Raw genomic sequence first — 56,088 nt, 5'->3', positions numbered from 1 at the left:
GGCATGCTCGCCGCTGAATCGGTGGCTGACGCACTGTTCGCCGACAAGGACGGTACTGAAGAACTGACCACCTACGTCGACGCGTTCAAGAACAGCTGGCTGCACGAAGAACTGTTCGCCAGTCGTAACTTCGGCCCGGCGATCCACAAGTTCGGCGCCATCGTCGGTGGCGGTTTCAACTGGCTGGACCAGAACATCTTCGGCGGCAAACTGCCGTTCACCCTGCACGACACCAAGCCGGATTACGCGTGCCTGAAACTGGCCGCCGACTGCAAGAAGATCGACTATCCGAAACCGGACGGCAAGATCAGCTTCGACAAACTCAGCTCGGTGTTCATCTCCGGTACCAACCACGAAGAAGAGCAGCCTTGCCACCTGAAGCTGACCGATCCGAGCATCCCGATCAGCAAGAACCTGCCGCTATACGATGAGCCGGCACAGCGTTACTGCCCGGCTGGCGTGTACGAAGTGATCACCAAGGAAGACGGCGAGAAGCGCTTCCAGATCAACGCCCAGAACTGCGTTCACTGCAAGACCTGCGACATCAAGGACCCTGCACAGAACATCACCTGGGTGACGCCGGAAGGCGCTGGCGGCCCGACTTACCCGAACATGTAAGCCGAACGCCTGGACATCGAGGCTCCCGAAATGGGGGCCTTTTTGTTGCCTGCGATTGATGAATCAACCTAGATCCAATGTGGGAGCGGGCTTGCTCGCGAAAGCGGTATGTCCGTCAACATCGATGTTGGATTTCAGACCGTCTTCGCGAGCAGGCTCGCACAGGGTTTCCCTACGGGTTCAGGCAGCGCGTTCCTCGCCCGGATTACGCTCGAAGTAGCGCTTGTACTCGCGACTGAACTGCGACGTGCTCTGGTACCCCACCCGATGCGCCACCTGCGCCACGCCCAGCCCCTCGCCCAGCAACAACTGCTGCGCCCGAAGCAAACGCAATCGCTTCAGATACTGCACCGGCGACAACAGGGTGCTGCGCTTGAAATGCTCGTGAAAGGTCGAGGCACTCATGTTGGCGCAACTGGCCAGGGTCTCGACGTTCAGCGGTTCGGTGTAATGCGCATGCAGATGACTGAGCGATGCCGCGATCCGCGCGAATTGTCCCTGCTGCTCGACCAGGGCGCGCAACACATCCGCTTGCGGACCGCGCAAGGCGACGAACAACAACTCGCGCAAGCGCGCTTGCCCCATGATCTGGCATTCCAGCGGATCGTGCAGGCAGCGCAGCAGCCGCTCGACACAACCACGCATGGCGTCATCGAGCACGGCCGAGGTCATGGACTCCAGTGTTTGCGCCGCAATATGCCGCCCCGGCGCCAAGCCCATCGCCAACACCAACTCGCCGAGCATCACCCGGTCGATCGCCACAGACACACCCAGCATGGGCCCGCTCGGCGCGGCAAAGGTTTCACACTCGAACGGCACCGGCAGCGCCTGGATCAGATAGTGCCCTGCCCCATATTCCAGGGTGCGCGGCCCCAGGTACGCCAGTTTGCTGCCCTGGGCGATGATCACCAGGCTCGGCTCGTAGATCTGCGGGCCACGGGCCACATCGCAACTGGCGCGCAGAACCTGCACGCCCGGCAACGCGGTCGGGACGAATCCGTCGCGGGTCGACAGCGGCTCAATCAGCGAAACCAGCGCGGCATTGGCATCAAGGTGACGGGTCAACAACATTGGAAAAGCTTCACGGAAATAGGGATGAAAGCATCATCGCAGGTCTGATCGCCAATGCGATCGATCAAGAGCCGATGCCGGAGGAATAGGCATGACACCCGGAGGAATCGCCATGGCTGCGATGGGGGTCGGCGCCCAGAATGCGCCACCTCACTTGTCAGCGCTTTTGCGAGGTTCACCATGTACACCGCCATCGGATACGCCGCCCAGTCGGCCACCACGCCCCTCGCCCCGGTAAAATTCGAACGCCGCAGCCCACGGCCCGACGACGTCGCCATCGAGATTCTCTACTGCGGCGTGTGCCACTCCGACATCCATCAGGCCCGCAACGAGTGGGGCATTGCCGTTTACCCCTTGATGCCTGGCCACGAAATCGTAGGCAAAGTTACCGCCATCGGTGCGAATGTCAGCAAACACAAAGTCGGCGATCTGGTCGGCGTCGGCTGCATGGTCGACTCCTGCCGCAGTTGCGACGCCTGCCAGGCCAACCTCGAGCAATACTGCCTCGAAGGCCCGACCATGACCTACGCCACCCCCGACCGCGTAGACGGCAGCAACACCATGGGCGGTTACTCCGACAGCATCGTGGTCAGCGAGCACTTCGTGGTGCGTATTCCGCAAAAGCTCGACCTGGCCAGTGCCGCGCCGATCCTGTGTGCCGGCATCACCACCTACTCGCCGCTCAAGCACTACGGCGTGAAGGCCGGCGACAAGGTGGGGATTCTGGGCATGGGCGGCCTTGGCCACATGGGCATCAAGTTCGCCAAGGCCATGGGCGCCGAAGTGACGTTGTTCACCCGTTCGGCGAGCAAGGCTGAAGAGGCCCGCCGCCAAGGCGCGGACCACGTCATCGTGTCCACCGATGCCGAACAGATGAAGGCCGCGGCGGGACATTTCGACTTCCTGCTCGACACCATTCCGGTGCAGCACGACCTCAATCCCTACCTCGACACCCTGCGCTTCGACGGCGTGCACATCCTGGTGGGCTTGATCGAACCGGTGGATCCACCCATGCATGCCGGAAAGCTGGTGATGAGCCGTCGTGTGCTCGCCGGTTCCTTGATCGGCGGCATCGCCGAAACCCAGGAAGTGCTGGATTTCTGCGCCGAGCACGACATCACCTGCGACATCGAAATGCTCGACATCCGCCAGATCAACGAGGCCTACGCCCGCATGATCGCCGGTGACGTGAAGTACCGCTTCGTCATCGACATGGCGACCCTCAAGGTCTAAACCTTGAGGCCAAGCTCCGCCGACAGCCGGGCCGTGACCCCTTTGATCAGGGGAATCAGCTCGGCCATTTTTTCCAGCGGCATGTACGGCACGGTGCTGGCGATGCTGATGCCGGCGACGATGCATTTGCTGGCATCGCGGATCGGCGCCGCCACGCAGCGGATCGACGGTTCGTTGTCTTCCAGGTCGAAGGCGTAGCCGCCGGCCACGTACTCGACCATACGCTGCTGGAACTGCTCCCAGGACTGCTCCGGGTGCTGCGGCCAGAACAGATTTTTCCCACCTACCGGCAGGCTGACTTCGTACAGGCGCTGCCATTCCTGCGGCGAGTCATCGAGCATCAACGCCTTGCCGATCCCGGTGCGCGCCAACGGCATGCGATGGCCGACCCGCGAGCGCATTTCCGGTCCGTTGCGCCCCGGATTCTTGAGCAGGTACAGCACCTCGTCGCCTTCACGGATCGCCAGGTGGATGGTGTCGCCGGTGGCTGCCGACAATTCATCCAGATACGGCCCGGCCAGGGTCACCAGCGGCAATTCTTCGCGCGCCTGGAATCCCAGCTCGATCAGCTTGGGCCCCAACAGATAGCCGACCTGCGGCACCACCCGCAGATAACGCTCGTCCACCAGGCAACTGGCCAGGCGATGGGTGGTGCTGCGCGTGGTGCCGATCAACCGGGCGATTTCCTTGAGATCGCGGGCGCCACTGGCCACGGCCTGAACCACACCCAGACCGCGAAGCAGGGTCTGGGTGCCGGTGGGCGCGGCATCCTTGGCGATTTTTGGGGCGTCTTCCTGCATATCCAGCCTTTACCGTTGAGCGAGTGAACGGGCGGCATTATGGTCGCCCGCAGGTCACGACTACAACTTGATACGCTCGACCTTGCCCACCAGCAAGATGTAGGAAAGTGCACCGATCAACGCCAGCACCGAGATATAGGTGATGGCCGGGGCAAAGGAGTCACCGCTGGCCAGGAAGCCGATGACGATGGGCGTGGCGATGGCCGACAGGTTGCCGATGAAGTTGAACACCCCACCGGTCAGCCCGAGCAAGCGCGCCGGCGCCAGGGTCGACACCAGCGACCAGGTGATCGACGCCAGGCCGTTGCCGAAAAATGCCAGCGCGAGGAAGGCAATCACCAGCGGCGTCGATTCGACGAAGTTGGCGCCGATGATCGAGGTGGAAATCAGCAGGCCACTGATGATCGGCAACTTGCGCGCGAACCCTACGCTGTAGCCGCGACGGATCAAAAAGTCCGAGAAGAACCCGGAACACAGCACGCCGACGAACGCCGCGAGAAACGGCAGCGATGCCAGCAGGCCGGACTTGATGAAGTCCATGCCGCGGTATTTCACCAGGTACGTCGGGAACCACGTCAGGAAAAACCACAGCGTCGAGTTGAGGCAGAACTGGCCGAGGTAGATGCCCCAGAGCTTGCGTTTGGTCAGGACAATGCCCAAGTCGGTCCAGCTGAATTTGGCTTTGACCTTGGCTTGTTCGGCCTGGATATCCACCAGCCCGCCGCCTTCGCGGATCAAGTCGATTTCGGCCTCGTTGGCGCCTTTGAAATCCCGGGGCTCGCGATACACCGCGTACCAGATCACCGCCCAGAGAATGCCCACTGCGCCGGTGGCGACGAACACCATGTGCCAGCCGAATTCATGTTGCAGCCAGGCCAGTACCGGCGTCAGGAAGGCCAGGCCGACGAACTGCCCGGAGGTATAGAAACCGATGGCCGTGGCACGCTCGCGCTCCGGGAACCAGGTGGTGACCACGCGGCTGTTGATCGGATAGGCCGGCGCTTCGAGAGCACCCACCGCCATGCGCAACACGAACAAGGCGATGAAACTGCCGGCGAAGCCGAGCATGACCGTGGCAATCGACCACAGCAGCAGTGCGGCGGTGTAGAGAATTCGCGGCGGCACCCGGTCCACCAGCCAGCCACCGGGAATCTGCATGGCGGCGTAGGTCCAGCCGAAGGCCGAGAAGATCAGGCCGACGTGGATCGGATCGATGCCCAGGTCGCTGGTCAGCGCTGGTGCGGCGATCGACAGGTTGCTGCGGTCCAGATAGTTGATCACCACGGTGATGAACAGCAGCACCATGATGAAAAAACGCTTGCGGCTGGGCGCCGCCAACGACGCCTGCCCGGTGAGGGTTTGCGGTTGCATGGGGAGTGCCTCTTTTTATGTTTATTGAGGTCGAACCAGTAACGCAGATCTCCCTGTGCATGGAGATCAACCTGTGGGAGCCAGCCTGCTGGCGATGGCGGTGTGTCAGTCACCATCATCGCTGGATGTACCGACCGAATCGCCAGCAGGCTGGCTCCCACAGGGGATAGGTGGTGGATCAGGGAGCACTCACCACTCGGCAAAACTGCCATCGGCATGGCGCCAGATCGGGTTGCGCCAGCGGTGGCCGACGGCGGCGCGTTCGATCACGTATTCCTCGTTGATCTCGATGCCCAGGCCCGGGCCGTTGGGGATCTTGACGAAACCTTTGTCGTAGTCGAATACCCGCGGGTCTTTGACGTAGTCGAGCAGGTCGTTGCTCTCGTTGTAATGGATGCCCAGGCTCTGCTCCTGGATGAACGCGTTGTAGCAGACCGCGTCCAGTTGCAGGCACGCCGCCAGCGCGATCGGGCCCAGCGGGCAATGCAGCGCCAGCGCCACGTCGTAGGCTTCGGCCATGTTGGCGATCTTGCGGGTTTCGGTGATGCCACCGGCGTGGGAAGCATCGGGCTGGATGATGTCGACGTAGCCTTCGCTGAGCACGCGCTTGAAATCCCAGCGCGAGAACAGCCGCTCACCCAGGGCGATCGGCGTGCTGGTCAGCGGCGCCAGTTCCTTCAGCGCTTCGTAGTTTTCGCTGAGCACCGGCTCTTCGATGAACATCAGTTTGTACGGGTCGAGTTCCTTCATCAGCACCTTGGCCATGGGCTTGTGCACCCGGCCATGGAAATCGACGCCGATGCCGACGTTCTGCCCCACCGCGTCACGCACGGCGGCGACGTTGGCCAGGGCCAGGTCGACCTTGTCGAAGGTATCGAGGAACTGCAGCTCTTCGGTGCCGTTCATTTTCACGGCGGTGAAACCCCGGCTGACCGCTTCCTTCGCCGCCCGCGCGGTGTCTGCCGGGCGGTCGCCGCCGATCCACGAATACACGCGGATCTTGTCCCGCACCTGGCCACCCAGCAGGTCACTGACCGACACGCCCAGGGCCTTGCCCTTGATGTCCCACAACGCCTGGTCGATACCGGCCAGGGCGCTCATGTGGATCGCGCCGCCTCGGTAGAAGCCGCCGCGATAGAGCACGGTCCAGATGTCTTCGATGTTGCGCGGGTCTTTGCCGATCAGGTAGTCGGACAATTCTTCAACGGCGGCAGCGACGGTGTGGGCGCGGCCTTCGACCACGGGCTCGCCCCAGCCGGTCACGCCTTCGTCGGTCTCGACCTTGAGGAAGCACCAGCGTGGCGGAACGATGAAGGTGGTCAGTTTGGTGATTTTCATCTGTGCTCTCTTTTTATCAATGCAGCTCTTATTAGATGCAGCGCACGCAGCGCCAAAAAAGTCTCAGCGAAGGGCTTTCCAGGCAGCGACATAGGCCTTGGCATTGGCCGCCACTTGCGCCGGGGTCATGCCCGGTTTGAACAGCCCGGAACCGAGGCCGAAACCCTTGACGCCGGCGTCGATGAACACCTGCATGTTGTCCGGGGTGATGCCGCCAACCGGCGCCAGAATGGTCCCGGCGGGCAACACCGCGAGCCAGGCCTTGACGACCGCCGGGCCCATCTGCTCGGCGGGGAACAGCTTCAGCACATCAGCGCCCTCGGCCAGTGCCGCGAAGGCCTCGGTCGGGGTGGCGACACCGGGCGACAGGTACAGGCCGGCCGCTTTCGCCGCACGCAACACCTTGGGATCGCTGTGGGGCATGACGATCACCTGGCCGCCCGCCGCTTTTACCTGCTCAACCTGCTCCGGCGTCAGCACCGTGCCCGCGCCGATCAGGCAATCGGCGGGCAGGCTGCTGCGCAGGATGCGAATGCTTTCGTACGGCTCGGGGGAATTGAGCGGCACTTCGATGACGCGAAATCCGGCGGCGTACAGGACTTCGCCGATGGCAGCTGCTTCTTGCGGACGCAGGCCACGCAGGATCGCGATCAGACCGTTTTGCGCCAGTGCTTGTTTGAGCATGTCAGGACTCCAGTCAGGGTTAACGATGGGGATTGGCCGCGACCAGGCCGGCCGCCAGGGCCAGCTGCCACAAGCCGCGTTCGGTGGCCTGCTCGGCCAGCGTCACCCGGGAAAAACCGCAGGCATCGAGCGCCCGGCTGTAGCGGCTGCACAGTTGGGCATTGCCGATCAGGATGATCGAAGGCAGGTGCACGCTGTTGCGGCGACGCCGCTGCACGCACGCCAGGGCCGACAGTTCATGGCCGATGAGCAGGCCGGACAGATAATCCGCTTGCGCCGTGGCGCTGAGTTCGCCGGTCAGGCCGAGACTGCGGGCGCTGAACAGGGTAGACAAGGGACCGATCTCGCCGTCCGTCGACAACGCCACCTGCACGCCGCGATCGAACGCGTCGCCATCGAATGACCCGCCACGCTGTTGGGTGCGCCCAAGAATGCTGTGTTCGCAGAGCACGGCGAAGATTTCGCCGGTCATGAAGGTGTCGAAATGCACGATGCAGCCATCGGCCACTTCCACCCATTTCGAATGGCTGCCCGGCAGGCCGATCAGCAGATCGGCGCCCGCCTCGCCCGCCAGGTTGTGCAGCACGCCAAGCACCTGGGTTTCCTCGCCGCGCATCACGTTCGGCAGGCGCGAACGCTGGATCACGCCCGGCACGATGTGTACATCGACGCCGCGAAGGCTGCGTACGCTTTGCAGGGCGGTGCCTAGGTTGGCGACGTTCGCCGGCGTGTCGCGATAGGTCGCTTCGCGCCAGCCCTGGGCGCTGCCGACCATGCCGCAGGCGATCACCGGCAAGTCGGGCTGTTCGTCGAGCCAGTCACCGCAGGCCTCGTCAAACGCCAGTTCAAAACCGTCGACGCATTCGCGGCCGTTGATGATTCGCCCAGCCTTGGGCAACTGCATGATCCCCGACGACAGCGAACGCTGTTCGAGCACCTGGCCGCCCGCGGCAAATTTGTAGGCACGTAATGAGGTTGTCCCCCAGTCGAGCGCGATCAATTGCGCCTGCATCGCTTCACCTGTTCTGTTTTTGGCAGTGAGTGAGCGGACTATAAACCTTGGCGCCGATAAATCTCAATATATAAATATCACTCCCATATATTGGGATACGCTTATTTCAGACAAAAAAAATCGCAGACGTTGATTTCTGCGATATTTGAAACATACACAGCACTGGAGCCGGCTTGCTGGTGATCCAACCTGAGGTGCTGCGCTGCTCTTCAGGTCGCCTTCGCTGGCAAGCCAGCTCCTACAGATGGGTTTACGCCGTGATTAATTACCGTCTGCGAACTCTCTCAGCACCTTGCCATCCATGCGGTAGCGAACCCACTCCTCCTGCGGCTGCGCGCCCAAAGATTTGTAGAAGTCGATGGCCGGGGTATTCCACTCCAGCACGCTCCATTCGAAGCGCCCGCAGTCGTTGGCACAGGCGATTTTCGCCAGGTGGCGCAACAGGGTCTTGCCCGCCCCGCCGCCACGCTGCTCAGGCGTGATGTACAGGTCTTCGAGGTACAGGCAGTTGCTGCCCAGCCACGTGGAGTAGCTGAAAAAGAACACGGCAAAACCGATGGGCACGCCTGCGCGCAGGCAAATCAGGCCATGGGCCGTGGCCCCTTCGCTGAACAGGCTGCGTTCGATGTCGGCGACGCTGGCGATGACTTCATGGCGGGCACGTTCGTAGTCGGCCAGTTCCGTGATGAACGCGAGGATTTGCGGTGCGTCACTGGGGGTCGCCGGGCGGATTTCGATCGTCATGGACGTGCCTTGTCAAAAGTTGAAAACGCCATACTAAGGCGGTGCGTGGCGCTCGTCACATGGGAAATGAAAATGTCATCCCGGGCATTACTCCGCCCACCGCTAACCCTGGCATCGCGAACCTCGGACCTATCCTTGGCGCCCGGCGTGGTAGATAGAGGCCCTGGGTATCTATCGGGTCAAGGAACCGCGTCATGTCTACTGCAACACCTCAAGTCTCCAGCAAGTTGTTCGGCCTGTTTTGCCTGGCCAGCTACTTGCTGTCCCTGTCCTACGGCTCGACTTTTTTGCTGTCATTGCTGATCGACTCTCGCGGGGGTAACGAGCACGATGCCGGCAGCGTGATTTCGGCGGCGATGCTCAGTACCTTCGCGGCGGTGATCGTTTCCGGCCACCTGTGCGACCTGCTCGGTGCGGCCCGCTCGGTGGCACTATTCGGCTTGTTGCTGGTGGCCGCCAGCCTGGGCTTTGCCCTGACACCGGGCTTTGGCCAATGGCTGCTGTTTTTCGGGCTGCTGCTGGGCTTGGGCTGGGGGGTGTTCTATACCCTCGGGCCGATCATCGTCGCGAGCCTGGTGACGCCTGCGCAACGGGCGAAATATTTTGCCCTGCTGTCAGGCAGCATGATGAGCGGAATCGGCAGTGGTCCTTTGCTCGGTCGTGCCGCCAGTGCCTTGGGCTATCCGGTGACTGCCGCGTTTTACCTGGCCGCGCTGGCCAGCCTGATGGGCGTGTTGCTGTTCTGGAGACTGGATGGCCAGCTGAAAAAAACGGCCGTGCCCTCGACTGCCGTGTCGCGGATTTCCTGGCGTGCCGCCGCGCAAGTGCTGTCGTCCCGGGCGGTGCTGCCGATCGTCATGGTCGGCCTTGGCGGTTGCGTTTTCGGCGGCCTGTCGAGTTTCCAGACCAGCTACGCCGCCGCGCGCTCACTGGACTATTCGCTGTTCTTCCTCGGCTTCATGGGTGCGGCGATCAGCAGCCGCCTGCTGATCGCCGGCTTCGTGGTCAAGCGCGATCCGCTGCGCGCCTCGTGCCTGCTGTCGGGCCTGATGATGGGCTCGATCCTGATGTTCGGTTTCGTGGTCGACGATGGCTTGAGCTATGTGTTGGCGGCGGTGATGCTCGGGGTCGGTTACGGCCTGACCTATTCGGTGATCAACGGCCTGGCCGCGAATGAGGCGCCGAACGGCACCACCGCGCAATCCTTGCTGCTGTTCAGTCTGTCGTATTTCATCGGCGTGTTCGGCTTCCCGCTGCTTGCCGGGAAAATCATCGTCGAGCAAGGAATGGCGACGCTGCTGTACACCCTGTTGGCGGTCGCCGGCCTCAACTGGCTGATCACCGTGGGTCGCCTGATCTGGCGTCGGCTGAGCTCGACCAGGTCATTGCTGCAAGCCTGAACCGTTCGTCGTTCATCAGGCACCAATCCGAAACGGGGGCGGACCAACATCAGGTAGGGACTCTAAATCAATGGAGACACCACCATGCGCACGCCCCGGTTGACCGCTCTCGCCCTCGCTGTCCTGCTCTCCCCGCTTGCCAATGCTGCCACCACCGCGTCCGGCACCGGCCCGACCAACCCGGTCGAATCGCCCAGAGCCCCCGCCATCCAGAGCGCCCCCGGCATCAACACCAACGGCACGGGCGTCGACAGCAGCCTGCCGCCGTCAACCGGTACCGATCCGCGCATCCAGGGCAACGATGCCGGCCGCCAGGGTGGCCTGAACCAGCCCGACACCAAGACACCCGATAACGCCGCCCCCGGCATCGGCTCGACCACCACCGAAGGTGGCTCGGGCTCTTTAGGGGGCGTGAGCCAATAGTTCACCGCACCACCTACCTATCGCAACGAAGAGGTAACCATGAACGTCGATAAAAACCTGGAAAAAGAAGTCTTGACCCGCCTGCTGCACGCCCACCCGAGTGGCCTGGGCAAGGAGGTGCTGGACAATTACCGGGGGGAGAAGATCGTCGCCAGTACCCTCGCCGAACTGCAGGAACGTGGACTGATCCAGCACGGCAACGTGCAGTGCAACGAGGACGGCGAGCACTCGCTGAACCTGCCGATCAAGCTCAGCGCTGCCGGCGTTGAGGCGGCACGCAAGCTGGATGTTTGAACCCATCAGCAAGCCTGGAGAAATCCCATGCCTCGTGGAAGCAAAGACAAATACACCGCCGAGCAGAAACGCAAGGCCGAACACATCGAAGAGAGCTATGAGCACAAGGGCGTGTCCAGGGACGAAGCCGAAGCGCGTGCCTGGGCGACGGTGAACAAACAGTCCGGTGGTGGTGAGCGTGCCGGGGGTTCCGCGCGCAAGAAGCCGGCCAGTGCCAAGTCCGCGGATCGCAAGGAATCTGCACGTCGCGCCGTCGTCAGCCGTGACGGCCATCCGCGCAGCAGCAAGGTTTCGCGCGATACCCAGACCGTCGATAGTTTGAGGAAAGAGGCCCGGGCGAAAGACATTCCCGGGCGATCGTCGATGCGAAAGCAGGAGTTGATCGAGGCGTTGCGCAAGGCTGGTTAAAGTCGAATCCTGTTTTGGACCTGATGGCGGCATCGCCAGCAGGCTGGCTCCCACAGGGTTCGATGTTGTTCATCAGTCATGTGTTCACCATCGCAACTTGTGGGAGCCAGCCTGCTGGCGATGACGGTCGATCAGGCGCCGAAAGTCTCACAGATTAATGCATCCACCTCAGCAGCCCCCGGCGAAGTCGCCGGCCCCCACCGGGTCACCGCCAACGCCGCTGCCGCATTCGCCCTTCGCGCCGCATCAAACGCCGACAAACCCTGCGCCAGCCCCGCCACGAACACTCCTGCATGGGCATCGCCGGCGCCATTGCTGTCCACCGCCTGCACCTTGAAACCCGGCACATGCCGACGCTCGCCATGCTGATGAATCCAGCAGCCCTGGGGCCCGTCACGCACTACCATGAGCACGTCGCGCGGCAAATGCTCGACCAGTCGATCCAATGCCTGGGCGATGTCCGGCGCGCCGGTAATCTTCAGCGCTTCGACGCTGTTGCTGGTCCATACGTCGATGCGCGCCAGCAGCGCCTGCATCACCGGCATGTCCGGCGAATCCACCAGCGGCCCCGGATCGAACACCACCTTGACCGCGCCCGGCAACGCCAAAACCCAATCCACCAGCGCCTGTGCCTTGCCCGCCTGCAGCAGGCTGTAGCCGCTGACGTAGACATAATCGCCCGTCTCGGCCGGTACACTGGCCAGGTCCTCGGCCGTCAACTCGCCTTCGGCGCCGATGTAGGAGACGAAACTGCGTTCGGCCGAAGCGTCGGTGATGGCCACGCACAGCCCGGTGTCGCGCTCGGCAGGGTCAGCGATGCCGATCCGGATGCCTTCGGCATTCATCGCCTCACGCGCCAGGTCACCGAAACGTCCGCTGCCGTGGCGACCGAGGTAGACCACCGGCAGGCCGTTACGTTGTGCGGCCGCCATCACATTGAAACCGCCGCCCGCTTCGAAACTGGCGGACTGCGCCAACACGTCGCCTCCCGCTTGCGGCAATTGATCCACGGCCATGACCAGGTCGATGATCACCTGGCCCGTGTGCAGCATCTTAGGCATGAGCATTCTCGACCATTGCGGCACGACGGTCCTTCGCCCCGCCGAGTACCAGATAAATGCCACCGGCGACCACAAAGGTCACGATCCAGCCGAGGCCGTTATGCCCCAGCCACGAGTCGGACAGGAATCCCTTGAACCAGACGTTTTCTGCCGTGGTGCCGATGGTGGTGAAACTGAACCCGAGCACGATCGCCAGCGCCCAGGCACCGAACGCGCGCCACTCGACGCCGCCGCGATACCAGTAGGCGCTGCTCGGGCTGACGTCCAGCAGGTCCTTGGGACTGTAGTAGTGACGATGAATCAGGTCGACCACAAAGATCCCGACCCACGCCGTGATCGGCACTGCCAGCAGGGAAATGAAGGTGATGAACGGGCCGTAGAAACTGTCGGCGATCAGCATGAAGTAGATCGAACCGGCGAAGATCGCCACGATGTCCACCACCACGGCGTAGACGCGCTTGACCTTGAGGCCGAGGGTCAGCGTGGTGAGGCCGGCGGAGTATACCGACAGGTTGTTCGACAGCAGCAGGCCACCGAAGGCGGTGATCAGGTACGGCACGGCCATCCAGGTCGGCAGCATGTCGCGGATGGCGATGATCGGGTCGGTGGCCTGGGCCAGGTCGTTGTTGCCCACCGACAGCAGGCCGCCGAGTGTGATCAACAGCACCAGTGGGATGCCCGCGCCGAACGCCGCCGACGCCACCAGGCGCACGGCCTTGACGCTGCGGTGCTGATAACGGGACATGTCGGCACCGGCGTTGGCCCAGCCGATCCCGGTGCCGGCGGCCATGGTGCCGATACCGATGATCATTGCGCTCATCGGCGCTGGCGTGGCGTTGAACACCGCACTCCAGTCGATGGTGGCGCAAAGGAAGCCGCCGACCAGGATGTTCAGGGCGCCGAACACGTAGGTTGCCCACTTCTGAATCACCAGCAGCGTGGCGTGACCGAGGCCGGAGACCGACAAGGTCAATAGTACGAAAATCGCGATGAACACCAGGGTCAGCAGCGGCGCGCTTTTCGCTTCCACCGGCGAACCAAAGAGGATCGAGCACAGCGACAGCAAGACGAACGCGGCGGTGGTGGTGTTGACGGTTTCCCAGCCCAGGCGCGACATCAGCGAGACCAGGGTCGGGCCGATATTGCCGCGCACGCCGAAGATGGCGCGTGAGAGGGTCAGGCTCGGTGCGCGGCCACGACGACCGGCAATGGAAATGATCCCGACCACCGCGAAGGAACCGGCGGCACCGAGGATCGCGACGATGACTGCCTGCCAGATCGCCAGGCCGCGAAAGGCCACGAGGGTCGCACCCAGCGGCAGGCCGAGGATGGAAATGTTGGCGGCGAACCAGACCCAGAACAGCTGCAGCGGATGCCCATTGCACTCGGCCTCCGGCACCGGCTCGATGCCGCGGGTTTCCAGCTGCCCGGCGTTCTGCCCGGCGTTCGATGAACTCATGAAAAATGCTCCTGTTGCCATTTTTGTGGTTGTGGGCAAGGTAGGAGCTGCTGCAGGCTGCGATCTTTTGATCTTGATTTTCAGCGACCTCAAGACCGCCAAAGATCAAAAGATCGCAGCCTGCGGCAGCTCCTACAGGGGATTTGTGTTCCTCAGCGCAGGGTGAGGAGTCCTTTCACAAGGGGCTCCAGCTCCAGCTCATTGACGGCCTTGACCGTGTCGATCATCTCGACCGGCCAACTCGCCAGACCCAGGCAGGCCCCGAGCATCGCCCCCAGAATCGCCGCGATGGTGTCGGTATCTCCGCCCAGGCTGGCGGCCATGCACAGTGCGTCGAAGGCACTCATTTCGCCGATGGCCACTTGCTGGGCCAGGGCAAACGACACCACCACCGACTCTTGGGAAGCCACCGAGGTGCCGATCACGTCGTACAGCAGATCGGCGAGCAACAGCTTGTCACTGTCGACGCTGATGCTGCGTGCCCAACTGATGCGCGAAGCGATGCGACCGCCAGCCACCCAGTGGCCATGGCCTTCGGCTTGCTGGGCAAATTGCTGGCCGAGGTTCAATGCCTCGCCCAGGTCCATACCGTTGATGCCGGCCGACACCACCGCCGCCACCGCCGCCGCGCTGGAAATGCCCAGCGTGGTGTTGTGGGTAACCTGGCAGGCTTGCACCACGGCATCGATGAAACGCTCGGGATTGGCCACGTCGGCAGCAATCCCCACCGGTGTGATACGCATGGCCGCGCCGTTGGTCGTGCCGTAGCGCCCGGCTTCTTCGGGTGAATGGCCGGCGAGGATCATCTCGATCGCCCGTTTGGTCGAAGGGCCGAGCAGGTCCTGCGAGCCCTTGGCCTGCATCACCGCTTCCCATTCGATCAGGCGTTGAGCAAGGACCGAGGGTTCAATGTGGCCTTTGCCCTCGACCAACAACTGACCGACCAGGATCGCCTGTTCAGTGTCATCGGTGATCGAGCCCTTGGGCATATTGGCGGCGATCGGTTGATCAGGACCGGCATCTTCAAGATTGGTGATGTCGCCAAAGCGCGCCTGGATCTGGGCGCGGCTCAGGGATTGGGTCGGCATGCCCAGCGCGTCGCCCAGGGCCAGGCCGTAGAACGCGCCAAGCGCACGATCGAGGGCGGTCATTTCGAAGTTCCAAATTGCAGGTGCAGACGAAAATGCACGGGGTCGAGCAGGCTTTCCACCTGCTCCATGAAGCGGTGTTGCCGGTCATAGGTGGTGCGCAAGGCCTTGAGGAAAACCGTGCCGACCGGACGCCCCAGCAGCTCGGCATCTTCGGCGTTCAACGGTTCGGCGCCGATCCATTGATCACCACGTTCGCCGATGTAGCCATAGGCGGCCAAGGTAATGGTCAGCGAATTATCGATCAGGCCAACCCGCGGCAGGCTTTCCAGGCCTCCGCTAGCGGGCATCAATGAGCGTTCGAGGGAGACCAGCGTGCCGTCGTTGGTGCGGCGGCGACGGTCGAGGGTGATGAATTGGTCGGTGCCGAAACGCAATAGCAGGTCAGGACGGGTCACCGCCTCGAACCGCAACACTTCGGTATTGACCAGCGCGCCGCTGTCGGCCAGGGCCTGGGCCCAGCCGCTGCGCTGATCCAGTGCCACACCGTCGAAAGTGACGATGGAACCGACCCCGCTTTGCGTCGCAATATAGTTGCGCCGTTTCAACTCAGCCAGCGCTTCACGCAAGGTTCCTCGGCTGACTTTGAATTCCTGAGCCAACTGATGCTCGCCCGGCAGATGAAAGCCGTCTTCCATGAGACCGCTTTCAATACGCCGAATGAGTTCGTCGACCACCCGTTGTTTCTTGTCGAATCGTACCTGTCTAATCATGTACAAATTAGTAACCGATACATGTTATGACGGGCAAGGAATATTTATGGGAGGTGACAGAAGGGATAGCAAAAAAGCCGTGACCGCTGCGCGGTCAATCGCCAGCAGGCTGGCTCCCACAGTTCAATGTGGGAGCCAGCCTGCTGGCGATGAGGCCGGCGCATTCAGCATTGGTGCTGGCTGCAACGCCGTCCGAAGCCGGTCCCAACAGGTTGTAAGGGGTGTCAGCGCTGTTTCAGGCGATCAATTACTACCGCCAGCAACAGGATCGAACCCCGAATCACATACTGGTAGAAGGTATCGATGTTCTTCAGGTTCATCGCGTTCTCGATGATCGCCAGGATCAACACCCCGGCAATCACATGCCGGATCATGCCGATCCCGCCACTGAGGGACACGCCACCCAGCACGCAAGCCGAGATCACCGTCAACTCGAAACCCTGCCCGATCATCGGCTGGCCCGAGGTCATGCGCGACGCCAGGATCACCCCGGCCAGCGCACCGATCAGGCCGTGCACGGCGAAGATGATGATCTTGGTTCGGTCGACATTCACGCCCGCCAGCAGCGCCGCTTCCTGGTTACCGCCGATGGCCATGGTGTTGCGCCCGTAGGTGGTGTAGTTGAGCAACCAGCCGAAGAACAGGAAGCAGACGATGGTGATCAGGATCGGCACCGGCACGCCAAACAACTGGCCGTTACCGAACACGAAGAACGACTCCTGGGACACGCCCACCGCTTTGCCATTGGCGAAGATGTAGGCCAGGCCGCGGACGATCTGCATGGTCGCCAGCGTGGTGATCAGCGCATTGACCCGCAGCTTGGCGATCACGATGCCATTGATCAGCCCGACGATCAGTCCCATCGCCAGTGCTGCACTGACGCCGAGAAAGAGGCTGTCGGTGTCACGCATCACCACGGCGGCAACCACCCCGGCGCAGGCGATCACCGAACCCACCGACAGGTCGAAGTGCCCGGACGCCAGGCAATACAACATGGTGCACGCCGCGATCCCGGTGGTGGAAATCGCCAGGCCCAGGCCGCGCATGTTCAAGGGCGAGAGGAAGTTGTCGATCATCAAGGTGCAGAGCACGAAGATCCCCACGGCCGCCAGCAGCATCACCCAGTCATCGAGAAAGCGCCGCAGGTCCAGAGGCTTGCGGGGGGTTGGCAGTGCGTCGTTTTGGCTTGTCATCATAGTCACCTCTCAGTTCGCCACGCCGTCAGCGCGTTGGCGCGGCAAAGCCAGTTGCAGCAGGTTGGATTCATTGGCCTGTTCGCGGCTCAGTTCGCCGCGCAGGGCGCCTTCGCACAGCACCAGGATGCGGTCGGAAATGCCCATCACTTCCATCAGGTCGCTGGACACCACGATCACCGCAATGCCACTGGCGGCCAGGTCATGGATGATCTGGTAGATTTCCGCCTTGGCGCCGATGTCGATGCCGCGGGTGGGCTCGTCAAGCAGCAGGACTTTCATCGGCATCGACAGCCAGCGACCGAGAATGGCCTTCTGCTGGTTGCCGCCGGAGAGAAACTTGATCTGCTGGCCGGCGTGCGGTGTTTTGACCTTGAGCGCCTTGATCTGCTTGTCGGCGTTGTTCTTCTCCCACAGGCCGCGCAACAGGCAACCGAAGGTGGAATGCGCACCGCGGGCGCTGATATTGATGTTCTCGGCAACGCTCGCCAGGGGCAGGATGCCCTCTTTCTTGCGGTCCTCGGGACAGAGCAGGATCCCGGCCGCAATCGCGTCCCGGGGTGAGCGCAGTTTCAATTCATGGCCGCGCAGTTCAAGGCGCCCGGCACTGTTGCGTTCCAGGCCGCTGAGCAGGCGAAACAACTCCGTGCGCCCCGCGCCGACCAGGCCGAACAAGCCGAGAATCTCGCCTTTGTGCGCGTCGAAACTGACCGGTTCACGCAGGCCCGGCCCGAGCAGGCCGTCGACCCTCAACGCCACCGCACCGCGCGGGCGCGGGCGGTAATCGTAGATGTCCTGGATGTCGCGACCGACCATGCAGGTGACCAGTTGATCGTGGGTCAGTTGGCTCATGTCTTCGAAGGTGCGCACGTAGCGGCCATCCTTGAACACCGTTACCGCGTTGCAGATGCGGAACACTTCCTCCATGCGATGGGAGACGTAGAGCACCACTTTGCCCTCGTCGCGCAGGCGCGCGATGATCGCCATCAAGCGGTCGATCTCCCGCGCCGACAGGCTGCTGGTGGGTTCGTCGAAGGCGATGACATGGGCGCCACGGGACAAGGCCTTGGCGATCTCGACCAACTGCCGCTGGCCGAGGGACAGGCGCCCGACTTTCTCCTGCGGGTCGATTTCGTCGGCCAGCCCCTTGAGACAGGCCAGGGCTTGCTGGCGCAGGGTGCCGCGATTGATCAGGCCGAAACTGGCGGGCAGATGACCGAGAAACAGGTTTTCCGCCACGGTCATTTCCGGCACCAGGTGCAGCTCCTGGTGAATCACCGCGACGCCGCTGGCAATGCTGTCGGCGGTGGACTTGAAGGCCATGGTCTGGCCGCCGATCTGCAGCTCGCCGCTACTCGGGATGTAGGCGCCGCCGAGGATTTTCAGCAAGGTCGACTTGCCGGCACCGTTCTCGCCCATCAAGGCATGAACCTGCCCCGGATGGGCGACGAAGTTGATGTTGTCCAGCGCCTTCACCCCGGGAAAGGTCTTGCCGATCCCGTTGAAGCGCAAGCTGCGTCCGGCGGGATGTTTCTGTACTTGTGTTTGCGCGTGCATAACCACCTCATCACACAGATCAGGCAACCCCGTTGCCGGGGCCGCCAATGAAATCAACCGGCCCTCAATTCCACAGGCCGATCTTTTCCAGTTCCTGCTTGAAGTTGTCGCGCGTGATCAGCGTCACGTCGTCCATGGCGGTGTACTTCGCCGGTTCTTTGCCGCTGGTAACCCACTCGTACATCATGCTGGCGGTGTTGTAGCCCTCGATGTGCGGGCTGGGCAGCATTGAACCGTAGAAGCCGCTGTCGGGTTTCTTCAGTTCGCCAATGGCGTCGGTGCCGTTGATGCCGATGCCGATCACGTTCGCCGCGGCAAAACCGGCGGCTTCGGTGGCACGCACGCCGCCGAGCACGGTGTTGTCGTTCATGCCGCCGATGATCAGGTTCTTCGCCGCGCTAGGCAGTTTCACCAGCGCCGAGTTGGTGGCGTCCATGCTGCCCGGTACGTCGAGGGTTTTCAGGGCGGAGAAGAGGATGTGGTCCTTGGGCATGCCCGCATCCTGCAAGGCCTTGACCGAACCGTCGGTGCGTTTTTTGCCGGTGTCGAGTTCGTTGTAGGTGTTGATCACGGCATAGGTGTCTTTCCATTCCCAGCCGCGTTTTTTCGCTTCGGTGGCCATGGCGCTGCCCTGCTTCTCGCCGACCTCGAACGCCGCCATGCCCAGGTACGGCACGTCTTCCATGAACTTGCCGCTGGCATCGACGAAGCGGTCATCCACGGCGATCACTTTCAAGCCGTTGAGCTTGGCCTTGGCCATGATCGCCGGGCCCAGGGACACGTCCGGCGGGCAGATCACGAAACCCTTGGCGCCGTTGGCCGCCAGGCTGTCGATGGCCGACAGGGTTTTCTCGCCATCCGGCACGGCGATCTTGATCAAGGTGAAGCCCTTATCCTTACCGGCCTTTTCGGCGAATGCCCATTCGGTCTGGAACCAGGGTTCTTCCGCTTGCTTGACCAAAAAACCGATTTTCACTTCTTCGGCCGCCAGCAGCGTGCTGCTGAGACTGACCGCGCTGACCGCCAGGGCGGCACAGCACAGGGTACGGATGGCATGACGACGATTCATAAGCTGACTCCTTGTTGTTTTTGTTGAGCGTACTGCCAATAGTCATATCGTATGATGATTGGATTTCAGGCGTAGTTAACACCTGAAACCCGCACGACTCAGTCGTGGTACATCACTGAGCGCCCGCCATCGATGGTGATGCACGAAGCGTTGATGAACGGCGCTTCATCACTGGCCAGGAACACCGCGGTCATGGCCACCTCGATCGGCTGGCCGATGCGGCGTGGCGGATGCAGGTCGAAGGCGCGCTGACGTTCGGCATGGGGGTCGGCAAAGCCGTTCCAATAGTCGACGTTCAATTGGGTCTCAATGTAGCCCGGTGCGATGGCGTTGACGCGAATGCCCTTGGGTGCGTATTCGATCCCCAGGGCGCGGGTCAGGCCGAGCAGGCCGTGCTTGGCCACCGGATAGGGGAAGCAGCCCGGAATGATGTGGGTGGAATGGGTGGACGCGATGTTGATGATGCTGCCGATGCCCTGCTCGATCATCTGCGGCAACACTGCCTTGCAGCCGTACCAGGCGCCATCGAGGTCGATGGCGAAGCAGCGACGCCAGTCTTCCTCGGTCATTTCCAGCGGATCGCGGAACACGTTGACCCCGGCGCAATTGACCAGCACGTCGATTCGCCCGTGCAGCTCGACCGCCAGCCTGGCCATCGCCTGCAGGTCTTGCGGCTGCGAAACGTCGGCCTTGATCGCCACCACGTCAGCCCCTTTGCCCCGCCACTGCGCCGCGACATTTTCGACTTTTTCACCCTGGATATCGCTGATGACCAGCTTGGCTTGCTGGGACGCGAAGGTCGCCACGATCGCCTCGCCGATGCCTTGGGCGGCGCCGGTCAACAGCACGACTTTATTTTTCAGGCGCTCGCCCTTTGGGGGTTCGGGCACTGGTGGCAGCGAAAGAGGTTCAGCCATGGATCAGGACTCCTGTTCGAAAGCACGACGAAAACCGGGCATCGGTAGATGTCCGGTCAAAAGGCGAGTGGAAGAAACAGGCAGGCGCGAAAACGTTTCAGCCCTGAGGTTCTCTGAAACGCGGACTCCACGCGGGAGTGCGGGGGAATATCGCTGCATCACTTCACCTGTTTTGTTTTTTTAAGTGTGAGTGCGTGTAACTGATGGAGCCGACTATAAACCCGGCTCGCCGATAATCTCAATATATATATTTACATCCCATATTTAGGGATTTAACCGGCGAATCGGCTACAGAGCTTTCCTGCAACGTCGACGCGGATCGCCAGTACCGCTCCATCCAGCGGATGCCCAAGCGGACTCGCGGCACTGGTGATGTACAAAGTTTTCAAGTCGGCATCGCCAAATACGCAACTGGTCGGACGACTGACGGGCAGTTCGATCACCCGATCGACCTGCCCGTCCGGCGTCAGCCTGAGCAGGCAACTGCCATCCCATCGGGCACTCCAGATAAAACCTTCGGCATCCATCGCCGAGCCGTCCGGGCCGCCGCGGGTGTGGGGGCCGAACCAGGCCTGTGGCGGTTCGAGGTGGCCGTCGGTACGAATGAAATGCCGGTACAACGTGCCGTCGAGGCTGTCGCCGAAATAAACGCGGGTGCCGTCATCGCTCCACAACAACGTATTGGGAATGCCCAGACCTCGCAGCAGCGGCGTCACCCGTGCGTCGCGATCAATGCGGAACAGGCCACCGGAACGCCGTTCGACAGGCAGGTCTTCGTCCTGCTCGCCAATGTTGTTTTGCATGGTGCCGAGCCAGAGCCGGCCCTGGGCATCGCAGCGGGCCTCGTTGGGGCGGTTGCCGGGGTGCGGATCGGCGACGCAGAACAAGGTCAGTCGAGGCGCTAGTCCAGGTGAATCCAGATCCAGCCGATACACCCCGCTGCTCAAGGTCACCAGCGCATCGCCGCTCGCACAGGGGATGAACGCCGACACGTGCTCCGGCATCTGCCAGATCTGCACGTTGGCGCCGATCAAGCGCAGCGCCTGTTTGCCGGCGATGTCCACCCAGTACAGCGCCTGGGTCGGCGCATCCCAGAACGGGCCTTCGCCGAGCTGGGCGCGGTGTTCGGTCACTGCGGTGCACTCCATGAATCCTCCTGCATTGTTCTTGTTTTTATTTGTGTAGAAGCGTCCAACGATGGAGTGTCAGCTACATCGACGTCGACTGATACTCCATCGCGAGCACGCTCGCTCCTACCCTGTCGGCCATCACTTGTGGGTAGAAGCGTTTGATCGCCAGGTCAGCGTTATCGATCAGGGTCATGCAGGCCCAGACACCCCGCGCGGTATCCCGGGCGGCGATGGCGTCGGCCATATCTTTATGAATCGGCAAGGTGCGGCGCAGTTCGTCGGGGTCGGCGGCGGACACTTCGAAACACACGGCCAGCAGCGCGCCCAGGGCCGGGACCATTTGTTCGATGAATTGATTGTGGCTGGCGGCGAGGATGCACTCGTGGAAGAGCTGGTCGGCGCGGTTGTAGTCGACGCCGCTGTCCACTGCTCGCTCCAACGCGTTGTAGGCCAATGAAATGGCGTCGAGCTGTTGTGCGGTTGCGCGTTCGCAGGCCCAACGCACGGCCATCGGCTCGATGGTGCGGCGCAGGTCGAGCAAGTCATCGACGAAGTTTTCCGGCAAACCGCTGCGGGACAGCCAGCCGACGACTTGCGGATCGAAGAGGTTCCAGCGCCGTACCGGCAACACTCGCGTACCGACCTTCGGCCCGACCTCGAGCATGCCCTTGGCGACCAGGGTCTTGATGGCTTCGCGGATAACGGTGCGGCTGACACCCAGTTGTTCGCCGAGGTCGGCTTCGACCTTGAGCGCCTCACCGGGCCTGACCTGCCCGGCAGCGATCCAACAGCCCAGCCAATCGACGGTCGACGCATGAAAACTGCTGGACATGGACACCTCAAAGCCGTTCGCGATGGGTGTCCACGCTAATCATCATATGATTGGCTGTCAAACTGATTTTTCAGAGAGTGCATAGAACAAAATGTGGGAGCGGGCTTGCTCGCGAAAGTGTCTGTACATCTAACATCCATGTGTCAGGCACACCGCCTTCGCGAGCAAGCCCGCTCCCACATTTTTAACCGATTAAGGTTCTAGACCGATGGGGAAGAATTCACCGCCACTCCACACCCCCAACCAGCGCTGACCCTCGATCTCACGGCTCACCGCCAGCTCAACCAGTTGATAGAACACATTCCGATGGATCAGCGCTTCGAGGTTGGTGCGCACATGCACATAAGGCGCAGGTTCTTGTGTGTCGGGATCGATGACCACGCGAATCGGATGCTCTGTGCCGGCCTCGGCAGTCTCATCGACGTTGGTGGTGAAGCGCAGGACCTGCGCCTCACCCTCACCTTCCACTTCCACGGCAATCGCCACAAAGGGTGCGTCATCGACCTTGATGCCAACCTTCTCCACCGGCGTGATCAGGAAGTAATCATCACCATCGCGGCGAATGATGGTGGAGAACAGCTTGACCATCGGCTTGCGCCCGATCGGCGTGCCCAGGTAATACCAGGTACCGTCGCGGGCGATGCGCATGTCGATGTCGCCGCAGAAGTCGGGGTTCCACAGGTGGACCGGTGGCAAGCCTTGGGTCTTGGGGATTTGCCCCAGCAGGTCGTTGGCTTTTTGCGGGCCACTCATGGCGTTCTCCTTGAAATTACTGGTCGCTGAGCCCCAGCAGGCTGCGCGCGTACTGTTGCAGCGGCGGGCCCATCAGGTCTTCGGGTTTTTCGTCGTGGAAGGTCAGCAGACCACCACGACCCTGGATACGTGCAGTATCAATCAAATACTGGGTGCTGGTCTCGATCAACATGATCTGAATCACTCCGGTGTCGATACCGAGGCGATCCAGCGCTTCCTGGTCCAGCCACTCATCCGAGTTGCCGATGCGGTCATCGGAGTTGGCGAAACGCGTATAGAGCAGGTAATGGGCGCCCACGGCACGGGCTTCGCCCATGGCCTGATCAAGACCTTGCGGTGTGCGGGCGCGGCGGACCATCGGGAAATACTCGACGAAACCATCGAAGGCGACTTCGGCGATCACGTTGGGGCGTGGGTAGACGGCGCTGCCAGGCGGCACAAAGGCGCCCTGGGCAATGTAGACGAAGGAGTCCGGCTGAATGCGCAGGTTGTTCACCCGGCGGCTGTCGCTGTGGTCCAGCAGGCCGGCGTCGCTCATGTGGTAGCGAGTCCCTTCGGCCATGTCGCTGACATTCATGCAGCCACCGAGCGCCAATATGGCCAGCAGCAAAACCAGGCTACGCATCCTATCCTCCAGAGGCCGGTGACGGAAAACCGGCGAATGGCCGTGGGATGCAGCTTTTGCGCCAGCTCAGCCGCCAATAATCTTCATGACCGTGGCACCACCGGAAAACGCCACTTCCTGCTTGTCGCCCAACGCCTTGACCAACAGTCGCTGCAAGGCCGGCAAAGCCTGATGGCGCGGCTTGTCCAGCAGGTCGCCGACATAGTGGCGATTGCTCGACGACAGGCAGCCATGCAGCCAGCCAGTGGAGGACAGGCGCAACCGCGAGCAGGTGCGGCAGAACGGAACGCTTTCGTTGGCAATCACGCCAAAATAGCCCTGCCCCGGAATCTCGTAGCGCACGGCGGTAGCATCGACAGGCGCATCGGCCTGGAGATACTCATAACGCTCGCCGATCAGGCTCAGCAGCTGTTGCAGGCTGACAAACTGCTGCAGGAAGGCATTGGAGTCGCTAGCCAGGTGGCCCATGCGCATCAACTCGATAAAGCGCAGTTCATAGCCACGCTCCAGGCAATAGTCGAGCAGTGGCATCACCTGGTCGAGGTTCTGGCCGCGCAGCGGCACCATGTTGACCTTGACCTTCATGCCCGCCGCACGGGCCTGGTCCATGCCGCCGAGCACCGTCGCCAGATCGCCGCCACGGGCAATGGTGCGAAACGCAGAGGCGTCCAGAGTATCGAGGGAAACGTTGATGCGCCGGATGCCGGCATCGATCAGGATCGGCAGCTTCTTCGCCAGCAGCTGCCCGTTGGTGGTCAGGCTGATGTCCTGCAGCCCCATCTGCCCGACCGCGGCCATGAAGGCTTCGAGTTTCGGGCTGACCAGCGGTTCGCCACCGGTAATGCGCAAGCGCTCGATGCCCGCCGCTTCGATCAGATAGGCCACTCCACGCGCCATGGCTTCGGCCGACAATTCATCCTGCGCAGCCACCAGCCGCTTGCCGTTGGGCACGCAGTAGGTACAAGCGTAATTGCAGGCTGAGGTCAGGCTGACTCTTAAATTGCGAAAGCGCCTGCCTTGACGGTCGACGATCATGATGACTCCGGCGAAGAATATACGGGCTGGTAAAACTTGACTCACAAATCAAGTTTTAGCAAGCCCTATGCCTGAGTATATTCCTGCGGTACTGCGCCATGTTGAGAAATCATGGGCAATAAGGCGGCTGAATGGCTCAGCTGCTCGGGGTGTCGTTGTCGCGCTTGCGCTTGTTGCCCATGCGCACGCCGATGTCCATCAGGAACTGGAAGAAGCCTTCCTGGTCTTCCAGCACGTTGCTCCAGAACGGCGAGTGATACAGCGCCACGGCACCGTGTACCAGCGCCCAGGACGCGCAGTAATGGAAGTAAGGCGGCACGTCTTCAAGCTTGCCTTCGCTGATCCGGCCCTTGATGAGCAAGGTCAGGCGTTCGAAGTTAGAGGCGCGGATCTTGTGCAGTTCCTCGACCATCTCCGGTACCTGGTTGCCCTTGACGACCTTCTCTTCCAGGCGGTCAAACAAGCGGTAACGCTGGGGATCGCGCATGCGGAATTCGAAATAGGCGCGGGACAGGGCTTCCTTGTCCTTGTCGACATCGGCCGAATGCAACAGCTCGTTCAAATCGCGCTCATAGTCGAGCATCAGGCGCAGATAGATCTCGGCCTTGGACTTGAAGTGCTTGTAGATCGTGCCTTTGCCGATACCGACAGCATCAGCGATCATCTCGACGGTGACACTGTCTTCACCCTGGTCGAGGAACAGCTTGAGCGCGGTATCGAGAATTTCTTGCTCGCGGCGACGAAACTCACGGACCTTACGAGGTTCTTTATGCATAAGAAAAGGTCTGTAGGGGTCAAAATTCGAAGCCGCGTATTATGCCTAAATTGCGCCAAAATGCACGGATCATCCGACCATATCTGTGTTTCTTGATGATTTCGCGCAAGACAGCCGCTTGATGAGAACTCTTCTGAAGCGTGCGTATTCCAAATTTGTTTAAAAACCGCAGCCTACAAACTGGACGGTGCGAAATACTGATCAATACTTGAACTGTCGGCGGGGCATCTCCCCCAAGTGTCACGCCGATATTGGTACCAACGGACCGCGTGCCATTGTTTTACTCCTAATGGTCTTAACCCGGATTCACCCCCCAGAACCCGGGTTTTTTTTGCCTGCGATTTAACCTTTCACATGCGCCAGCGGGAACAACCGCTTGAAGTTTTCGGTGGTCTGCTCGGCAAATCGCTCGTAAGCCTCACCCCGCAACATTGCCAGAAATTCCGCTACTTCACGAACGTACTGCGGCAGGTTCGGCTTGCCACGGTACGGGATCGGCGCCAGGTACGGTGAGTCGGTTTCCACCAGCAAACGGTCGGCCGGCACCTTGCTGGCCACGTCGCGCAGCGCGTCGGCATTGCGGAACGTGACAATCCCGGACAGGGAAATGTAGTAACCCATGTCCAGCGCGGCTTTCGCCATGTCCCAGTCCTCGGTGAAACAGTGCAGCACGCCCGCCTGGGGCAGCGCCGCTTCACGCAGCAGGTCCAAGGTATCGGAGCGCGCGCCGCGGGTATGGATGATTACGGGTTTGCCGGTTTGCTGGGCCGCTTGCAGGTGCAGCCTGAAGGATTGCTGCTGCAACTCTGCCGCTTCCGGTTCGTAGTGATAATCCAGGCCGGTTTCACCGATCGCCACGACGCGCGGATGATTGAGCTCGTGCAACAGCCAGTCCAGCGCAGGCGCCGCACCCGGCTGCACGTCCAGCGGATGCACGCCGACTGAACAATCGACGTCGTCGTAACGCTCAGCCAGGGCTTTGACATCGGCCGCGTTGTCGGCGCTGACACCGATGCACAGGAAGTGCCCTACCCCGCGCTGGCGGGCCGCCTCGAGGGCGGCATCCAGCGAGCCGTCATGGGCGGCGAGGTCAAGGCGATCAAGGTGACAATGGGAATCTACGAGCATAAAGGGCTGCAACTTACATCGTATGAGTGGGACAGTCGGTTTGTCTGATACCTGGAGTCTAGGCGCAGACGGTTACCTCTGGGTAGGCAAAGTCGCCCATTGCACCAGCAACGCCTCCAGCAACAACACCCGGTTGAGGTTGGCTTTGCTCAACACTTTCTGCCGCTGGGCGAGGATCCAGTCCTGGATATTCAGGACTTTGTCCTGCGCGGTTTTTTGCGCCAGGTACTGAATCACCTTGCGCATGTCCATCAGCCCCAGGCCTTCTTCATCCTGGGTCAGCTGATAACGCAGGATCAGGCTCGACCAGTCACAGAACCAGTCGAACAGCAGCAACAACGGAATCGCATTCCAGCCCTCGGCCAGCTGCGTCGGCGACTGTTGCTGCTTGAGCAATTTCTTCACCCCATCGACCACTTGCGCGCGCTGCTCGCGCACGCCCTGGGCGTGCAGGTTGACGGCGGCCAGCGGCGAACCGGCGGCCAGGGTCAGTAACTCGACGCGTTCTTCCTGCGAACAGTCGGGCAAGGCCCTGGCCAGCCAGTCCAGGCTCATGGCCTCGCCCGGCAGCGGGCAGGCTTGCTGCACACAGCGGCTCTTGATAGTCGGCAACAGCCGGCTGGGCTGGTGGCTGACCAGGAGCAATACGGTGTCGCCGGACGGCTCTTCCAGGCTTTTGAGCAAAGCGTTGGCGGCGTTGATGTTCATCGACTCGACCGGCTCGATCAGCACCACCTTGCGTCCACCCAGCTGTGCGGTCTGCACCACGAAACTCACCAGGTCGCGCACCTGGTCGACCTTGATCGCCTTGTCGGCCTCTTCCGGCTCCAGGATGTAGTTATCGGGATGACTGCCGGCCTTGAGCAGCAGGCACGACTTGCATTCGCCACAGGCGCCCTGGGCGGTCGGACGCTGGCACAGCAGGCTGGCCATCAGGCGCTCGGCCAGCGCCCGCTTGCCGATCCCGGCCGGGCCATGCAGCAAATAGGCGTGGGCGTGTTGCGCACGACCGGCCAGTTGCTGCCAGAGACTGTCCTGCCACGGATAGGCGTCAGCCACGGCTCAACTCCAGCAGGCGTGGCAGCAAGGCATCCAGGGATTGCTGAACCTGCGCCAATGGCTGCGCGGCGTCGATCAGCACGTAACGCGCAGGCTGCGCCGCCGCGCGCTTGAGGAAAGCACCGCGCACGGCATCGAAAAAGGTCCGGCCTTCCAGCTCGAAACGATCCAGGCGTCCGCGGGCACTGGCGCGCGCCAGGCCCACTTCCACCGGCAAGTCGAAAATCAAGGTCAGGTCGGGACGCAGGTCGCCCTGAACAAAGCTTTCCAGGGTCTCGATACGCTCCAGGGACAGGCCACGGCCACCGCCCTGGTAGGCGTAGGTCGAATCGGTGAAGCGATCACACAACACCACGGCACCACGGGCCAGCGCCGGGCGAATGACTTCGGCCAGGTGCTGGGCGCGCGCGGCGAACACCAGCAACAGCTCGGTGTCCGGGTTCATGACTTCTTCGATCGGCGCCAACAATACTTCGCGGATGCGTTCGGCCAGTGGCGTGCCACCCGGTTCGCGGGTCAGCACCACCTCGATACCGGCCGCACGCAGGCGTTCGGCCAGGTATTCGCGATTGGTGCTCTTGCCGGCGCCTTCCGGGCCTTCCAGCGTAATAAACAAGCCAGTCACAGGCAGTCCTTAGTCAGATTCATTGCGGGCTTTGCGGTGTTGTCGCATTCGGTTGTGGTTCAGGCTCCGGGGGCGCCTGCGGAGCAACTGCAGGTTCAGGCGCAGGCTCTTGCACGGGAGGTGCAGCCTCGGGCGCCGGGTCGGGCGAAGCCGCCGGGACAGGGGGCTGGGCCTCGGGAACCTCAGTAGCTTCAGTAGCCTCAGGTTGCGCCGTCTCGACTGGCGGCACCTGGGTATCCGGTGCTTCGGGCGTTTCGGGCGCCGTCGCCGGCGCCGGGCTGGAACGATAATCGGCGCGACGTTTGAGCTGGAACTCTCGCACGGCGTTGTTGTGCGCGTCCAGGTCATCGGAGAACACATGGCTGCCATCGCCGCGAGCCACGAAGTAAAGGCTGCTGCCCTCCACCGGATTGAGCGCCGCATGGATGGCTTCGCGGCCGACCATGGCAATCGGGGTCGGCGGCAGTCCGGCGATCATGTAGGTGTTGTAAGGGGTCGCTTCCTTCAGATGGGCGCGGGTCAGCTTGCCGTTGTAGCGGTCACCCAGGCCGTAGATCACCGTCGGGTCGGTTTGCAACAGCATGCCGATCGCCATGCGACGCACGAACACCCCGGCAATCTGCCCGCGTTCCTGCGGCACGCCGGTTTCCTTCTCCACCAGCGAGGCCATGATCAGGGCTTCATACGGACCGGAGTAAGGCAGGTCGGCCGCCCGCTGGTTCCACTCCTTGGCCAGCACTTCGTCGAGGCGGTCGTAAGCGGTTTTCAGCAGCTCGGTGTCGGACATACCGCGCACGAAGCGGTAAGTGTCGGGAAAGAATCGCCCTTCAGGAAAAATCCCGTTGTGGCCGAGCTTGTCCATGACCTGACTGTCGCTCAAGCCGTTCAGGGTTTGCTCGAGTTTTTCTTCCTTGGCCAGGGCCGCACGGACCTGGTGGAAATTCCAGCCTTCGACCAGGGTCAGGCTGTACTGCACCATTTCCCCGCGCTTCCACAGATCGATCAGGCCTTCGACGGTCATACCCGGCGTCATGCGGTACTCGCCGCTGTGCAACGGCTGTTTCGGCAAGTTGAAGCGCCAATAGACGCGCAGCCAGAAGGAGTCCTTGATGACGCCATCGGCTTCCATGCGCAGGAAAGTGCGGTTCGGGGTGGTGCCCTTGGGCACCTCAAGCAGTTCTTCCTGTGTGATATTCAGCGGCTGCACCAGCGCCGAATGAATTTTCCAGGCAGAAGCACCTAACGTCAGCCCCGCCAGAACCAGTCCGGTTTCCAGCAGCAGCAAGAGTTTACGTCTCACGTATCAAGCATCCAGTAGCGCGCGGGCAATGGTTTGGAGTTTACGGGTGAGCGGCCCAACCGGCCAGCTCAGTGCTGCATAGGCGCGCACCGGCCAAACGCCATACACGCTGTTGCAGACAAAGACTTCGTCAGCGTCTTGCAGCTGCTCGAGCGTGATATCGGTGATTTGTATGGGGATGCCCAACGATTCGGCCTGAGACAACAACTCGGCACGCATCACACCTTCTACGCCGCAGCAGCTCAAATCCGCGGTGATCAACACGCCGTCACGCACCAGGAACAGGTTGCTGAAAACGCCCTCGATCACGCGACCGGCCTGATCGAGCATCAAGCCTTCGGCATGTTCGGTATCCTGCCATTCGGCGCGCGCCATCACCTGCTCAAGACGATTCAGGTGCTTGAGCCCTGCGAGAAGAGGTTGAAAGGAAAGGCGTGTGGTGCACGGGAACAGGCGTATGCCCTGCTCTGCATGGGCGTGCGGGTAAACCGCAGGAGGATTACCCGACAGGATACGACGGGCCTGGGCCGAAGGATCGAAAGCGTAACCGCGCAGGCTGTCGCCGCGGGTAACGATCAGCTTGATTACGCCTTCGTTCAGCTGCTCGGCATAGGTCAACAATTCCGCGACCACGACACCCTGATCAAGATTGATCGCCAACCGCCGGCAGCCCCTGGCCAGCCGCACCAGATGACGATCCAGCAGGACCGGAAAGCCATCATGCACGGCGATGGTCTCGAACAGACCGTCGCCGTAGGCCAGGCCGCGATCCTTCAGCGACAATGCGTCAGCCGGCTGACCGTCGACCCAGCTGTCCATCAACCTGCGAACCGGCGGAACACCAGCGAGCCGTTGGTACCGCCAAAACCGAAGGAGTTGGACAGGACCACATCGATATCCATGTTGCGCGCGGTGTGCGGCACGAAATCGAGGTCGCAGCCTTCGTCCGGCTCGTCGAGGTTGATGGTCGGTGGCGCCACCTGGCTGTTGATCGCCAGCACGCTGAAGATCGCCTCCACCGCGCCCGCCGCGCCCAGCAAATGCCCGGTCATCGACTTGGTCGAACTGACGGCCATCTTGTAGGCGTGCTCGCCGAACACCGACTTGATCGCATTGACTTCCGCGAGGTCGCCAGCCGGCGTCGAGGTGCCGTGGGCATTGATGTACTGCACCTGATCGCCATTGATCCTGGCGTCACGCAGCGCATTGGTGATGCAGCGCGCAGCCCCGGCACCATCGGCGGGTGGCGAAGTCATGTGGTAGGCGTCGCCACTGGTGCCGAAACCGATCAGTTCGGCATAGATGGTCGCGCCGCGGGCCTTGGCGTGTTCCAGCTCTTCCAGGACCAGCGCACCGGCGCCATTGGACAATACGAAGCCATCACGGCCCTTGTCCCATGGACGGCTGGCGCGGGTCGGCTCGTCGTTGCGGGTCGACAGTGCGCGGGAGGCGCCAAAACCGCCCATGCCCAGGCCGCAAGCGGCCATTTCGGCGCCACCGGCGATCATCACGTCGGCTTCGTCGTACATGATGTTGCGCGCAGCCATGCCGATGCAGTGCGTACCGGTGGTACACGCCGTGGCGATGGCATAGTTAGGCCCCTGTGCCCCCAGGTGGATGGACAGGAAACCGGAAATCATGTTGATGATCGAGCCAGGCACGAAGAACGGAGAAATTCGTCGCGGGCCGGTCTCATGCAAGGTGCGGCTGGTTTCTTCGATGTTGGTCAGCCCACCGATACCCGAACCCATGGCCACGCCGATGCGCTCGCGGTTGGCGTCGGTGACTTCCAGGCCGGCATTGCGCACTGCCTGGAAACCTGCGGCCAGACCGTACTGAATGAACAGGTCGAGCTTGCGCGCTTCCTTGAGCGACAGGTATTCCTCGACATTGAAGCCCTTTACCGAGCCGCCAAAACGAGTGGAATAGGCAGAAAGGTCGGTGTGTTCGATCAGACCAATGCCACTGCGGCCAGCCAGAATGCCCTGCCAGCTGCTCGGCACATCAGTGCCCAGTGGCGACAACATACCCATACCGGTGACTACGACGCGTCTACGCGACACAGCACTCTCCTTTTTTCAAATGACGACTTTGCATCAGGCCTAAAGAAAAAACCGCACGCCATGATGGCAGTGCGGTTTTTCCATGACAGCGAGCAACGATTACAAACTATTACGCCTGGTGGGCAGTAACGTAGTCGATTGCAGCTTGTACAGTAGTGATCTTCTCAGCTTCTTCGTCAGGGATTTCGGTCTCGAATTCCTCTTCCAGAGCCATCACCAGCTCAACGGTGTCAAGGGAGTCAGCACCCAGGTCTTCAACGAAGGAAGCAGTGTTGACCACTTCTTCTTCTTTAACGCCCAGTTGCTCGGCAACGATTTTCTTGACGCGCTCTTCGATGGTGCTCATACCTTGTTTTCACTCCTAATGGACAAATTCAGGCAGCTGGCCAGTGGGTAAGTGTATAGAAAGACTTTTCAGCTTTTCAACTGAAAGCTTCACTCCTCAAACCCGGCGACCCGCTGCCTATAAATAGATTGCAGCTTTATAACGGATTTTAGACAGCTCGTATGACATTTTTTTGAAACGATCCGTCACATTTAACTCATGTACATCCCGCCGTTCACCGGGATTGTAGCCCCAGTAACGTAAGCCGCACCGTCCGACGCAAGAAAAGCGACCACAGACGCGATCTCTTGAGCTTGCCCCAGACGACCCAGCGGAATCTGCGTCTGCAAGGCTTCACGCTGTGCCTCGGGCAGTTCGCGGGTCATATCGGTATCGATGAACCCTGGGGTCACCGAGTTTACCGTAATCGAACGCGAACCGACTTCACGCGCCAGAGAGCGGCTGAAACCTTCCAGGCCGGCCTTGGCGGCAGCGTAGTTTACTTGGCCTGCGTTGCCCATGGCACCCACAACCGAGCCAATACTGATAATTCGTCCCCAACGGGCCTTGGTCATACCGCGCAAAACGCCCTTGGACAGGCGGAACAGACTGTTCAGGTTGGTATCGACCACGCTATGCCACTCGTCGTCTTTCATCCGCATCATCAGGTTATCGCGGGTGATGCCGGCATTGTTGACCAGGATCGCCGGCGCACCGAACTGCGCCTGAATGCTCGCCAGGACAGCCGCCACGGACTCGTCGCTGGTGACATTGAGCTCAAGGCCAGTGCCCTGAATGCCATTTTCCTTCAGGGTGGCGGCAATGCGCTCGGCACCCGAGGCGGAGGTCGCGGTGCCGACAACGATGGCGCCCTGACGACCCAGTTCCAGGGCGATGGCCTGGCCGATACCGCGGCTCGCACCGGTGACCAGTGCAACTTTACCTTGCAGACTCATGCAAGCTTCTCCTGATTCAGGCCAGCGCTGCACGGGCGGCAGCGAAAGCGTCTGGGGTGTTGAGATTGGAAGTCGATACGCCTTCGGCGCAGCGCTTGTTCAGACCGGCCAGTACTTTGCCCGGGCCGCATTCGACAAGATTGGTCGCGCCTTTGGCGGCCAGGGTCTGCACGGATTCTACCCAGCGTACTGGCTTGTACAGTTGCTCGAGCAGATCACGCTTGAGGGTTTCCAGATCCGCCGGCACCTGGGCGCTGACGTTCTGTACCACCGGGATCTGCGGGGCCTGCCAATCGATCGCCGCGATCGACTCGGCGAAACGCTCGGCCGCCGGACGCATCAGTTCGCAGTGCGACGGCACGCTGACCGGCAACGGCATGGCACGCTTGGCGCCACGGGCCTTGCAACCTTCGATGGCACGCTCGACCGCTGCCTTCGCACCGGCAATGACCACTTGGCCCGGGGAGTTGAAGTTGACCGCGCTGACCACTTCGCCCTGCGCCGCTTCGGCACAGGCAGCCAGTACGTCGGCGTCTTCCAGGCCGAGGATCGCAGCCATGCCGCCCTGCCCGGCCGGAACAGCTTCCTGCATCAGCTGGCCACGGCGCTCGACGAGCTTCACCGCGTCCGCCAGGCTCAGGCTGCCAGCCGCCACCAGGGCGCTGTATTCGCCCAGGCTGTGACCGGCGACATAAGCCGGACGCGCGCCGCCTTCAGCCAGCCACAGACGCCACAGGGCGATCGAAGCGGTGAGGATCGCCGGTTGGGTTTTATCGGTCTGGTTGAGTTGCTCTTCCGGCCCTTGTTGGGTCAGGGCCCACAGGTCGTAACCGAGGGCATCGGAAGCTTCTTTGAAAGTGTCGAGGACGACCGGGTGTTGCGCGCCCAACTCGGCCAGCATGCCGAGGGACTGCGAACCCTGTCCCGGAAAGACGAATGCGAGGGAAGCAGACATGTAACAAGCCCCTAATGATCTGGTCGTCGGAGAATTGGCGCCCCACTCGGGGGACGCAAGAAACTGACAGTTGGATGGCCAAATAGCCCAAGCGGTCACATTTAAGCATTGTCCGACGAAAACGCCTAAAGCAACAAATCCTCCAGACGACCGTGGATGCGTTCCGGCAGGTTTTCCTGGATCTCGATCAAGGCGCGGGAAATCGCACTCTGGAAGCCCTGCACCCCCGCAGATCCGTGGCTTTTAACCACGATACCCTGCAACCCGAGGAAGCTCGCGCCGTTATGCCGTGCGGGTGCCAGGTCGGCCTGCAGTCGCTTCATCAGTGGCAAGGCCAAGGCTCCGACCATGCGCGATGGCAGGCTTTTCTTGAACAACGCCTCGATGCGCCCGGCAATCATCGTGGCCAGGCCCTCGCTGGACTTGAGCAGGATGTTGCCGACAAAACCATCACAGACCACGACGTCCGCTTCACCACGGTACAACCCGTCGCCTTCGACAAAACCGATGTAGTTGATGCCACGGGCACTTTGCAACAGGGTTGCAGCCAACTTGACCTGCTGATTGCCCTTGATATCTTCGGTGCCGATGTTCAGCAGGGCCACGCGCGGGCGCACGATGCCCAGGGTTTCCGCCGCGACGGAACCCATCACCGCGAACTGCAACAGATGCTCGGCGCTGCAATCGACATTGGCGCCCAGGTCGAGCAACTGGCAGTAACCTTTCTGCGTCGGGATCGCCGCCACCATGGCCGGCCGATCGATGCCCGGCAAGGTCTTGAGCACAAAGCGCGACAACGCCATCAGCGCCCCGGTATTACCGGCACTGACACAGGCCTGGACCTTGCCGTCGCGCAGCAATTCAAGGGCCACGCGCATCGACGAGTCGGGCTTGCCACGCAGGGCCTGGGTCGGCTTTTCGTCCATGGCGATGACTTCGGACGCTGCAGCAATCGACAGGCGCGCGCGATCCACAGCCGGTTGGCCAGCGATCAATTCTTCAAGGAGGGAGGGTTGACCGACGAGGGTCAGGTGCAGCGAGGGCGTGGCAGACAGGCAAGCAAGGCTGGCCTGGACAATGCTGCGGGGACCGAAGTCCCCGCCCATTGCGTCAATCGCGATGACTTGAGCGGACAAGTGATTACTCGTCAGCGCCCTTGTCGATCACTTTACGACCACGGTATACGCCTTCTGGCGATACGTGGTGACGCAGGTGAACTTCACCGGTGGTTTTTTCTACAGACAGGGTGCTAGCCTCGAGAGCGTCGTGCGAACGGCGCATGTCACGGGCAGAGCGGGATTTTTTGTTCTGCTGAACAGCCATAATTGATTAACTCCTAAACGTTTGGGTCACGCTTTAACTGCGCCAATACACTGAACGGGTTGGACCGCGTTACCTCGTCCTCGCTCGGTTCGGGCTCATCTGCTCCCGCCGGCTGCTGGCATTCTTCCGGATGATGAGCAGGCACAATGGGCAAGGCGAGCAGAAGCTCCTCCTCGATCAGTGACTGCAGATCCAATGGATCTTCGCCCAGTTCCAGCACGTCATAACCTTTCGGTAACGACTGGGTATTCGCACCCTCCTTCACCACAGCGTAACTGCATTCGCTATGGATCGGCAGGGTGACCAGCTCAAGACAACGCTGGCAAACCATTTTGACTTCGGTGTCGATAAAGCTGTGGATGACCACAGATTTACGTTCATCTCGTTCAAAAACGAATTTAGCCTGCACCGTACCGACATTGTCGGAAAGCGGGTCGCAGAGTCTCTTCAAATCGGCCAGCAGCATTTCACCCTGGAGGGTGGTGCCACGATCAGCCAATTTGCGCGGGTCAACGTGAGGTGGAATCGGGTCATTCAACATAGGCGCAGCATTATAGGGATGCACCCGCCCATGTCAAAGGAAATTCAGCCCTGTCCGTCACTTGGAAGCCTCGCTAGAATTCGCGCCAGTCATTTGGAGTTGCCCATGCTGCCTTTATTACTCGCTTCCAGCTCGGTCTATCGCCGGGATTTGCTGGCCCGCCTGCAGCTGCCATTCAGCTGCAGCTCGCCGGATATCGACGAAAGCCACCGCCCTGGCGAATCCGCCATCGAACTGGTCAAACGCCTCGCCGAACAGAAAGCGCGGGCACTGGCCGCCAGCCATACCGCTCATCTGATTATCGGCTCCGACCAGGTCGCGGTGCTGGGCGAGCGGATTATCGGCAAGCCCCACACCTTTGAAAAAGCCCGCGAGCAGCTCCTGGCCTCCAGCGGCGCCAGCGTGACGTTTCTGACCGGGCTCGCCCTGCTGAACAGCCAGACCGGCCATTGTCAGGTCGACTGCGTGCCGTTCACGGTACACATGCGAACACTCGACAGCGAACGCATCGAACGCTATCTGCACGCTGAACAACCCTACGATTGCGCTGGCAGCTTCAAGGCCGAGGGATTGGGGGTGAGCCTGTTTCAAAGCACCGAAGGGCCTGATGCTACCAGCCTGGTAGGCCTGCCGCTGATTCGCCTGGTGGATATGTTGTTGGCCGAAGGCGTGAAAGTCCCTTGAAAGCAAAAGATCGCAGCCTTCGGCAGCTCCTACAGGTGTACACATAACCTTGTAGGAGCTGCCGCAGGCTGCGATCTTTTGATGTTTAAAGCGGCTTAGCGCAGCGACGGACCGTTAAACCCCATCCACATCGCCAAATGCTCAGCCACGCTGGCACCGAGCTTTTTCGAGAAGCGGTCGAATGGCGATTCCTGAACGGTGAAGTCCACCTGCTCTTTTTCGCCGACCACATCGCGAGCCACCGAACTGGCACTGCCCAGGCCATCGATCAATCCCAGCGGCAGCGCCTGCTCACCCGACCAGACCAGCCCGGAATACAGCTCCGGATGTTCCTTGTCTTTCAGGCGGTCGCCACGACCCTGCTTGACGCTGTTGATGAACTGTTTGTGAGTGGTATCCAACACGCCCTGCCAGAACGCCGTTTCTTCAGGCTTCTGCGGCTGGAACGGATCGAGGAAGGACTTGTGCTCGCCCGAGGTGTAGGTGCGACGCTCCACACCCAGCTTCTCCATGGTGCCGACGAAGCCATAACCAGCCGCCGTAACCCCAATGGAACCCACCAGGCTCGCCTTGTCGGCATAGATCTGGTCCGCCGCACTGGCAATGTAATACGCACCGGAAGCACCCAGGTCGGAAATCACTGCGTAGAGCTTCGTATCCGGATGCAGGCCACGCAGACGGCGGATCTCGTCATAGACGTAGCCCGACTGCACCGGACTGCCGCCAGGGCTGTTGATACGCAGGATGACGCCCTTGACCTTTTCGTCTTCGAAAGCGGCCCGCAGGCTGCCGACAATATTATCGGCGCTGGCCGGTTCCTTGTCGGCGATCATGCCGGTGATGTCGATCAACGCGGTGTAATTGCCACTGCGGGTAGCGGCCTTCTCCATGTCCATCAGCGGCGTAAACAGCGCCAGCGCGACAAACAGGTACACGAAGGTCAGCAACTTGAAGAAAATCCCCCAGCGCCGGGAGCGACGCTGCTCCTGCACACCGGCCAGCAGGGTCTTTTCCAGCAGCTTCCAGCTTTTTTCGTCACCGCTCTCTGCACTCGCCTTGGCGGGCGCTTTCCATTCGTCGGCCATGCCATCTACCCCAGCAATAACGTATTAAGCCCGCTGGCCCAGCCAGTCGTGCAATTGTGAAAAACGATCGATGGTCAGTCGCGGCTCGAACAGCTTCAGCGCTTCGATCGATTGCGCGCCGTAGCTGACCGCCACCGAATCCATGCCGGCATTGCGTGCCATCTGCAAGTCGAAGGACGAATCACCCACCATCAGCGCCTGGTCCGCACGCACCTCGCAATGGGCAAGTATCTGCTCCAGCATCAACGGATGGGGCTTGCTGGCCGTCTCGTCGGCGGCACGGGTGATGTCGAAGTAATCTTCCCACCCATGGGACTTCAGCACCCGATCCAGCCCGCGACGGGCCTTGCCCGTGGCCACGGCCAGGTGATAACCCTGGGCACGGAACGCCTCGAGCGACTCGACCACGCCGTCAAACAAGGGCGAAGGCTCCGCCTCCGAGGCGATATAGTGGTCGGCGTAGTGCTGACGGAAGGCAATCAACTCGGCCTCGCCGATCTCGGGATACAGGGTACGGATAGCCTCCGGCAGCCCCAGGCCGATGATGCCCTTGACGGCAAAGTCATCGCACTGCGCAAACCCGGACCGCTGCGATGCCACATGCATTGCCTCGACAATCCGACCAATGGAATCGGCCAAGGTGCCGTCCCAATCGAAAATCAGCAGCTTGTAATCAGATGGGCGCACTCAAACGCTCCACAGTCTTGGCCCACATCTCGTCGACCGGGGCCTGCAACTTCAACTCGCCGCCATCGGGCAACGGCACGGTCAGCATGTAGGCATGCAGGAACAGGCGCTTGCCGCCCAGATCGCGGATTTCCTTGCTGAAACCTTCCTCACCATATTTGCTGTCGCCAGCGATGCAATGCCCGGCGTGCAGGGTGTGGACACGGATCTGGTGAGTGCGGCCGGTAATCGGCTTGGCTTCGATCAGGGTGGCGAAGTCGCCGAAGCGGCGCAGGACCTTGAACACGGTCACGGACTCCTTGCCCTCCTCCTCGTCGACCTCGACCATGCGCTCGCCAGAGCGCAGGTTACTTTTGCCAAGCGGCGCACGGATTTGCTTGATCGAGCTCGCCCAGTTACCGCGCACCAGCGCCATGTAGCGCTTGTCGACGCCATCACCGCGCAACGCGGTATGCAAGTGGCGCAACATGCTGCGCTTCTTGGCGATCATCAGCAGGCCGGAGGTATCACGGTCGAGACGGTGAACCAGTTCGAGCTCCTTGCAATCGGGGCGCAACTGACGAAAGGCTTCGATCACCCCGAACGTCAGGCCGCTGCCGCCGTGAACCGCAATGCCGGCGGGCTTGTTGATCACGATCAGGGCCTTGTCTTCGAAGACAATCGAGGCTTCCAGGCGCTGCAGCAGCCCCTGGGCCAGCGGCACCGGCTCGTCGCGTTCAGGCACGCGAACCGGCGGCACGCGCACGATATCGCCCGCCTGCAGCTTGTATTCGGGCTTGATCCGGCCCTTGTTCACTCGCACTTCGCCTTTGCGCAAAATGCGGTAAATCAAGGTCTTGGGCACGCCTTTGAGCCGAGCGAGAAGGAAGTTGTCAATACGTTGGCCGGCATATTCCGGCGAGACCTCAAGCAGTTGTACGCCTGGAGTCGGGGGGGTAGTCGTCGTCATGCCGCGGATGATAACAATTTTTTATGGAATTGAAGCACTTAATCATTGCTGCTATAGTCGCGAACGCCGCCAAAAGCGGCCTGGACAGCGGACCAACGGTCAAAAACCGGCCCTGACCAACGCAATTCACCAGGACGCGAGGCCGTCCTACGGGGCTTTCGCTACGTAACGGTGGAGTTTGCAGGTGTAACAAGCGCAGGTGACATGAGGCCTGAATCAAGCCGCAGAACAGAGTTTTGACTCGTCCTGCGAGTGAATATTCACGGCCAGTTCACAAAGTGCAGTCAGCTGCGAATGACCCCGAGCGAATGCTACGGAAACAACGCCTAAATTAGCCATGATGCGTGACCCTCCCCTTTCGGAGCTCACGGTAAATGCCAACCCGCTGCGGATTCTGCGCGCGGCAGCACCCGAATTATCAGGGATACGTGTAGGGTGGAGATGCACAACCGCTGGCCTGTGTAGCAATAGGCTTTATCAAGACGCTTCATCTCGTCCACAGCCGCCGGTTGATTCCTCCTCCTGACTGAGTGCTTAAGTAGCCACAGCAAGCAGGACGCGTACGTCGCGATGAAGGCCCACATTGGCCGGACTTCGCTGGACACGGGAATGGCCAACCACTCCCGACGCACCTGACACCGACCATGAGAAGTCGTGTGTGCCGAACGCCGTTTCCGGCAGCCCGGAAACCGACGGTACTACATGAAAAGAATGCTGATTAACGCAACTCAACCCGAAGAGTTGCGTGTTGCACTGGTAGATGGCCAACGCCTCTACGACCTGGACATCGAATCCGGTGCACGCGAGCAGAAGAAGGCCAACATCTATAAAGGCCGGATTACTCGCATCGAACCAAGCCTTGAGGCTGCCTTTGTCGATTTCGGCTCTGAGCGCCACGGCTTCCTGCCCCTCAAAGAAATCTCCCGCGAATACTTCAAAAAAGCCCCTGAAGGCCGCGTCAACATCAAGGACGTCCTGAGCGAAGGCCAGGAAGTCATCGTTCAGGTCGAAAAAGAAGAACGTGGCAACAAGGGCGCGGCCCTGACCACCTTCATCAGCCTGGCCGGTCGTTACCTGGTGCTGATGCCGAACAACCCGCGTGCCGGCGGTATCTCCCGTCGCATTGAAGGTGAAGAGCGCAACGAACTGCGTGAAGCGCTGAACGGCCTGGTTGCACCGGCCGACATGGGCCTGATCGTGCGCACTGCCGGCCTGGGCCGCAGCAGCGAAGAAATGCAGTGGGACCTCGACTACCTGCTGCAACTGTGGACCGCCATCAAAGAAGCTTCGCTGGATCGTTCCGCGCCTTTCCTGATCTACCAGGAAAGCAACGTGATCATCCGCGCGATCCGCGATTACCTGCGCCAGGACATCGGCGAAGTGCTGATCGACAGCGTTGAAGCCCAGGACGAAGCCCTGACCTTCATCCGCCAGGTGATGCCGCAGTACGCCAGCAAGATCAAGCTGTACGAAGACAGCGTTCCGCTGTTCAACCGCTTCCAGATCGAAAGCCAGATCGAAACCGCCTTCCAGCGCGTGGTCGAACTGCCTTCCGGTGGTTCCATCGTTATCGACCCGACCGAAGCCCTGGTGTCCATCGACATCAACTCGGCCCGCGCCACCAAAGGCAGCGATATCGAAGAAACCGCCCTGCAGACCAACCTTGAAGCCGCCGAAGAAATCGCCCGTCAGTTGCGCCTGCGCGACATCGGCGGCCTGATCGTCATCGACTTCATCGACATGACCCCGGCCAAGAACCAGCGCGCCGTGGAAGAAAAAGTCCGCGAATGCCTGGAAGCCGACCGCGCTCGCGTGCAAGTCGGTCGCATCTCGCGATTCGGCCTGCTGGAAATGTCCCGTCAGCGCCTGCGTCCATCCCTGGGTGAAAGCAGCGGCATCGTTTGCCCGCGTTGCAACGGCACCGGCATCATCCGTGACGTTGAATCGCTGTCCCTGGCGATCCTGCGCCTGATCGAAGAAGAAGCCCTGAAAGACCGTACCGCCGAAGTTCGTGCACAAGTGCCGATCCCGGTGGCCGCGTTCCTGCTCAACGAAAAACGCAACTCGATCACCAAGATCGAACTGCGCACCCGTGCCCGCATCGTCATCCTGCCGAACGATCACCTCGAAACGCCGCACTTCGAAGTGCAGCGCCTGCGCGATGACAGCCCGGAAGCCGCGATCAACCAGTCCAGCTACGAAATCGCCGCTGCCGCTGCCGAAGTGGAAGAAGTGCAACCCGCTGCCGCGACCCGCACCCTGGTTCGCCAGGAAGCCGCGGTCAAGACAGCTCCAGCCCGCGCCAATGCTCCGGTTCCGACCGAAGTCGTCGCCGCTCCGGTTGCCGCACCTGTCGCCGTACCAGAGCCAAGCCTGTTCAAAGGCCTGGTCAAGTCGCTGGTCAGCCTGTTCGCCACCAAGGAAGAGCCTGTCGCTCCGGCCGTGGTCGAGAAACCGGCTGCCACCGAGCGTCCGGCCCGTAGCAACGAAGAGCGTCGCAACGGCCGCCAGCAGAGCCGCAACCGTAACGGTCGCCGCGATGAAGAGCGCAAGCCACGTGAAGAGCGCGCACCTCGTGAAGAGCGTGCACCACGCGAACCGCGCGAAGAGCGTCAGCCTCGCGAAGTACGCGAACCTCGCGAAACCCGCGAAGAAACCCCGGCCGTAGCCCGCGAAGAACGCGCACCGCGCGCGCCACGTGAAGAACGTGCACCCCGCGCCCCACGCGAAGATCGCAAGCCACGTGGCGAGCGTGAAGAGCGTGTGCGTGAACTGCGTGAGCCTCTGGACGCCGTCGCTCCAGCCGCTGCCGCTGCCGCTGCTACTCCGGCTGCTGCCACTGAAGAACGCCCGGCCCGCCCGCCACGGGAAGAACGCGCTCCACGCCCACCGCGTGAAGAACGTCAACCTCGTGCCGAACAAGCGCCAGCCGTTGTTGAAGAAGAGCTGACCGGCAACGAAGAGCAACTGCAGGAAGACGGTCAGGAGGGCGCCGAAGGCGACCGTCCACGCCGCCGCTCCCGTGGCCAGCGTCGTCGCAGCAACCGTCGCGAGCGTCAGCGTGATGCCAACGGCAACGTGATCGAGGGTTCGGATGAGTCCGAAGCCGGCGAAAGCAATGAAGCGCCAAGCACTGCTGACCTGGCCGCCGGCCTGGCGGTTACCGCCGCCGTTGCCAGCAGCGTGATCAGCGCTCCGGCCGAAGCACAGGCCAACGAGCAAGCCGAACGCGCCACTGCCGCCACCCTGGAATCGGCTCCGGTCGAAGCACCAGTCGTGGAAGCGACGACGCCGGTCGAAGTCACCGCCTCGCCGGAAATCGAAGTGGCAGCAGCGCCAGAAGCACAGCCAGTGGTTGAAGCTGCCGCTGAGCCAGCCGTAGCTGCAGAACCGGTTGTCGAGACCGTCACTGAAACCGTGACCGAAGCCGTTCGTGAAGTTCGCGAAGAGCAAACCGCCTTCAACTGGGTTGCCGAGCCAGCTGTAGTCGAAACGCCTGCTCCGGCACCAGCTGCTGAAGCCGAAGTGGCTGAACCGGTAGTCTCCGAGCCGGTTGTCGCGGCTGCCGAGCCTGCTCCAGTGGTTGAAGCGCCGGTTGTTGCCGAAGTTGCCGAAGTTGCCGCTCCAGTCGTCGAAACGGCCCCTGTCAGCGCCCTGACGCCAAGTGGCCGTGCGCCGAACGACCCACGTGAAGTGCGTCGCCGCAAGCGTGAAGAAGAGCGTCTGCAGCGCGAAGCCGAATTGGCGGCCGCTGCTGCTCCGGTTGTCGCTGACGAGCCAGCGCCGGTTGCTGCCGAAGTGGTCGAGGCAGCTCCTGCCCCGGCTGCCGAAGTCGCTGCCGAGCAGGCTGAATCGGTAATCGCCGAAGCGCCTCGCTCCGTTCAGGAAGCGGTTGTGCAACACGAGCAAGCCCAGGAAAAAGAGCACGAGCCTAAACCTCTCGTCTGATTTCCTCGGCTAATGAAAAGCCCCGCCTGGTGATGCCAGGCGGGGCTTTTTTATGTTCCAGAAGATCAAAAGATCGCAGCCTTCGGCAGCTCCTACAGGATAGGCACCGTCTATGTAGGAGCTGCCGCAGGCTGCGATCTTTTAGGGCCCAAACGCCAACTTTTCGGGTACATCCACATCCCACAACACGCCGGGATCATCCACCGTCACTTCAACCACACGCCCCTGGGCAAAAAGCGCCTTGGCGCCACGATCACCCGCCAATGCCATCAAACCCGGACCAAAGCTGCGCCCGAAGCCCACCGGATGCCCGTACTCACCCTCCTGCACCGGCACACTGATGCAGTCATCGGCGATGTTCGCCACCACCTGTTCGATACTTGAAGGCAGGATGAACGGCATATCCCCCAGCACCATCAGCCAACCCTCAAGCTGCGCACACGCCTTCACCCCGGCCGCAATGCTGTCGCCCATCCCGGTCGATTCGATCAGGACGATCTCACAGCCATAGGCCTTGGCCATGCGGCTCACTTGCGGGCGATCCGCCGTGGTCACCAGCATGCGTTTTTCCAAGGTGGCAGGCAGATTGACCAGAACCTGTTCGATCACCGATCGAACCGTGCCATCACGCCCCGTGCAATCAGCCAGCAGCTTGTCCTTTTCGTCACCGGCGACCTGTCGGAAGCGACTGCCCTGCCCCGCCGCCAGCACGATCACCCCGATGGATTCACTCATACACCCTCCCGCAGCGGTTTTTTCTGCTTGAGCTCGACGCCATTCTTGATTGCGACAATCTCGGCCATCAGCGACAAGGCGATTTCCGCCGGGCTGTGGCTGCCGATGTGCAAGCCGACCGGACCATGCAGCCGCTCGATGGCCTGTTGCGACAAGCCGAGCTGAGCCAGGTTGTCCCGGCGCTGCTGGCTGTTGATGCGCGAGCCCAGCGCGCCGACATAAAAGGCCCGGGAATCGAGAGCCGTGAGCAGTGCCATGTCATCCAGGCGGGGGTCGTGAGTCAGGGCGACGATGGCCGTGCGCTCGTCTGTCTGGATGTTCACCACCGCCTCATCGGGCATGCCCGAGACGAATCGACCGTGCTGTTCCTCCCAGCCGTAGACGAACTCGCTGCGCGGATCGCAAATCAATACGTCGAAATCCAGCAGCCGCGCCATCTCGGCGACATAGCGGGACAACTGCCCGGCGCCGATCAATAGCAAGCGCCAGCGCGGACCATAGATGGCTCGCAGGGTCTGGCCATCGAAAGCCAGCACATCGGTCTTGTCGGCCGGCTGCAAAATCACCTCTCCGGTGGCGATATCCAGCGAACGTGCGACGATTTCATGGGCTTGGCAGCGCGCCAGCAGCTCGGCGACCCACGCAGGATCGCCGACGCGCTCCTCGGTCAAGCGCAAGGTGCCGCCGCAAGGTAAACCGAACCGAGCCGCCTCCTCACGGCTCACCCCGTAGGTGATCAGTTGCACCGGCGGCCCGGCGGGCGTAATGCGACCGTCATGCAACCGTGCGATCAGGTCGTCCTCGACACAACCACCGGACACCGAGCCGATCACCACGCCATCCTCACGCAGCGCCAGCATGGCGCCAGGCGCCCGGGGCGCGGTGCCCCAGGCCTGAACGACGCTGTACAGGATCACCCTCTGGCCGGCGCGGCGCCACTCCAGCACGCTGCGCAAGACATTCAGATCGGCACTGTCCATCACGCCTGGACCTTCTGCCAGCCCTGCAATTGATAACGGATCGGCAGGTCGCGGATACGCTTGCCGGTGGCGGCGAAGATCGCGTTGCACAGGGCCGGCGCAATCGGCGGCACACCCGGTTCGCCGACACCGCCCAACGGCACCTCGCCCGGCGGCGTGACTAGGTGCACCGCGACTTCCCTGGGCGCCAGGGACATGCGCGCCACTTCGTACATGTGGAAGTTGTCCTGCTGGACCTTGCCGTCCTTGAAGCTGATTTCGCCCAGCACCGCGTTGCCCAGGCCCATGACACAGGCCCCCTCGAACTGCGCGCGAATCCGTTCGGGGTTGATCTGCGGACCGCAATCCACGGCGATGTCCGCTTTGTGCACGATCAAGGTGCCATCGTCCTTGACCTCGACTTCAATCACCGCCGCCACATAGGTTACGAAGCTGTAATGCACCGCCAGGCCCAGGCCCCGGCCTTTGGACAACTCGCGGCCCCAGCCGGCGGCCTTGGCGGCGGTTTCCAGCACCGTGCGCAATCGCGCGGTGTCGATCGGATAACGCTCGGGCGATTCACCGTAGTTCCACTCTTCACTCAAGGTACGCGGATCGATCTGACGGTCCGGGCCGAGCAGCCTGACCTGGTACTTGAGCGGGTCCTCCCCGGCCTTGTGCGCCAGTTCATCGATGAAGCTCTGGATCGCAAAGCCGTGGGGGATGTTCGACACCGAGCGATACCAGCCCACCCGCGTATGCACGGTGGCCTCGGGGTTTTCCAGGCGAATGTTGGGAATCGCGTAGGCCATGTTGGTGAAGCCCATGCCCAATTCGAAGGCCGCCTCGTGGTTCATGCCCGGGGCGAACAACGCGGTGATACTCGGCGCCACCGTACGGTGCAGCCAGCCGGAAGGCAGCCCATCCTTGTTCAGGCTGGCCTTGAGGTATTCGGCCGATACCGTGTGAAAGTACGAATTGTGGATATCGTCTTCGCGGGTCCATTGCACCCTCACCGCTTTGCCGGGGAATTCCTTGGCCAGGATCGCCGCTTCGATGATGAAGTCGGGTTTGGACTTGCGCCCGAAGCCACCGCCCAGCAGCGTCACGTTGAACGTAACGTTATCGAAGGGCACGCCCAGGCGTTCACCGATCCGCTCGCGGGTGACTTGTGGCGCCTGGCTTGGCCCCCAGGCTTCGCACACTCCGTCCTTGTAGCGAGCGATGGCGACCATCGGTTCCATTGGCGATTGTGACAGGTGCGGCAAGTAGTAGGAGGCTTCCAGCGTGCTGTCGGCGCCGCTCATGGCCTCGTCGATATTGCCGGTGTTGCGCACCACTTTTCCGGGTTTGAGCGAGGCGGCCTCCAGCTCCTTGCGGTAGGCAATCGAGTCGTAGCTGGCGTTAGGGCCATCGTCCCATTCGATTTTCAGCGCATCGCGCCCCTTGATCGCTGCCCAAGTGTTGCTGGCCACCACTGCGATGCCGCCCAGGGGTTGAAACTCCGAGGGCAAGGGACGGCTCTCGATCTGGATGACCTTGACCACCCCCGGCACTTTCATCGCCGCACTGCCATCGAAGCTCTTGACCTTGCCGCCGTACACCGCCGGCCGGGCAATGGTGGCGAACAGCATGCCATCGAAATGCACGTCGGCGCCGTATACCGCGCGACCGTTGACGATGTCGTCGCCATCGATGGCCTTGGTGCCTTCCTTGCCGATATAGCGAAATTCCGCGGGCTGCTTGAGTCGCAAGCTGTCCCGTGCCGGCACGGCCAGGGCGCTGGCAGCTGTGGCCAGGGCGCCATACTCCAGCTCACGCCCGGAAGGCTTGTGGATGACTTTATGCAGCTGGGCATGGCATTCGCCCACCGGCACTTTCCACTGGTCGGCAGCGGCCTGTTCGAGCATCGTCCGCGCGGCGGCACCGCAGCGGCGCATCGGCTCGTACCAGTGACGCATGCTGCGCGAACCGTCGGTGTCCTGATTGCCGAAGCGCACTTCATCGCCCGGCGCCTGCTGCACCTTGACCCGTGCCCAATCGGCTTCCAGTTCATCGGCCACCACCATGGTCAGGCTGGTCCGTACGCCCTGGCCCATTTCCGAACGGTTGCACACCACCGTCACTGTGCCATCAGTGCCGATGCTCACATAAACCTTGGGATCGTCGACCCAGCCGTGGGGCATGCCGTCGGCACCGAACTTTTTCTGCGCTTCTTCGGCAAATGCGTCCTGCCAGCCCCAGCTCGCGGCGACCACCAGTGCACTGGCGGCGCCCACTCCCTTGAGAAAACCACGCCGACTGAGGTTGCTCAGGGCGAAATCATCGGGTAACCGGCTCATGCCTTGGCCTCCTTCAGGTGAGTGGATGCCTGGCGGATGGCGGTCTTGATGCGGTTGTAGGTGCCGCAGCGGCAGATGTTGCCGACCATTGCCTCTTCGATCTGTTCGTCGCTCGGGTTCGGGTTGGTCTTGAGCAGCGCGGTGGCGGACATGATCTGCCCGCCCTGGCAGTAACCGCATTGGGCCACGGCCGTATCGAGCCAGGCTTGCTGCACGACTTTGCCCACCGGGTCGGCATGCAGGTTGTCTATGGTGGTGACGTTCTGGCCGACTACCGAGCCGATCGGCGTGATGCAACTGCGCGCCGGAGCACCTTCGATATGAATCGTGCAGGCGCCGCAAAGGCCCATGCCACAGCCGAATTTGGTGCCGTTGTAACCGGCCACGTCGCGGATCGCCCAGAGCAAGGGCATATCCTCGGTGACGTCGAGCGGATGGTCTTGACCGTTGAGTTTCAGGGTAATCATGGGCACGCCCGCATAGTGCTTGGGTTATGGGGTCGAGCAATCTGCCGATGGATCTTGGGTGGGTAACGCAGATCGACTCAGGCTAATGGGCTCTCTTGTGCGAACGGACACGTCTGCACCGGGCCTTTGGTGGAGCAAATGCTTGCATCGTCAGCAGACCAGGTTAAGCCTGTATTAACAAAAAGCCCTGCTGAGGCAGGGCTTTTGGCTGCAAGCTTTAAGCTGCAAGTTTCAAGTAGAAGCAAGGCAGCGAGCAGCTCGAGATATAAAGATTGTAGCTCGCGGCTGAAAGCTTGAAGCTTGCAGCTTGCAGCTGCTTTCCTAATACCGGTTGGGCTCCATTTCCAGGTCGACATGAAAACGCTCTGAGATGTCTTTCTGGATACGCTGTGCCAGGTCCAGCAGTTGCAGTCCCGTCGCGCTGCCGTAATTGACCAGCACCAGTGCCTGCATCTTGTGCACGCCGGCATCGGCCTCGCGGAAACCTTTCCACCCTGCCCGCTCGATCAGCCAGCCCGCCGCCAGCTTCATCTGCCCGTCGGGTTGCGCGTAGGCCACCAGGTCCGGGTATTCGCCCTTGAGCCGGGCGACCAGCGCCGCTGGCACCAGGGGATTCTTGAAAAAGCTGCCGGCATTGCCGAGCACCGCCGGGTCCGGGAGTTTCTCGTTGCGAATGCTGCAGATGGCCTGGCTGACGTCCGTGGCGGTCGGATGATCGATGCCCTGCTCGGTCAGGCGCTGACGCACCGGACCATATTCCAGGTGCAGCTGTGCAGCGCGATCGAGGATGAAACGCACGCGCAGGATCAACCAGCGCCCAGGTTCCTGCTTGAACACGCTGTCGCGGTAAGCGAAGTTGCACTCTTGCAGGCTGAAGTCGCGCAACTCGCCACTCTGGCGATCAAGGGCGGTCAGGCCGGCGAACACATCCTTGATCTCCACGCCATAGGCGCCGATGTTCTGCATGGGCGCGGCGCCCACGGTGCCGGGAATCAGGCTGAGGTTTTCCAGGCCCGACAAGCCCTGCACCAGGGTGTGTTGCACGAACGGATGCCAGGGCTCGCCCGCCTCGGCCTCGATCACGACTTTGCTGCCATCGTCGCTGATCACGCGGATTCCGCGGCTGGCCATGCGCAGTACCAGTGATTCAACATCGGCCGTCAGCAGCAAGTTGCTGCCACCGCCGATCACCAGCAAGGGCACCTGGTGCTCCCGTGCATAAGCCAGGGCCTCACGCACATCAGCGTCGCTGTGGGCCTCGGCAAACAGACGGGCCTGGACATCCACGCCAAAGCTGTTGAACGGCTTGAGTGAAACCCCTGATCGCACCTGCAAACTCATAACCGTTCCTTCAGTTCGATCACCAGCAGGTCACTGGCGCGCTCGATCAGGTCCAACACAATTTCAAACCCATGCTCACTGTCGTTGTACGGGTCCGGGACTTCATCGATCTCCGACGGGTAGCGACGCAGGAACAGGTCCAGCTCCGCCCTGCCCTTGGCCGGTTGCAGGTCCATGAGGTTGCGCAGGTTGCTGTTGTCCATTGCCAGGATCAGGTCGTACTCGGCGAAATCGGCGCGGGTGACCTGCTGGGCGCGCTGGGCGGACAAATCATAACCGCGCTTTTTCGCCGCCGCCTGGCTGCGCTTGTCCGGTGCACTGCCCACGTGCCAGTCGCCGGTACCGGCGGAGGCCACTTCGACTTGATCGGCCAGCCCCGCTTCGCGCAGTTTATGCCGCAGTACACCTTCGGCCGTGGGTGAACGGCAGATATTGCCCAGGCAGACAAACAGAACCCGCATCAGGCCTCCAGCAGGCGACGAACGCGCTCAAGGTCTTCAAGGGTATCGACACCGGCCGGCGGCGCGATCAGCGCATCGGCGACGTGAATCCGGACGCCGTGCCACAAGGCACGCAGCTGTTCCAGGCATTCGGTGTTTTCCAGCCAGCACGGGCCCCAGCTGACGAAGTCATGCAGGAAACCGGCGCGGTAGGCATAGATGCCGATGTGGCGGCGATACGGCACACCTTCCGGCAACTGCTCGAGGCTCTTGGCGAAGGTGTCCCGGGCCCATGGCAAGGTGGCGCGACTGAAGGTCAGTGCCAGGCCATTGAGGTCGCTGACGACCTTGACCACGTTGGTATTGAACAGACTCTCGACGTCTTCGATCGGCTCGGCCAGGGTGGCCATGCGCGCTTCAGGGTGGGCCGCCAGGTTGACGGCCACCTGATCGATGACACTTGGCGGGATCAGCGGCTCGTCACCCTGGACGTTGACCACGATCGCGTCAGGCGCCAGGCCCAGCTTCGCTGCGACTTCGGCCAGGCGATCGGTGCCGGAGTTGTGATCCACGCGAGTCATCACCACTTGCGCACCGAACCCTTCGCAGGCCTGGGCGATGCGTACGTCGTCAGTGGCCACTACCACACGTTCGGCGCTGCTTTTGCACGCCTGTTCCCACACGTGCTGGATCATCGGCTTGCCGGCGATCAACAGCAGCGGTTTGCCCGGCAGACGGGTCGAGGCATAGCGCGCAGGAATAACAACGGTAAAGGCTGTAGTCATTTATCCAGACGCTCGTCGGTGGTCAGGGTGCGGGCTTCGCTTTCGAGCATGACCGGGATGCCGTCGCGAATCGGGTATGCAAGGCCAGCGCCCTTGCTGATCAGCTCGGTCTTGTCGGCGCTGAGCTTGAGCGGACCTTTGCAGACCGGGCAAGCGAGGATGTCGAGCAATTTGGTGTCCATGAACATTCCCTGGATAGAAACGGAGTTAAGGCAAAAGACGAGCCGGCAACAGGCGCATCAACTGTGTATCGAACCAGGCCGTGAAGGCTGGCGACGGCACAGCGTCGACCGCCAGGTACCACCAGTCGGCGGCGGCGAAGGCACGGCACTTCACCGCGTCCTTTTCGGTCATCACCAATGGCAATGGCGGATTGAAATTCAAGGCCTGCACGCTGTATTCGGCGTGGTCGGCGAACGCGTGCGGGATTGGCTGCCAGTGTAACGTCTCGAGGGTCTTGAAGAAACGCTGCGGGTTACCGATCCCGGCCACGGCATGCAGCGCCTGGCCCGCGGGAAAGTGATCGAGCGGGCGCCGTTCGCCGCTTTGCAGGTTGACCAGTGCGGTCGGTTGCAACTGGAAGGCAAAGCCGTCACCGCTGTCGGCCGTGGCGCCGTTGTAGAGCACCGCGTCGACACTTTGCAGTCGCTCGACCGGTTCACGCAGTGGCCCGGCCGGCAGGCAACGGCGGTTGCCCAGGCCACGGGCGGCGTCGATCAGCACCAGCTCCAGATCCCGGGCCAGGCGGTAATGCTGCATGCCGTCATCGGACAGGATCAGGTCCAGCGGCTCACTGGCCAGCAAGGCTTTGACCGCCGCGCTGCGATCTGGATCGATCATCAAGGGCACGCCGGTACGCTGCACGATCAACAGCGGCTCATCGCCAGCGATCTCGGCCCCTTGATCCGCCTCGACCCGCCATGGCAATTGCGCAGGCTTGGCGCCGTAACCGCGGCTGACCACGCCGACCCGCAAGCCGCTGCGTTGACAGTGCTGGATCATCCACAGGATCAGCGGGGTCTTGCCGGTGCCGCCGACGGTGATGTTGCCCACCACGATCAGCGGTACCGGTGGCTGATAGATCTCACCCTCGCCCGCCAGAAAGCGCTGGCGCTTGTTGTTGACCACGCGCCGGTACAACCACTCCAGCGGCTGTAGCAGTTTCAGGGCCGGATGGCCTCGGTACCACGCGGCGAGCAGGCGATCGGACATGGCCATCAGGGCGCGGGCGGCGCCGCCTCGACTGTGGTCATGCGCAAATGGCTGAAGCCAAGCTTGCCGGCGGCGTCCATGGCGGTGATGACCGACTGATGCTGGGATTTTCCGTCGGCGCTGATGGACAGCGGCCGGCTGGTGTCGCCATTTGATTGTTTCTGCAGGGCATCCATCAGCGTCGCCAGGTCGCTTTTGGGCAATACCTGGTTGTTCACCGAAAACACTCCGTCGGCGCTGATCGCGATATCCAGCTGCCGGGTCTGGTCGTCGGAAGGCGCGCCGCTGACCGCTTCGGGCAGATCGACGCGCAACTGGGTTTCACGGGTGAAGGTCGTGGTCACGACAAAAAACAGCAGCAGGATAAACACCACGTCGATCAGCGACGCGAGGTTGATGTCCACATTCTCCCGTTGCTTGCGGCGGAATTTCACGCTTTGACCCCCGCCAGATCCACGTCACGATCACCCTGCACCACTTCGACCAGCTTGATCGCTTCCTGCTCCATGCCTACCACCAGCTCATCGATCCGGCGTTGCAGGAAACGGTGGAAGAATACCGAAGGGATACCGACCATCAAGCCGGCAGCCGTGGTGATCAGCGCCTTGGAGATACCCCCGGCGAGCACTGCGGCGTTGGTGGTCATGCCCGTGCCCATGAACGCACTGAAAATGTCGATCATGCCCAGCACCGTACCCAAAAGCCCCAGCAACGGGGCCATGGCGGCGATGGTGCCGAGGGCATTGATGTAGCGTTCCAGCTCGTGGATGACCCGCGCGGCAGCCTCTTCGATACATTCCTTCATGATCTCGCGACCATGCCGGGAGTTGGCCAGGCCCGCGGCCAGGATTTCACCCAGGGGCGAATTGGCGCGCAGTTCCTTGAGCTTTTCCTTGTTCAGTTGCTTGTCCTTGATCCAGACCCAGACCTGCCCGAGCAAATGCTCCGGGGTCACGCGACTGGCTCGCAGGGTCCACAGACGTTCGGCAACGATCGCCATTGCCGCGATGGAACTCAGGATGATCGGCAGCATCATCCAGCCGCCGGATTTGACCAATTCCCACACAGTGACAGTCCCCTCGAAAAAGTGCGCCACTCTAACATAGGGGGTGGGCGCACCGAAGACTGTGATGTCGCATCCGGTCGGCCTTTGCTAACGCCCGGTTATTTGCCCGGGGGTGGTGGATCGCGCCAGAAGCGCCGTTCTTGACGCATCGCGCGTGGCGGCTCGAAACGCCCCAGTTGCAGATGAACGGCGCCTTGCTGCGCGCTGTCGTAGATCGCCGTGCCGCGATTTCGATAGCGGGCAATCACCACCGCATGCGGATGACCGAACGAGTTGCCCTGGCCACGGGAGATCAGCACCGCCTTGGGCTGCAAGACGTTGAGCAGCGCCATCGACGACGAACTGCGGCTGCCGTGGTGCGGGGCCTGCAACCAGTCGGTGGGCACGGCCAATGGGCTGTCGAGCAAGGCGCGCTCGGCGCTGCTGTCGATGTCGCCGCTGAGCAGCAAGCGCTCGCCATTGGCTGTTATCTGCAAGACGCAGGAATTCTGATTGCTGTCCCTGGCCTGTGGCCAATGCCAAAGCCGGAACTCGACCCCGTCCCACGTCCATTGCCGGCCGCTCTCACAGCCCTCGGCCTGCAACCCGGCAGGCAGGTCGGCAGGTTCGCCACTGACCACCCGTTTCACCGGCAACCCATTGGCAACGGCCCGGGCGCCACCGGCGTGATCGGCATGGGCATGGCTGATCAACATCAGGTCAAGCTCCTTCACCCCCAGTTTGCGTAACGCTGGCAGTACCACCCGCGCGCCCTGGTCGAGATCTCGAAAACGCGGGCCAGCGTCATACAGCAGCGTGTGATGGCGAGTACGCACCATGATCGCCAACCCTTGGCCCACATCCAGTTGCCAAACCTCGGCAATGCCTTCGGGCAGCAGCGGCCGCGGTGGAAAAACCAGGAGCAGCAGCAAAGGCCACCCTAGCGGACGCAGGGGCACGCCTCGCGGCAGCAACAACAGAAAGGCACCCAAAGTGCCGAGGCCCCAGACCCACAACGGGATGGCCGCGGGCAGCCACGCGGGCACCTTGCCGGCGACCAGTGCCAGCGCGGTGAACAGCCAATCGATCAAACCGCCCGCCAGCCACAGTAACCACTCGCCGACATGGGGCACCGGCAATAACAAAGTCCCGAGCAATGCCGGAGGCAGCACCACCAGGCTGATCCAGGGCACCGCCAGCAGATTGACCAGTGGGCCGCTGAGGCTGATCGGCAATCCCAGGACCAGCAAGAACGGGCCAAGGCCGATTGCGATCAGCCACTGGGCACGGGTCCAGGTTTGCCACCATGGCCAAGGGCCCAAGCGACCACCGAAGGTGAAGATCAACACCGCCACGGCCGCGAAGGACAGCCAGAAGCCCGGCTGCAGACTCGCCAACGGGTCCATCAGCAAGACGCCATTGAGTGCCAGCAACAGCGGCCACCACGCACCCAGGTGACGAAAGCGCAGGCGCCACAGCAGCACCAGGCCAATCATCAGACAAGCTCGGCGAACCGGCACTTCGAAGCCGGCCAGCAGCCCATAGCCAAGGGCGGCCGCAAAAGCCAGGCCGCAGGCCCAGGGCAACCAAGGCAGACGGCCTGGCCACAAGCCAAAACGGGCAAGTCCGGCGATCAACAGATAAACCATCCCAGCCAACAAGCCGACGTGTTGCCCGGAAATCACCAGCAGATGCACGGTGCCGGTGTCTTGCAACACCTGCCAGTCTTCGCGACTGAGGCCCGCGCCGTCTCCCAGCACCAACGCTGTCAGCACGCCCGTTCGCCCCTGGGCGTCCACAGCCTGCAGCCGCTGCCGGACACCGTCGCGCAAGGCCCACCGGGCTGGCGCCAGTCGCTCCCCGGCCTTGACGGTCCCGGTCGCACCGATGCGTTGCGCCAGCAGCCAGGCCTCATAATCGAAGGCATGGGGATTGAGCAAACCTACGGGTCGCTTCAGCTTGACCGCCAGCCGCCACTGTTCGCCGCTGTTGACCGGCGGGCCGTCGTACCAGGCCAGGCGCAAATGTCGCGGCAGGTCGCTGCGGCGTGACCGGCTGTCGGTCAGTTCGAAACGCACCACCCCTTCTGCGTTCTGTGGCAACCCGGTCACCCGCCCCTCAAGCCAGCGCGTTTCCCCGTCGAGGGTCGGCGCCAGCCGATCGTCCAGGGCCCATTGCGCATGGGCGCAAGCCCAACTCAGGCCGAACAGGAAAAACGCCGCCGGATACGTCCTGAACGGCAGCAAAATCAAACCTGCCACCGGCATCAACAACCACAACCAGACCGGCGGTAACACCGGTAAAAAACGCAAGGCCAACAGACCCAACGCCAGCGCCATCATCCCTGTGCGCATAAGCCCGTCCTTGAGAGTCCCGTCCCTAGGCATAGCCCGCGCAGGGCACGTCCGTCGTTAACAATTGTCACAAAGTCTGAATGGGCGCCTCATGGAATCCAGACATACTTGCCGACCTGACCGACCGAGAAGCCTTATGCCCCGGCGATTATTCAAACGTTACATGCCAGACCCGACCAGCATCAGGGAACACAAGTCCTTACGCTTTCTCGGCACCCTGCTGCATGACCCGAACCTCTGGCACCTCAATCGCCATTCCGTGGCCCGGGCCATGGCGGTCGGCCTGTTCGCGGCATTCCTGCCGATTCCATTGCAGATGCTGGTGGCGGCGATTCTTGCGATCATCGTGCGCGGCAACATGCCGATTGCGGTCAGCCTGGTCTGGCTGACCAACCCGATCACCATGCCGGCCGTGTTCTTCTGCACCTACCAGACCGGTGCCTGGCTGATGGACGTTCCGCCGCGCCATCTGCCGGACGAGCTGACCTGGGAATGGATCAGCGGCGAGCTCTCGACCTTGTGGCAACCGTTTTTGCTGGGGTCGGTGGTGACCGGGTTGGTGCTGGGGGCGTTGGCCTATTGCCTGGTGATGATGTATTGGCGCTGGTGGGTGGCGCGACAGTGGCGTCGGCGCAAGCAAAGTCGGCTGTGACAATGCAAAACGGCGCCATAAGGCGCCGTTTTGATTTGGAATGCAACGCGTACCACCAAACAACAAGGTCGAGCGTTAGCTCGCCTCGCTTTTGCTTTGGCTTTTGATCTTGATTTTCTTGCCCCGTCGAGAGGCCGAGTGGAGGTTCTGCGCAGTGGGCAAACCGGCATGGATGCCGGTTTAGCCGCCCTCGGCCCAGAGTGTGTAAAAACGCTTCGCCAAAATTTAACTGTGCGCGTCTACGTTCAATCTGAAATTTATTGGCCTGTCAGCAGATGTGGATTTCGCATAGAAGCGCGATTTCCAGTCCGGTTTTGAGTACCTGTCGCGCTGAAAAACGTTTTTACACAGTCTCGGCCATGGATGGCCGATGGCGGCGGGCCCACGGAGCAGGACCGGAAGGAGGACATGCCGAGCCACAGCGAGGCACCGAACGTCAGGGGCAAGAGCCCTTGGTTACTTGGG

Annotated in this window: 58 protein-coding genes (1 of these 58 only partly in view); 10 read left to right on the top strand and 48 right to left on the bottom strand. The window is 61.8% G+C overall.

Annotation, left to right across the window (positions count from 1 at the left end; translation table 11 throughout):
• Positions 1-618: the 3' end of an electron transfer flavoprotein-ubiquinone oxidoreductase gene (locus tag SOP95_RS25155; RefSeq protein ID WP_274072993.1), read on the top strand. 1,047 nt of this gene lie to the left of the window's left edge; only the last 618 of its 1,665 coding nucleotides appear in the window; its start codon lies beyond the left edge, outside the window; it ends in the stop codon at positions 616-618.
• Positions 619-798: 180 nt separating this feature from the next.
• Here the strand turns inward: SOP95_RS25155 and SOP95_RS25150 are convergent, their stop codons facing one another.
• Positions 799-1,689 carry an AraC family transcriptional regulator gene (locus SOP95_RS25150; RefSeq protein WP_274072992.1) on the bottom strand — a complete coding sequence of 297 codons (891 nt, stop codon included), beginning with the start codon at positions 1,687-1,689 and terminating at the stop codon, positions 799-801.
• A 180-nt stretch (positions 1,690-1,869) separates the two neighbouring features.
• Here SOP95_RS25150 and SOP95_RS25145 point away from each other — a divergent pair, with 180 nt between their 5' ends.
• Positions 1,870-2,922 carry an NAD(P)-dependent alcohol dehydrogenase gene (locus SOP95_RS25145; RefSeq protein WP_323608700.1) on the top strand — a complete coding sequence of 351 codons (1,053 nt, stop codon included), beginning with the start codon at positions 1,870-1,872 and terminating at the stop codon, positions 2,920-2,922.
• Here the strand turns inward: SOP95_RS25145 and SOP95_RS25140 are convergent.
• The 6 genes from SOP95_RS25140 to SOP95_RS25115 all read right to left on the bottom strand — a co-directional run bounded on the left by SOP95_RS25140 (position 2,919) and on the right by SOP95_RS25115 (position 8,871).
• Complete coding sequence (locus SOP95_RS25140) at positions 2,919-3,722, bottom strand: IclR family transcriptional regulator (protein ID WP_323608699.1); 804 nt, start codon at positions 3,720-3,722, stop codon at positions 2,919-2,921. The two genes, SOP95_RS25145 and SOP95_RS25140, sit on opposite strands and share 4 nt — an antisense overlap.
• Before the next feature lie 60 nt (positions 3,723-3,782).
• On the bottom strand, positions 3,783-5,093 hold the full coding sequence (locus SOP95_RS25135; protein ID WP_274072989.1) for an MFS transporter: 1,311 nt from the start codon (positions 5,091-5,093) through the stop codon (positions 3,783-3,785).
• Between the two features lie 189 nt (positions 5,094-5,282).
• The gene (gene dgoD / locus SOP95_RS25130) at positions 5,283-6,431 is read right to left on the bottom strand and encodes a galactonate dehydratase (protein WP_323608698.1); all 1,149 of its coding nucleotides are present in this window, start codon (positions 6,429-6,431) and stop codon (positions 5,283-5,285) included.
• A 63-nt stretch (positions 6,432-6,494) separates the two neighbouring features.
• Positions 6,495-7,115 carry a 2-dehydro-3-deoxy-6-phosphogalactonate aldolase gene (locus tag SOP95_RS25125; RefSeq protein ID WP_274072988.1) on the bottom strand — a complete coding sequence of 207 codons (621 nt, stop codon included), beginning with the start codon at positions 7,113-7,115 and terminating at the stop codon, positions 6,495-6,497.
• A gap of 19 nt (positions 7,116-7,134) precedes the next feature.
• Positions 7,135-8,127, bottom strand: coding sequence for a 2-dehydro-3-deoxygalactonokinase (locus SOP95_RS25120; RefSeq protein WP_323608697.1), 993 nt, complete (start codon positions 8,125-8,127; stop codon positions 7,135-7,137).
• A 261-nt stretch (positions 8,128-8,388) separates the two neighbouring features.
• A complete protein-coding gene (locus tag SOP95_RS25115) occupies positions 8,389-8,871 on the bottom strand; it encodes a GNAT family N-acetyltransferase (RefSeq protein WP_274072986.1) in 483 nt (160 codons plus the stop codon).
• Between the two features lie 194 nt (positions 8,872-9,065).
• Here SOP95_RS25115 and SOP95_RS25110 point away from each other — a divergent pair, with 194 nt between their 5' ends.
• From SOP95_RS25110 to SOP95_RS25095, 4 genes are all read left to right on the top strand, one after another.
• Complete coding sequence (locus SOP95_RS25110; protein ID WP_323608696.1) at positions 9,066-10,271, top strand: MFS transporter; 1,206 nt, start codon at positions 9,066-9,068, stop codon at positions 10,269-10,271.
• 84 nt (positions 10,272-10,355) lie between these two features.
• Positions 10,356-10,694 (top strand): hypothetical protein, encoded by a 339-nt coding sequence (locus SOP95_RS25105; protein WP_274072984.1) that lies wholly within the window; start codon positions 10,356-10,358, stop codon positions 10,692-10,694.
• A gap of 39 nt (positions 10,695-10,733) precedes the next feature.
• Positions 10,734-10,988, top strand: coding sequence for a hypothetical protein (locus SOP95_RS25100; RefSeq protein WP_274072983.1), 255 nt, complete (start codon positions 10,734-10,736; stop codon positions 10,986-10,988).
• A 27-nt stretch (positions 10,989-11,015) separates the two neighbouring features.
• Positions 11,016-11,396, top strand: a complete 381-nt coding sequence (locus tag SOP95_RS25095; RefSeq protein ID WP_274072982.1) for a Rho termination factor N-terminal domain-containing protein — start codon at positions 11,016-11,018, stop codon at positions 11,394-11,396.
• Positions 11,397-11,527: 131 nt separating this feature from the next.
• Here SOP95_RS25095 and SOP95_RS25090 read toward each other — a convergent pair whose 3' ends face one another.
• Positions 11,528-12,457 (bottom strand): PfkB family carbohydrate kinase, encoded by a 930-nt coding sequence (locus tag SOP95_RS25090; protein WP_323608695.1) that lies wholly within the window; start codon positions 12,455-12,457, stop codon positions 11,528-11,530.
• The gene (locus SOP95_RS25085; RefSeq protein ID WP_274072980.1) at positions 12,450-13,916 is read right to left on the bottom strand and encodes a purine-cytosine permease family protein; all 1,467 of its coding nucleotides are present in this window, start codon (positions 13,914-13,916) and stop codon (positions 12,450-12,452) included. Before SOP95_RS25085 ends, SOP95_RS25090 begins: the two co-directional genes overlap by 8 nt.
• Here SOP95_RS25085 and SOP95_RS25080 point away from each other — a divergent pair.
• A complete protein-coding gene (locus SOP95_RS25080; RefSeq protein ID WP_274072979.1) occupies positions 13,915-14,082 on the top strand; it encodes a hypothetical protein in 168 nt (55 codons plus the stop codon). The two genes, SOP95_RS25085 and SOP95_RS25080, sit on opposite strands and share 2 nt — an antisense overlap.
• Here the strand turns inward: SOP95_RS25080 and SOP95_RS25075 are convergent.
• From SOP95_RS25075 to SOP95_RS24960, 24 genes are all read right to left on the bottom strand, one after another.
• A complete protein-coding gene (locus tag SOP95_RS25075; protein WP_323608694.1) occupies positions 14,069-15,067 on the bottom strand; it encodes an ADP-ribosylglycohydrolase family protein in 999 nt (332 codons plus the stop codon). The genes SOP95_RS25080 and SOP95_RS25075 overlap by 14 nt on opposite strands.
• Entirely contained in the window at positions 15,064-15,777 is a 714-nt protein-coding gene (locus SOP95_RS25070) for a GntR family transcriptional regulator (RefSeq protein ID WP_323608693.1), read from the bottom strand. Before SOP95_RS25070 ends, SOP95_RS25075 begins: the two co-directional genes overlap by 4 nt.
• A gap of 224 nt (positions 15,778-16,001) precedes the next feature.
• The gene (araH, locus tag SOP95_RS25065) at positions 16,002-16,970 is read right to left on the bottom strand and encodes an L-arabinose ABC transporter permease AraH (protein WP_274072976.1); all 969 of its coding nucleotides are present in this window, start codon (positions 16,968-16,970) and stop codon (positions 16,002-16,004) included.
• Positions 16,971-16,982: 12 nt separating this feature from the next.
• Complete coding sequence (araG, locus tag SOP95_RS25060; RefSeq protein WP_323608692.1) at positions 16,983-18,527, bottom strand: L-arabinose ABC transporter ATP-binding protein AraG; 1,545 nt, start codon at positions 18,525-18,527, stop codon at positions 16,983-16,985.
• 64 nt (positions 18,528-18,591) lie between these two features.
• On the bottom strand, positions 18,592-19,596 hold the full coding sequence (locus tag SOP95_RS25055) for a substrate-binding domain-containing protein (RefSeq protein WP_323608691.1): 1,005 nt from the start codon (positions 19,594-19,596) through the stop codon (positions 18,592-18,594).
• Positions 19,597-19,694: 98 nt separating this feature from the next.
• Positions 19,695-20,513: an SDR family oxidoreductase gene (locus tag SOP95_RS25050; RefSeq protein ID WP_274072973.1), complete on the bottom strand. Its 819-nt coding sequence runs from the start codon at positions 20,511-20,513 to the stop codon at positions 19,695-19,697.
• Positions 20,514-20,785: 272 nt separating this feature from the next.
• A complete protein-coding gene (locus SOP95_RS25045; protein WP_323608690.1) occupies positions 20,786-21,661 on the bottom strand; it encodes an SMP-30/gluconolactonase/LRE family protein in 876 nt (291 codons plus the stop codon).
• A gap of 61 nt (positions 21,662-21,722) precedes the next feature.
• Positions 21,723-22,475 carry a FadR/GntR family transcriptional regulator gene (locus SOP95_RS25040; RefSeq protein ID WP_323608689.1) on the bottom strand — a complete coding sequence of 251 codons (753 nt, stop codon included), beginning with the start codon at positions 22,473-22,475 and terminating at the stop codon, positions 21,723-21,725.
• 192 nt (positions 22,476-22,667) lie between these two features.
• A complete protein-coding gene (locus SOP95_RS25035) occupies positions 22,668-23,228 on the bottom strand; it encodes a DUF1285 domain-containing protein (protein ID WP_323608688.1) in 561 nt (186 codons plus the stop codon).
• A 16-nt stretch (positions 23,229-23,244) separates the two neighbouring features.
• Positions 23,245-23,853, bottom strand: a complete 609-nt coding sequence (locus tag SOP95_RS25030) for a DUF4823 domain-containing protein (protein WP_274072969.1) — start codon at positions 23,851-23,853, stop codon at positions 23,245-23,247.
• A gap of 66 nt (positions 23,854-23,919) precedes the next feature.
• A complete protein-coding gene (locus SOP95_RS25025) occupies positions 23,920-24,888 on the bottom strand; it encodes a GTP 3',8-cyclase MoaA (RefSeq protein WP_323608687.1) in 969 nt (322 codons plus the stop codon).
• A gap of 136 nt (positions 24,889-25,024) precedes the next feature.
• Positions 25,025-25,663, bottom strand: a complete 639-nt coding sequence (locus SOP95_RS25020) for a TetR/AcrR family transcriptional regulator (protein ID WP_274072967.1) — start codon at positions 25,661-25,663, stop codon at positions 25,025-25,027.
• Between the two features lie 342 nt (positions 25,664-26,005).
• Positions 26,006-26,791 (bottom strand): TatD family hydrolase, encoded by a 786-nt coding sequence (locus tag SOP95_RS25015; protein ID WP_323608686.1) that lies wholly within the window; start codon positions 26,789-26,791, stop codon positions 26,006-26,008.
• A gap of 72 nt (positions 26,792-26,863) precedes the next feature.
• Positions 26,864-27,850, bottom strand: coding sequence for a DNA polymerase III subunit delta' (locus SOP95_RS25010; protein ID WP_274072965.1), 987 nt, complete (start codon positions 27,848-27,850; stop codon positions 26,864-26,866).
• Positions 27,843-28,475, bottom strand: coding sequence for a dTMP kinase (gene tmk, locus SOP95_RS25005; protein WP_274072964.1), 633 nt, complete (start codon positions 28,473-28,475; stop codon positions 27,843-27,845). The genes SOP95_RS25010 and tmk overlap by 8 nt, the downstream gene beginning before the upstream one ends.
• Before the next feature lie 19 nt (positions 28,476-28,494).
• The gene (gene mltG, locus SOP95_RS25000) at positions 28,495-29,775 is read right to left on the bottom strand and encodes an endolytic transglycosylase MltG (RefSeq protein WP_323608685.1); all 1,281 of its coding nucleotides are present in this window, start codon (positions 29,773-29,775) and stop codon (positions 28,495-28,497) included.
• A 3-nt stretch (positions 29,776-29,778) separates the two neighbouring features.
• Positions 29,779-30,594 (bottom strand): aminodeoxychorismate lyase, encoded by an 816-nt coding sequence (gene pabC, locus SOP95_RS24995; RefSeq protein WP_323608684.1) that lies wholly within the window; start codon positions 30,592-30,594, stop codon positions 29,779-29,781.
• Positions 30,594-31,838 (bottom strand): beta-ketoacyl-ACP synthase II, encoded by a 1,245-nt coding sequence (gene fabF / locus SOP95_RS24990; RefSeq protein WP_077185643.1) that lies wholly within the window; start codon positions 31,836-31,838, stop codon positions 30,594-30,596. Before fabF ends, pabC begins: the two co-directional genes overlap by 1 nt.
• A gap of 109 nt (positions 31,839-31,947) precedes the next feature.
• On the bottom strand, positions 31,948-32,184 hold the full coding sequence (gene acpP / locus SOP95_RS24985; RefSeq protein ID WP_007987170.1) for an acyl carrier protein: 237 nt from the start codon (positions 32,182-32,184) through the stop codon (positions 31,948-31,950).
• Between the two features lie 191 nt (positions 32,185-32,375).
• A complete protein-coding gene (fabG, locus tag SOP95_RS24980; protein WP_274072961.1) occupies positions 32,376-33,119 on the bottom strand; it encodes a 3-oxoacyl-ACP reductase FabG in 744 nt (247 codons plus the stop codon).
• A 16-nt stretch (positions 33,120-33,135) separates the two neighbouring features.
• A complete protein-coding gene (gene fabD, locus SOP95_RS24975; protein WP_033043587.1) occupies positions 33,136-34,074 on the bottom strand; it encodes an ACP S-malonyltransferase in 939 nt (312 codons plus the stop codon).
• A gap of 125 nt (positions 34,075-34,199) precedes the next feature.
• Positions 34,200-35,210 (bottom strand): phosphate acyltransferase PlsX, encoded by a 1,011-nt coding sequence (gene plsX / locus SOP95_RS24970; protein WP_323608683.1) that lies wholly within the window; start codon positions 35,208-35,210, stop codon positions 34,200-34,202.
• Between the two features lie 4 nt (positions 35,211-35,214).
• Positions 35,215-35,397 carry a 50S ribosomal protein L32 gene (rpmF, locus tag SOP95_RS24965; RefSeq protein ID WP_003179396.1) on the bottom strand — a complete coding sequence of 61 codons (183 nt, stop codon included), beginning with the start codon at positions 35,395-35,397 and terminating at the stop codon, positions 35,215-35,217.
• Positions 35,398-35,410: 13 nt separating this feature from the next.
• Positions 35,411-35,938: a YceD family protein gene (locus SOP95_RS24960; protein WP_008066540.1), complete on the bottom strand. Its 528-nt coding sequence runs from the start codon at positions 35,936-35,938 to the stop codon at positions 35,411-35,413.
• Between the two features lie 105 nt (positions 35,939-36,043).
• Here SOP95_RS24960 and SOP95_RS24955 point away from each other — a divergent pair, with 105 nt between their 5' ends.
• Positions 36,044-36,622 (top strand): Maf family protein, encoded by a 579-nt coding sequence (locus SOP95_RS24955; RefSeq protein WP_323608682.1) that lies wholly within the window; start codon positions 36,044-36,046, stop codon positions 36,620-36,622.
• Positions 36,623-36,717: 95 nt separating this feature from the next.
• Here the strand turns inward: SOP95_RS24955 and SOP95_RS24950 are convergent, their stop codons facing one another.
• Genes SOP95_RS24950 through rluC form a run of 3 tightly spaced genes read right to left on the bottom strand, consistent with a single transcriptional unit; the run spans position 36,718 to position 39,343 of the window.
• Entirely contained in the window at positions 36,718-37,707 is a 990-nt protein-coding gene (locus SOP95_RS24950; protein ID WP_323608681.1) for a S49 family peptidase, read from the bottom strand.
• 24 nt (positions 37,708-37,731) lie between these two features.
• Positions 37,732-38,394, bottom strand: coding sequence for an HAD-IA family hydrolase (locus SOP95_RS24945; RefSeq protein WP_323608680.1), 663 nt, complete (start codon positions 38,392-38,394; stop codon positions 37,732-37,734).
• Positions 38,381-39,343 (bottom strand): 23S rRNA pseudouridine(955/2504/2580) synthase RluC, encoded by a 963-nt coding sequence (gene rluC / locus SOP95_RS24940; protein ID WP_274072956.1) that lies wholly within the window; start codon positions 39,341-39,343, stop codon positions 38,381-38,383. Before rluC ends, SOP95_RS24945 begins: the two co-directional genes overlap by 14 nt.
• A 702-nt stretch (positions 39,344-40,045) precedes the next feature.
• On the opposite strand from rluC, the gene rne reads away from it, so the two are divergent.
• Positions 40,046-43,291: a ribonuclease E gene (gene rne / locus SOP95_RS24935; RefSeq protein WP_323608679.1), complete on the top strand. Its 3,246-nt coding sequence runs from the start codon at positions 40,046-40,048 to the stop codon at positions 43,289-43,291.
• Positions 43,292-43,432: 141 nt separating this feature from the next.
• Here rne and SOP95_RS24930 read toward each other — a convergent pair whose 3' ends face one another.
• From SOP95_RS24930 to SOP95_RS24875, 12 genes are all read right to left on the bottom strand, one after another.
• Complete coding sequence (locus tag SOP95_RS24930; protein WP_323608678.1) at positions 43,433-44,026, bottom strand: nucleotidyltransferase family protein; 594 nt, start codon at positions 44,024-44,026, stop codon at positions 43,433-43,435.
• On the bottom strand, positions 44,023-45,006 hold the full coding sequence (locus SOP95_RS24925; protein ID WP_323608677.1) for an XdhC family protein: 984 nt from the start codon (positions 45,004-45,006) through the stop codon (positions 44,023-44,025). The genes SOP95_RS24930 and SOP95_RS24925 overlap by 4 nt, the downstream gene beginning before the upstream one ends.
• Positions 45,006-47,327, bottom strand: a complete 2,322-nt coding sequence (locus SOP95_RS24920; protein WP_323608676.1) for a xanthine dehydrogenase family protein molybdopterin-binding subunit — start codon at positions 47,325-47,327, stop codon at positions 45,006-45,008. The genes SOP95_RS24925 and SOP95_RS24920 overlap by 1 nt, the downstream gene beginning before the upstream one ends.
• A complete protein-coding gene (locus SOP95_RS24915) occupies positions 47,324-47,794 on the bottom strand; it encodes a (2Fe-2S)-binding protein (RefSeq protein ID WP_323608675.1) in 471 nt (156 codons plus the stop codon). Before SOP95_RS24915 ends, SOP95_RS24920 begins: the two co-directional genes overlap by 4 nt.
• A gap of 321 nt (positions 47,795-48,115) precedes the next feature.
• The gene (gene murB, locus SOP95_RS24910) at positions 48,116-49,135 is read right to left on the bottom strand and encodes a UDP-N-acetylmuramate dehydrogenase (protein ID WP_274072950.1); all 1,020 of its coding nucleotides are present in this window, start codon (positions 49,133-49,135) and stop codon (positions 48,116-48,118) included.
• Positions 49,132-49,596 (bottom strand): low molecular weight protein-tyrosine-phosphatase, encoded by a 465-nt coding sequence (locus tag SOP95_RS24905; RefSeq protein WP_274072949.1) that lies wholly within the window; start codon positions 49,594-49,596, stop codon positions 49,132-49,134. The genes murB and SOP95_RS24905 overlap by 4 nt, the downstream gene beginning before the upstream one ends.
• On the bottom strand, positions 49,596-50,360 hold the full coding sequence (gene kdsB / locus SOP95_RS24900; RefSeq protein WP_323608674.1) for a 3-deoxy-manno-octulosonate cytidylyltransferase: 765 nt from the start codon (positions 50,358-50,360) through the stop codon (positions 49,596-49,598). The genes SOP95_RS24905 and kdsB overlap by 1 nt, the downstream gene beginning before the upstream one ends.
• Positions 50,357-50,542 carry a Trm112 family protein gene (locus SOP95_RS24895; protein ID WP_003179363.1) on the bottom strand — a complete coding sequence of 62 codons (186 nt, stop codon included), beginning with the start codon at positions 50,540-50,542 and terminating at the stop codon, positions 50,357-50,359. Before SOP95_RS24895 ends, kdsB begins: the two co-directional genes overlap by 4 nt.
• Positions 50,543-50,567: 25 nt before the next feature.
• Positions 50,568-51,578 (bottom strand): tetraacyldisaccharide 4'-kinase, encoded by a 1,011-nt coding sequence (gene lpxK / locus SOP95_RS24890; protein WP_323608673.1) that lies wholly within the window; start codon positions 51,576-51,578, stop codon positions 50,568-50,570.
• A complete protein-coding gene (locus SOP95_RS24885) occupies positions 51,578-52,006 on the bottom strand; it encodes an ExbD/TolR family protein (RefSeq protein ID WP_046817688.1) in 429 nt (142 codons plus the stop codon). The genes lpxK and SOP95_RS24885 overlap by 1 nt, the downstream gene beginning before the upstream one ends.
• Entirely contained in the window at positions 52,003-52,638 is a 636-nt protein-coding gene (locus tag SOP95_RS24880) for a MotA/TolQ/ExbB proton channel family protein (RefSeq protein WP_008066570.1), read from the bottom strand. Before SOP95_RS24880 ends, SOP95_RS24885 begins: the two co-directional genes overlap by 4 nt.
• Positions 52,639-52,736: 98 nt before the next feature.
• The gene (locus tag SOP95_RS24875) at positions 52,737-54,971 is read right to left on the bottom strand and encodes a DNA internalization-related competence protein ComEC/Rec2 (RefSeq protein WP_323608669.1); all 2,235 of its coding nucleotides are present in this window, start codon (positions 54,969-54,971) and stop codon (positions 52,737-52,739) included.
• A 136-nt stretch (positions 54,972-55,107) separates the two neighbouring features.
• On the opposite strand from SOP95_RS24875, the gene SOP95_RS24870 reads away from it, so the two are divergent.
• Positions 55,108-55,623 (top strand): DUF2062 domain-containing protein, encoded by a 516-nt coding sequence (locus tag SOP95_RS24870; RefSeq protein WP_274072945.1) that lies wholly within the window; start codon positions 55,108-55,110, stop codon positions 55,621-55,623.
• Positions 55,624-56,088 lie beyond the last annotated feature (465 nt).

Origin of the sequence: Pseudomonas sp. YuFO8 (assembly GCF_035065025.1) — a bacterium.
Lineage (GTDB): Bacteria > Pseudomonadota > Gammaproteobacteria > Pseudomonadales > Pseudomonadaceae > Aquipseudomonas > Aquipseudomonas putida_AE.
Note: the sequence above shows the minus strand (reverse complement) of the source record. Positions and strands in the feature narration are given on the sequence as shown.

Bases quoted from the DNA above. Each gene is read 5' to 3' on its own strand.
- SOP95_RS25050 (WP_274072973.1), bottom strand. From the start codon at position 20,513: ATGGCTGAACCTCTTTCGCTGCCACCAGTGCCCGAACCCCCAAAGGGC.
- lpxK (WP_323608673.1), bottom strand. From the start codon at position 51,578: ATGGCCATGTCCGATCGCCTGCTCGCCGCGTGGTACCGAGGCCATCCG.
- SOP95_RS25125 (WP_274072988.1), bottom strand. From the start codon at position 7,115: ATGCTCAAACAAGCACTGGCGCAAAACGGTCTGATCGCGATCCTGCGT.
- SOP95_RS25105 (WP_274072984.1), top strand. From the start codon at position 10,356: ATGCGCACGCCCCGGTTGACCGCTCTCGCCCTCGCTGTCCTGCTCTCC.
- fabD (WP_033043587.1), bottom strand. From the start codon at position 34,074: ATGTCTGCTTCCCTCGCATTCGTCTTTCCGGGACAGGGTTCGCAGTCC.
- rpmF (WP_003179396.1), bottom strand. From the start codon at position 35,397: ATGGCTGTTCAGCAGAACAAAAAATCCCGCTCTGCCCGTGACATGCGC.
- acpP (WP_007987170.1), bottom strand. From the start codon at position 32,184: ATGAGCACCATCGAAGAGCGCGTCAAGAAAATCGTTGCCGAGCAACTG.
- SOP95_RS25070 (WP_323608693.1), bottom strand. From the start codon at position 15,777: ATGATTAGACAGGTACGATTCGACAAGAAACAACGGGTGGTCGACGAA.
- SOP95_RS25100 (WP_274072983.1), top strand. From the start codon at position 10,734: ATGAACGTCGATAAAAACCTGGAAAAAGAAGTCTTGACCCGCCTGCTG.
- SOP95_RS25015 (WP_323608686.1), bottom strand. From the start codon at position 26,791: ATGCTCGTAGATTCCCATTGTCACCTTGATCGCCTTGACCTCGCCGCC.
- SOP95_RS24895 (WP_003179363.1), bottom strand. From the start codon at position 50,542: ATGGACACCAAATTGCTCGACATCCTCGCTTGCCCGGTCTGCAAAGGT.
- SOP95_RS24930 (WP_323608678.1), bottom strand. From the start codon at position 44,026: ATGAGTGAATCCATCGGGGTGATCGTGCTGGCGGCGGGGCAGGGCAGT.
- SOP95_RS25150 (WP_274072992.1), bottom strand. From the start codon at position 1,689: ATGTTGTTGACCCGTCACCTTGATGCCAATGCCGCGCTGGTTTCGCTG.
- pabC (WP_323608684.1), bottom strand. From the start codon at position 30,594: ATGGACAGCTGGGTCGACGGTCAGCCGGCTGACGCATTGTCGCTGAAG.
- SOP95_RS25135 (WP_274072989.1), bottom strand. From the start codon at position 5,093: ATGCAACCGCAAACCCTCACCGGGCAGGCGTCGTTGGCGGCGCCCAGC.
- SOP95_RS25095 (WP_274072982.1), top strand. From the start codon at position 11,016: ATGCCTCGTGGAAGCAAAGACAAATACACCGCCGAGCAGAAACGCAAG.
- SOP95_RS25035 (WP_323608688.1), bottom strand. From the start codon at position 23,228: ATGAGTGGCCCGCAAAAAGCCAACGACCTGCTGGGGCAAATCCCCAAG.
- SOP95_RS25115 (WP_274072986.1), bottom strand. From the start codon at position 8,871: ATGACGATCGAAATCCGCCCGGCGACCCCCAGTGACGCACCGCAAATC.
- rne (WP_323608679.1), top strand. From the start codon at position 40,046: ATGAAAAGAATGCTGATTAACGCAACTCAACCCGAAGAGTTGCGTGTT.
- SOP95_RS24960 (WP_008066540.1), bottom strand. From the start codon at position 35,938: ATGTTGAATGACCCGATTCCACCTCACGTTGACCCGCGCAAATTGGCT.
- fabG (WP_274072961.1), bottom strand. From the start codon at position 33,119: ATGAGTCTGCAAGGTAAAGTTGCACTGGTCACCGGTGCGAGCCGCGGT.
- SOP95_RS25140 (WP_323608699.1), bottom strand. From the start codon at position 3,722: ATGCAGGAAGACGCCCCAAAAATCGCCAAGGATGCCGCGCCCACCGGC.
- kdsB (WP_323608674.1), bottom strand. From the start codon at position 50,360: ATGACTACAGCCTTTACCGTTGTTATTCCTGCGCGCTATGCCTCGACC.
- SOP95_RS25085 (WP_274072980.1), bottom strand. From the start codon at position 13,916: ATGAGTTCATCGAACGCCGGGCAGAACGCCGGGCAGCTGGAAACCCGC.
- SOP95_RS24950 (WP_323608681.1), bottom strand. From the start codon at position 37,707: ATGGCCGACGAATGGAAAGCGCCCGCCAAGGCGAGTGCAGAGAGCGGT.
- SOP95_RS25045 (WP_323608690.1), bottom strand. From the start codon at position 21,661: ATGGAGTGCACCGCAGTGACCGAACACCGCGCCCAGCTCGGCGAAGGC.
- SOP95_RS25030 (WP_274072969.1), bottom strand. From the start codon at position 23,853: ATGCGTAGCCTGGTTTTGCTGCTGGCCATATTGGCGCTCGGTGGCTGC.
- araH (WP_274072976.1), bottom strand. From the start codon at position 16,970: ATGACAAGCCAAAACGACGCACTGCCAACCCCCCGCAAGCCTCTGGAC.
- SOP95_RS25020 (WP_274072967.1), bottom strand. From the start codon at position 25,663: ATGCATAAAGAACCTCGTAAGGTCCGTGAGTTTCGTCGCCGCGAGCAA.
- SOP95_RS24875 (WP_323608669.1), bottom strand. From the start codon at position 54,971: ATGCGCACAGGGATGATGGCGCTGGCGTTGGGTCTGTTGGCCTTGCGT.
- SOP95_RS24905 (WP_274072949.1), bottom strand. From the start codon at position 49,596: ATGCGGGTTCTGTTTGTCTGCCTGGGCAATATCTGCCGTTCACCCACG.
- SOP95_RS24920 (WP_323608676.1), bottom strand. From the start codon at position 47,327: ATGAGCCGGTTACCCGATGATTTCGCCCTGAGCAACCTCAGTCGGCGT.
- SOP95_RS25110 (WP_323608696.1), top strand. From the start codon at position 9,066: ATGTCTACTGCAACACCTCAAGTCTCCAGCAAGTTGTTCGGCCTGTTT.
- SOP95_RS24925 (WP_323608677.1), bottom strand. From the start codon at position 45,006: ATGGACAGTGCCGATCTGAATGTCTTGCGCAGCGTGCTGGAGTGGCGC.
- SOP95_RS25025 (WP_323608687.1), bottom strand. From the start codon at position 24,888: ATGATCGTCGACCGTCAAGGCAGGCGCTTTCGCAATTTAAGAGTCAGC.
- araG (WP_323608692.1), bottom strand. From the start codon at position 18,527: ATGCACGCGCAAACACAAGTACAGAAACATCCCGCCGGACGCAGCTTG.
- murB (WP_274072950.1), bottom strand. From the start codon at position 49,135: ATGAGTTTGCAGGTGCGATCAGGGGTTTCACTCAAGCCGTTCAACAGC.
- SOP95_RS25075 (WP_323608694.1), bottom strand. From the start codon at position 15,067: ATGACCGCCCTCGATCGTGCGCTTGGCGCGTTCTACGGCCTGGCCCTG.
- SOP95_RS24955 (WP_323608682.1), top strand. From the start codon at position 36,044: ATGCTGCCTTTATTACTCGCTTCCAGCTCGGTCTATCGCCGGGATTTG.
- SOP95_RS25145 (WP_323608700.1), top strand. From the start codon at position 1,870: ATGTACACCGCCATCGGATACGCCGCCCAGTCGGCCACCACGCCCCTC.
- SOP95_RS25120 (WP_323608697.1), bottom strand. From the start codon at position 8,127: ATGCAGGCGCAATTGATCGCGCTCGACTGGGGGACAACCTCATTACGT.
- dgoD (WP_323608698.1), bottom strand. From the start codon at position 6,431: ATGAAAATCACCAAACTGACCACCTTCATCGTTCCGCCACGCTGGTGC.
- SOP95_RS24915 (WP_323608675.1), bottom strand. From the start codon at position 47,794: ATGATTACCCTGAAACTCAACGGTCAAGACCATCCGCTCGACGTCACC.
- SOP95_RS25040 (WP_323608689.1), bottom strand. From the start codon at position 22,475: ATGTCCAGCAGTTTTCATGCGTCGACCGTCGATTGGCTGGGCTGTTGG.
- SOP95_RS25080 (WP_274072979.1), top strand. From the start codon at position 13,915: ATGAAAAATGCTCCTGTTGCCATTTTTGTGGTTGTGGGCAAGGTAGGA.
- SOP95_RS24870 (WP_274072945.1), top strand. From the start codon at position 55,108: ATGCCCCGGCGATTATTCAAACGTTACATGCCAGACCCGACCAGCATC.
- rluC (WP_274072956.1), bottom strand. From the start codon at position 39,343: ATGACGACGACTACCCCCCCGACTCCAGGCGTACAACTGCTTGAGGTC.
- SOP95_RS25090 (WP_323608695.1), bottom strand. From the start codon at position 12,457: ATGCCTAAGATGCTGCACACGGGCCAGGTGATCATCGACCTGGTCATG.
- SOP95_RS25055 (WP_323608691.1), bottom strand. From the start codon at position 19,596: ATGAATCGTCGTCATGCCATCCGTACCCTGTGCTGTGCCGCCCTGGCG.